Here is a 57,671-nt window from a genome sequence, read left to right on the forward strand (position 1 = left end):
GGAGGAAGAGGCGCAGGCCGCGGCCGAGGCGATCCGCTCCGGATGGGTCGCCCAGGGACCCCGGGTGGCCCGCTTCGAGCAGGAGTTCGCGGCGGCGGTCGGCTCCGGCCACGGTGTCGCGGTGTCGTCCTGCACGACCGGGCTGCATCTGTCGCTCGTACTGCTGGACATCGAGCCCGGCGACGAGGTGATCGTGCCGTCGCTGTCGTTCATCGCCACCGCCAACGCGGTCCGCTACGTGGGCGCGACGCCGATCTTCGCCGACGTGGACCTGGCCACCGGCAACGTCACGGTGGAGACCGTCGACGCGGTGCGCACCCCGCGGACCCGGGCGGTCATCGCGGTGCACCAGGGCGGCGTGCCGTTCGACACGGCCGCGCTGCGTAAGGCGGCCGACGGGTGGGGGGTCGCGCTGGTCGAGGACGCCGCCTGCGCGGCAGGTTCCACGGTGTACGGCCAGCCGGCCGGCACCGGCGCCCGGGTGGCGGCGTGGTCGTTCCACCCGCGCAAGCTGCTCACCACCGGTGAGGGCGGCATGGTCACCGTGGACGACGCCTCCTCTGCGGCTCGCCTGCGGCGGCTCCGGGAGCACGGGATGAACGTGTCCGCCGCCGACCGGCATGCCAGCAAGCAGCCCGTGCTGGAGGCGTACCTGGAGACCGCTTTCAACTACCGGATGACCGACATCCAGGCGGCCGTCGGACTTGTGCAGCTCGGCCGGCTGCCCGGGATGGTCGCCCAGCGCCGCGAGCTGGCCGCCCGCTACCACTCGCTGCTGGCCGATGTCGACGGTCTGGTCCCGGTGCGGGATCCGGCCTACGGGCAGACCAACTACCAGTCGTTCTGGGTGCTGCTGGACGGCTTCCCGGTCAGCCGGGACGAGGTGCTCGTTTCCCTCGCGGAACAGGGCATCTCCGCGCGGCGCGGGATCATGGCGGCACACCTGGAGCCGGCGTACGCGGACGTGACGCCGGGACCCCTGCCGGTCACCGAACGGATCACCCGCGACTCGCTGATCCTGCCGCTGCACCACAAGCTCACCGGCGAGGACCAGGAGCACATCGCCGGCGTCCTGCGCGGTCTCGCATGACGGCGGTACCCCCCGGACTGTCCCCGGGCCGGCTGCTGCGGCTGATGCGCCGCTCGGTCGAGGAGACCCGGCTCGATCTGTCCGGTGCGGTCGTGCTGACCGAGGCGGCGACCGGGCCGTACGTGGTCACGCCGGTGCTGGCGGCGCTGGGCGGCGCGGCCGAGGTGATCGCACTGACCCGCGACACCCGGTACGGCACGGCCGCCGAGGTGCGCCGGCAGACACTGGCGCTCGCCGAGTCGGCCGGGGTGGCCGGGCGGATCACCGTCACCACCGAGCGGCGCCCGCAGGACTTCGCCCGCGCCGACGTGGTGACCAACAGCGGCCACGTCCGCCCGATCGACCAGGCGATGATCGACCTGTTGAAGCCGGACGCAGTCGTACCGCTGATGTTCGAGGCCTGGGAGGCCGAGGCCGGCCGCTCCGATCTCGACCTGCCGGCGCTGCGTAAACGCGGGATCGCGGTGGCCGGCACCAACGAGCGGCACCCGGCGGTCGACGTCTTCTCCTACCTCGGGCTGATGGCGGTCAAGCTGCTGCTCGACGCCGGTGTGCCGGCCTATCGCAGCCGGATCGCCCTGCTCTGCGACAACCCGTTCCGCGATTTCATCAAGCGCGGGCTCACCGGCGTCGGCGCCCGGGTGACCGTGGCGGCTTCGCTGGCCGAGCTGCTCCGGCGTCCGGCGCCGGACGCGCTGCTCGTGTCCATGCGGCCGACCGGCGCTCCGGTCCTCGGCGGCGCCGAGATGGACGAGCTGGCCGCTCGCTGGCCGGGGTGCCTCGTCGGGCAGTACTGGGGCGATCTGGACCGGGACGGACTCGCCGGGCGGGGTCTGCCGGTCTGGCCGGCCTCCGCCCCGGGTGCCGGGCACATGGGTGTACTGCCCTCGGCGGTCGGCCCGGACCCGATCGTCCGCCTGCAGACCGGCGGCCTGAAAGTGGCGGAGGTGCTACTGCGGCCGGCCGCCGAGCGGACCGCCGCCGATCTGGGGTTCGTGGATGAGCTCGACTGAGCTGCCCCGCGTGGTTCTGGTCGGGGTGGGTCCCACCACGGCCACCGCGCTCGCCGGCCTGCTGGACGGTTTCGAGGTGGCGGCGCTGCTGCGGGCCGGGGAGGACGAGGCGACCGCGCTGGCCGCCCGGCACGGCGTGCCGGTGGTCGGCGACACGTCGGTCGCGTCGCTGCGGCAGGTCGTCGAGCGGGTACGGCCGGACGCGGTGGTGGTGTCCTCGTACGACCGGATCCTGCCGCCGGACCTGCTGGCCGGCCGCCCGTTCGTCAACGTGCACTACGCCCCGCTCCCCCGCTACCGGGGCCGGGCCACGGTCAACTGGGCGATCATCAACGGGGAACCGGACGCCCACATCGCCATCCACTGCCTGGTGCCCGAGCTCGACGCCGGCGGCCTGCTCTTCACCGGCAGCGTGCCGATCGGACCGGCCGATACCGTGTCGACCCTCTACGAACAGCTCAACGAGCTGCAACGGCGGCATCTCGGCGACGCGATCCGCCGGCGGCTCGGCGGTGACACCGGCACGCCGCAGGACGAGAGTGCGGCGAGCTACGGCTGCACGCGGCTGCCGGAGGACGGGGAGATCGACTGGACCGGCTCGGCGGTGAGCGTGGATCGCCTGGTCCGGGCGCTCGCTCCGCCGTTTCCGGCCGCCTACACGTACCTGGGTTTGCGCCGGCTGCTGGTGCATCGCGCCGAGGCACGCTCGGACGCACCGCGGTTCGAGGGCCGGGTCCCGGGCCGGCCGGTCGGCCGGTCGGCCGCCGAGGGCTGGGTCGACGTGCTCACCGGCGACGGCGTCCTGCGGCTGCACACCGTACGACTCGACGGCGACGGGCCGGCGCCCGCCGCCGACGTGATCCGTTCCGTCAAGCAGACCCTCGGCCTGCGCACCTCGGACCTCCTGGCCAGGATCGCCGGCCTCGAGGACCGGCTGGCCGCCCGCACCTCCGACCCGGCAGGAGCTGTCACACCATGAACAGGATTCCGCTCGTCGACCTGGCGGCCGCCCACGCCGAGGTGGCCGAGGAGGTCGAGGCCGGTTTCAAGCGGATCATCGCAACGACGGCGTTCGTCGGTGGCGCCGAGGTGGCCGCGTTCGAGCAGGAGTACGCCGAGTTCTCCGGGCTGCCGCACTGTGTCGGCGTGGCGAACGGCACCGACGCCCTGGAACTCGCCCTCCGCGCGGTCGGCGTCGGCCCCGGTGCCGAGGTGATCCTGCCGGCCAACACGTTCATCGCGACGGCCGAGGCGGTGGCGCGCGCGGGCGGGACGGTCGTGCTGGTGGACTGCGATCCGCGTACCTATCTGATCGATGTCGAGGCTGCCCTCGCGGCCGTCACGCCGGCCACCCGGGCGATCGCGCCGGTGCACCTGTACGGCCAGCTCGCGCCGGTCGAGCGGCTGCGCGCCGGCCTGGCCGGCCGGGACGTGGCGATCGTGGAGGACGCCGCCCAGTGCCAGGGCGCCACCCGGCACGGTTCCGGCGCCGGTGCCGGCGGCATCGCCGCCACCAGCTTCTACCCGGGCAAGAACCTCGGCGCGTACGGTGACGCCGGCGCCGTCGTCACCGCGTCACCGGAGTGGGCGACCACGGTCCGGACGCTGGGCAGTCACGGCGGCCTGAAGCGGTACACCCACGACCTGATCGGCGTGAACAGCCGCCTCGACGGCCTCCAGGCGGTCGTGCTGCGCGCCAAGCTGGCCCGGCTGGCCGACTGGAACGCGCGGCGCCGTGCCGCGGCCGCCCGCTACGACGAGTTGCTCGCCGGTCTGGACGTGGTGCTGCCGGTGACCCTGGACGGGAACGAGCACGTGTGGCACATCTACTGCGTCCGGGTGCCGCGCCGCGACGAGGTGCTGTCCCGGTTGAACGCCGCCGGCGTCGGCGCGGCGATTCACTACCCGGTCCCGGTGCACCGCACCGGCGCTTTCGGTCACCTGGGCGGGTCGTTCCCGAACGCCGAGGCGGCCGCGCCGGAGCTGCTGTCGCTGCCCATCTATCCGCAGATCACACCGGGCCAGCAGGCCCAGGTGGCGGAGGCACTTGCGGCCGCTCTGGGATAGACGGACGTGGTCGGCTATGGGCCTATCGGTGGACTCCGCCTCCCGCACTGCGGTCATATGGTCGTCTGTGGACGGAAGCCCCCACCCGCCCCACCATCGACCCTCCCTCAGCGGAGGGTCGTCCGCTTTCGGTGAACAGGCTGGCACATAGATGATTCACACATTTCTCGGCTCCGGCCCACTACGCGGCTCCGTCGCCGCGGCCACGACCGCCGCGCTGGTCGCCGCCTGCCTGATCGGGATGCTCTCCTCCTCGGCCTCGGCCGCCGAGTGCTCGCCCAACCCGGTGGTGTGCGAGAACGCCAAGGACGGCGCGCCGTCCGACGACTGGGAGATCAACGGCGCGGGTGACGACACGGTGCAGGGTTTCGCCACCGACATGAGCGTCAACGCCGGTGCGACGGTCCGCTTCAAGGTGCGCGCCGAGCACGCCTTCACCATCGACATCTACCGGCTCGGCTATTACGGCGGCGACGGCGCCCGGAAGGTCACCCCGCTCGGGACCTTCCCGGCCCAGAACCAGGAGACCGCTTGCGTCACCGACGAGGTGACCCAGATCTACGACTGCGGCACCTGGGCGCAGACCGCCGACTGGGCGGTGCCGGCGACCGCTGTCTCCGGCGTCTACCTCGCGGTGCTCAAGCGCACCGACTCGCTGAAACCGTCCAGCCACATCACCTTCGTGGTACGCGACGACGCCAGCACCTCGGACATCATCTTCAAGACGTCGGACGCGACCTGGCAGGCGTACAACACGTACGGCGGTCCCAGCTTCTACACCGGGCCGCAGGGCCGGGCCACCAAGATCAGCTACAACCGCCCGTTCGCCACCCGCGGCGCGGTCGGCGGCCGGGACTTCCTGTTCAGCACCGAGTACCCGACGATCCGCTTCCTGGAGCGCAACGGGTACGACGTCACGTACACCACCGATGTCGACGCCGACCGCCGAGGCGGGCTGCTCGCCAACCACAAGGTGTTCCTCTCCGTCGGTCACGACGAGTACTGGTCCGGCCCTCAGCGCGCGGCCGTGGAGGCCGCCCGCGACAGCGGGGTCAGCCTCGCCTTCTTCAGCGGCAACGAGGTCTACTGGAAGACCCGGTGGGAGAACAGCAAGGACGGCACCGACACCGGCCACCGCACGCTGGTCTGCTACAAGGAGACCTGGGACGCGGCCAAGAGCGACCCGACGTCCGAGTGGACCGGCACCTGGCGTGACCCCCGGTTCAGCCCGCCGTCCAACGGCGGCCGCCCGGAGAACCAGCTGACCGGCACGCTGTTCCAGGCCAACGAGGTCGACCTGTCGATGGAGGTCCCGGCGGCACACGGCAAGAACCGGTTCTGGCGGGACACCACGGTCGCCGAGCTGCCGAGCGGCACTAAGGCGACGCTGGCGCCGCACACCATCGGGTACGAGTCCGACGAGGACCTGGACAACGGGTTCCGGCCGGCCGGCCTGATCCGGCTGTCGGAGACCACCGGCGCGGTGCCGCAGTACCTGGTCGACTTCGGCAAGACGGTCGAGGAGGGCACCACCACCCACCACATGACCCTCTACAAGGCGCCCAGCGGCGCGCTGGTCTTCGGCGCCGGCACCATCCAGTACGCGTGGGGTCTCGACGAGCACCACGACACCTCGTTCGACGAGGTCGACCCGCCGGACAAGCGGATGCAGCAGGCCTTCGTGAACCTGATGGCCGACATGCGGGTGCAGCCGGCCACCCGGATGAGCACGTTGTTCCAGGCCTCGGCGTCGACCGACATCACCGGGCCGACGACGACCGTCACCTCACCCGCGGCGGGTTCCTCGGCCGCCAACGGCGCGAAGATCACTGTGTCCGGGACGGCGGCCGACAGCGGTGGCGTGGTCGCCGGCGTCGAGGTGTCGCTCGACGGCGGCACCACGTGGCACCCGGCCAACGGCACCACCAGCTGGTCGTACACGGGTTACCTGTCCGGGGACGGCACGGCGGCGATCAAGGCGCGGGCCATCGACGACAGCGCGAACATCGGCGCGGCGACCACCCGCTCGATCCCGCTGACCGGCTCGTCCACCCTGTTCGGCAGCCGGGTGCCGGCCACCCCGGCGACAAGCGACTCGGACGCCACCGAGCTGGGCGTCAAGTTCGTCCCGCAGACCGACGGCTTCGTCCGGGGCGTGCGCTTCTACAAGAGCACCGGCAACACCGGCCAGCACGACGGGTCGCTGTGGTCGGTCGATGGCGACCTGCTGGCCAGCGGAACGTTCAGCGAGGAGACGGCGAGCGGCTGGCAGACGCTGAACTTCACACTGCCGGTCCCGGTGGTCGGCGGTAACACCTATGTCGCGTCGTACACCGCGCCGAACGGGCGCTTCTCGGCCGACCAGTGGGCGTTCGCCTTCCAGCCGTGGCAGGCGCCGCCGCTCACCGCGGCACGCCATCAGGATTCCGGCGGCAACGGGGTGTTCGGCGACCCCGGTGAGTTCCCGGTCAAGTCGTACCGGGCGAGCAACTACTACGTGGACGTGCTGTTCGAATCGTCGGCCCTGACCGCGCCTACCATCACCACGGTGTCCCCGACGCCGAACGCGTCCTACACGCCCACCTCGGCGCATCCGACGGCCACGTTCAGCAAGCCGATCAACCCGTCGACCGTCCAGTTCACGGTGACCGCCGACGGTGGTGCCGCGGTGGCCGGTACGACCTCGTACGACTCGGTGACCAGGACCGCGACGTTCGTGCCGACGGCGCCGCTCGCGGCCGGTCAGAAGTACAACGCCCAGGTCAGCGCGTCGGATCCGAACGGTAACCCGACAGCGGCGCCGGCGACCTGGTCGTTCACCACCGATCCCGGCTCGACCACGATCAGCCGGCTGTTCGCGGCGACCGACGTCCCGGCCAGTCCCGCGGTCAAGGATTCCGGAGCGATCACGCTCGGCGTGCGGTTCACCCCGAGCAGCAACGGCAAGGTGATCGGCATCCGGTTCTACAAGGGCACCGGCAACGGGGGTACGCACACCGGCAGCCTCTGGTCGTCGACCGGCGGCCGGCTGGAGCAGGCGACGTTCGTGGCCGAGTCCTCGTCCGGCTGGCAGAGCGTGTACTTCGCCAACCCGGTGACCGTGACGGCGGGTACGACCTATGTGGCGTCGTACTTCGCGCCGCGCGGCAACTATGCGGTGACGAACGGGTTCTTCAACAGCACCTGGACGAACGGCCCGCTGAGCGCGCCGGGCGGCGGCAACGGCGTCTACCGGTACGGCGGGGACGAGTTCCCGACGAGCTCGTGGTCGAACACCAACTACTGGGTGGATCCGCTGTTCGTGGCCGCCGCGCCGCAGCCGCAGCCGCAGGTTCCGGAGGGTGCGCTCACGCTGTTCCCGCCGACCACCGTCCCGGCGAACCCGAACTGGAACGACTCGGGCAACGTCGAGCTGGGCCTGCGCTTCACGTCCGACGTGCCGGGTCAGGTCAACGGTGTCCGCTTCTACAAGGGTGTCGACAACACCGGCCCGCACACGGCCACCCTGTGGTCGTCGACCGGTGCGCCGATCACCACCGGCACCTTCGTCGGCGAGACCGGGTCGGGCTGGCAGACGATGCTGTTCGACACCCCGGTGTCGATCACGGCGAACACCGAGTACGTGGTGTCCTACCGGGCGCCGAGCGGGCACTACGCGGTCCAGTCGAACGGCCTGGCCGCGCCGGTCGTCAGCGGTCCGCTGCGGTCGGTGGCCGGCGGCGGCTCCTACCTCTACGGCGGTGGCTTCCCGGCCAACCGGGTGAACCACAACTACTGGGTCGACGTCGTGTTCACACCCGCCAACTGAGAGGAGTCATTCGTTGAGGCTCGGGGTCAGGGAGGACGGTTCGCTGTTCTCCCGCGCCGGCCGGGCGCTGGGCTGGAGCTTCGCCAGCACCGCGCTGTCCAGGCTGAGCACGCTTGCCATCGGCATCGTGCTCGCCCGGATCCTCGGCCCCCACGAGTTCGGCACCTTCGCGGTCGCGACCGTCGCCCTGCTCGCGGTGCTCAGCTTCAACGAGCTCGGGGTGAGCCTGGCCATCGTCCGGTGGCCAGGTGATCCCCGGGAGATCGCCCCGACCGTCGCGACGATCTCGGTGCTCTCCAGCACCCTGATCTTCGCGGCCTGCTATTTCGGCGCACCCGCTTTCTCGGCGGCCATGGGCGAGCCGTCGGCCACCCCGGTGGTGCGGGTGCTCGGCCTCAGCGTGATCGTCAGCGGTCTGGCGGCGACACCCGTGGCCATACTCCAGCGCGACTTCCGCCAGGACCGCAAGATGATCGCCGATCAGGTCAGCAGCTGGACCAGCTCGCTGACCTCGATCGGTTTCGCCCTCTCCGGCGCCGGCGCGATGAGCCTCGCGATCGGCCAGCTCACCGGCTCGATCGTGGGCGCGGTGCTGTTCATCGCGTTCGCACCACGGTCGCTGCGCTTCGGGTTCGACCTGGTGAAGGCCCGCGCACTGCTGAAGTTCGGCCTGCCGCTGGCCGGGTCGAGCATCGTGGTATTCGCCGTCACGAACGTCGACAAGATCATCGTCGGGGCGGTCCTGGGCCCGGTTCCGCTGGGCTACTACGTCCTGGCCGCCAACCTCTCGAACTGGCCGGCCACCATGTTCGCCATGCCGGTACGCGCGGTCGCGCCCGCGCTGCTGGCCCGCCTGCAGGGCGATCCGCCGACCATGCGCGCCGCCTTCCTGTCCTCCGGTGGCCTGCTGGCGGCCATCACGCTGCCCGCCTGCGTGGTGCTGTCCGCCGCCGCCGGCCCGGTCATCGGCCTGGTCTACGGCGCGCCCTGGCAGCCGGCCGCCGCGGTGCTGGTCTGGCTGGGCCTGCTGGCCGCGCTGCGCATCCTCTTCGAGCTGGTGTACGACTACTTCGTCGTGCTGGCACACACCCGGGTCGTCTTCACCGTCCAGGTCATCTGGTTCGCCGCCCTGACCCCGGCGCTGTACGCGGGTGCCCGGCTCGGCGGCGCGGACGGCGCGGCGGCCGCCGCCTTCGCGGTGGCGGCGCTGGTGGTGGCGCCGATCTACCTGTACGAGCTGGCGCGCACCGGCGTCCCGGCCGGCTCCGTGGCGCGGCAGCTCGCAGCTCCGGCGCTGGCGGCGCTCGGCGTCGCCGCCGTCTCGGTGGTCGCCACCCGGCTCATCGCCTCCGACCTGGTCGCCGCGCTGGTGGCCGGTCTGGCCGCCGGGGTGGCGCTGGTGGTGGTGCTGTACCGGATGCGGGGCACGATCCGCTCGCTGCGCTCGACTGAGGCGGCCGGCGAGAGCAGCCCGGCCCTGACCTGATCAGTTACCGGGCTTTTCCAGCACGGTCCGGGCCAGGGTGACCGCGTTGAAGTCGTCGGCCTTGCGCGTACCGCGGACGGACCGGTATCGCTGCCGCACCTTGTGCGCGGCCACGCCGGCGGCCGACCGCAGCCCGTCACCGGCCTGGGCGGGCAGGGAGTGCCGGTCGGCGGCCAGCGCCTCACGGTAGATCCGCTCCTGCACCAGGGCCGCCCGCTGCAGGCTGAACCGCTCGACGGCCAGCTTCCGGCCGTAGTCGCCGAGGGCGGCCCGCTGCCCGGGATCGGCGACCAGCTCACGCAGGATCGCGATGAGGCGCTCGTGGCCGGCGGCGGGATCGTCGGCGACGCCGTACCACCCCTGCCGCAGGAACAGGTCGCAGCTCTCCGGCGTGAGCAGTTTCCAGAAGCCCTGTTCGCCCTGCACGACCAGCGGTCGCGCGAACGCCAGCGACCGCAGGGCGGAACCGCCCATGCCGAGCATGATGTCCGCGGCGGCGTACGCGGCGCGCGGGTCGTACAGCTGCCCGGTGAGCACGATCGCCCGGCGGCCGGCCCGCGCGTTGGCCTTGGCGGCACGCTCCTCCACGGTGTCGCGGGCCGTGCCGTCGCCGACCACGACGAGGCGCACCGGCAGGTCCCGGGCCAGCTCACCGACCACGTCGATGGCGGTGAGGACGCCCTCGAGCTTGAGCTCGGGCACCAGGCGGCAGATCACCACGATGTCGACGACCGGCCCGGCGGGGTGATCGTCGCGCAGGTCGAACTGTGCCCGGAACTCCGCCACGGGGTGGCCGGGAGAGTTGGTCTCGACGTCCACCGGCGGCTCGATCAGGTGCACCGGTCCGTTCCGGTCCGCCGCGGCCTGCTCCTGCAGCGCCCTGGTCCCGACGATCAACGGGAGGCCACGGGGCAGGAACGGTGCGACCGCCATCGACATCACCGTGCACACGGCGGCGGAGCGGCCCCGGGGGAACGTCGCGGCTGCCGCTTCCAGGCCGGGCGGCCACTCGTACCCATGAACGATGTCGACGCTCTCGTCGCGGATCATGCGTCGCAGCATGCGGGCGACGGCCGGCGACGGCCGCCGCCGGCGTGCCGGCACGGGGACGTGCCGCAGTCCCAGGTCCCGGACCATCCGCACCAGCTCGCCGTCGTCGCCGACGATCGTCACGGTGTGCCCCAGGTCGCGAACGGCGGCGGCCAGCTCGATCGCGTTGAGCTGGCTGCCGCCCATCGCCATGTCGTGCGGATAAACCAGAATGTTCAGTCCAGCGCCACCCATGAGCCCCTGCCCGTCGTCGATCGGCCCGCCAGGATTCTAATTTGGAAGGTCCGGGATCCGGTGCTCTCGCAGGCCGAATCCGGCCGCTACGGTCGGTTTGCCGACACGTTCGTGATTGGGGCCCGTCGATCGTTGGGATCTCAAGCCTTCCAGCGGATGGTAGAGAGGTGAGGGGCGCCGTAGCGTTCCTACTCGCCAGCAACATGACGTCTTCGGCTGCGTGTCCGCGAGCGAGAACCATGGGGACGGCCGCGGGGATCGGCCGGTGGAGGAGAGACATCTGTGGATTTCTGGGACGCCACCAAGGTGATGGTCCGGCGCTGGTACCTGACGCTTCCCCTGTTGTTGCTGACGTTCGCCGGTACCTACTACACGGCCACCGCCATCGAGGCCGACTACGTCCTGACGTCGTACGTCCAATTGATCCCATCGCAGACGTCACTCACCGAGGAAGAGGCCCGTAAGTACCCGGTCAACCCGTGGAACCAGCTCGGCCTGGAGGCGATGAGCCAGTCGTCGAACTACGCCACGGTCGACCACACCTTCCTCAAGCGACTCGAGAAGGACGGGTTCAGCACCAACCTCAAGATCACCTCGGGTGACCCGGTGGCCGGTGCGACGATCGAGGTGGTCGGCAAGACCAAGGAGCAGGCGGTCGGCACCACGAACGCCGTCATCAAGCGGTACCAGGAGACGACGCGGCTGCTCCAGGCTCAGTACAAGGTGCGCCCGCAGGACATGATCACCGTCAAGCGGCTCGACCTGGGTGAGAACCTCGAGCGGCCGGGCGGGAAGGTCAAGCGCGCCATCATCGCGGTCTTCGGCACCGGGATCCTCATCACCGCCGCGGTGACGATCGGGATCGACGCCCTGCTGCGGCGCCGCAAGCGCCGGCCCTCTGAGCCGGGCGTGGACACGGCGACGACCGTCCCGGTCGCCGAGAAGCCCGCGAATCTGTACAACTCCTCCCCCGCGGCCCCGGTCAACGACCACGGCACTGAGACGGTCCGCATCCAGCTGCCCACCAGCGGGGCACCCGTCTCGCCGGAGACGACGGGCGACGCGACAATCGTGCTGCCGATGCCGCGCACCTCGGTGAGCGACAACGGCGGCAACCGGCGTTGAGCGCACCCGCCGTCCACCCCGTCGACTTCGAGCCGGCGGACGCTGGACGGCAGATCTACGCCACCCGCCGGCGGGTGGGCGGACTCGACGCGGCGATCGTCTTCAGCCTGATGATCCTCCTGCTGACGATCCTGCCCTCGCTGGCCATCCTGCCCGGTACGAGCGCCGACATCGGCCGTCCCGCCAGCGTCCTCTGCGTCCTGATGTTCGCCTGGTGGGCCGCCTCCCGGTTCCACCCGCGGCTGATCATGCCCGGTCCGCAGCCGGTCCGCTGGGCGGTGCTGATCTTCTTCCTCTCCCTGCTGATCTCCTACGCGGTCGGGTACGAGCGCGGCCTGACCGCGATGGAGGCGAACGCGGCCGACCGGCTGCTGCTGGGTGCCGCCGCCTTCTTCGGCGCCATCCTGCTCGCCGCCGACGGCTTGTCGAACTGGGACCGGGTCCGGGTGGTGCTCAAGGTCCTGATCTGGTGCTGCGTCTACATGTCTTTCGTGGGCCTGCTGCAACAGGTGATGCCGGTCGACCCGGTCAGCTACCTGAAGCTTCCCGGTCTGCAGACCGGGGAGCTGATCGGCCTCCAGGAGCGCGGCGGCGGCCTGCGCGTCGCGGCGACCACCACGCACTACCTGGAGCTGTGCGGCACGCTCGGGCTGGTCTGGCCGATCGCCCTGCATTTCGCGATGTACACGCCGTCGCAGCGCGAGCGGCGCGCGTACACGTTCGCGGCCGTGATGATCACCTTCGGCATCCTGGAGACGATCTCGCGCTCGGGGATCCTGGCGATGGCGATCGGCATCCTGATGCTGATGCCGCTCTGGGCCTGGCGCCGGCGCTACAACATCCTGGTGCTCGGGCTGGGCCTGTTCGGCATGGTCTCGGCGATCTCCCCCGGCATCGGCCGCACGCTGATCAATCTCTTCGCGGACGCCAGTGACGATCCCAGCATCACCTCGCGGACCGAGCGCTACGCGATGGTGGGCCACTACTTCTCCGAGCGGCCGTGGCTGGGGCGGGGTACCGGCACCTGGGTGCCCCCGATGTATCAGTACCTCGACAACCAGTGGCTGCGGACCGCGCTCGAGAACGGGGTGGCCGGCATCCTGGCCCAGGCCGCGTTGCACATCATCGCGCTGGTGGTGGCGGCGATCGCGTTCCGCCGGGCCACCAATCCGGCCGACCGGCACTTCTGCCTGTCCCTGGTCTCCGTGCAGGTGATCGCGATCTTCATCGCGTACACCTTCGACTGTTTCGCCTACTCGACGTACACGGTGGTACTCGGCCTGATGATCGGCCTGTGCGGTGCGGTGTGGCGCTTCACCCATCCCGCACGGCAGGTGCGTACGTCTACGCCACGGTGGTTCGGCTGACCAGCCCCAGCAGTTCGGCCATCCGCCGGGCCCGGACGTCCCAGCTGTGCTGCTCGGCGAAGGCGCGGCGCCGCCGTACGATCTCCGGCGTCCGCGGCTGAGCGAGGGCGGCGGTGACCGCGGCGGCGAAGTCCGCCGGCCCGTCGGCCAGCGTGATCAGATCGGTGTCGAGCCAGACGTGCGCGGGCAGCCGGGAGGCCACGACCGCCCGCCCGGCGGCCAGGTATTCCAGGGTCTTGAGCGGGAAGCTGGCCCGGTTGAACGGGTTGTCCGCGTACGGCGTCAGCCCCACGTCGATCAGCCGCAGGTAGGACGGCATCTGCTCGTACGGCTGCTGGCCCACCCAGCAGACGTTGGGACGCCCGGTCAGCGCCGTGAAGCGGGCGTCCCGGTAACCGTGCGAGAGCGGCCCGACGATCAGCAGCGAGCACCCCGTGTCGGCGACCGCCTCCAGCAGCGAGATGTCGATCCGGTCGTTGATGTGACCGGCGAACCCGGCCACCGGGCCCGGCAGCGACGCCCCGGCCGGCGGGGGCGCGTCGTCCACATCCGCGTAGAACTCCGGGGAGCAGCCGTTCGGCAGGAGCACGGCGGAGTGGCCGGCGGCCGCGTACCGGTCACGCAGTCCCGGCGAGACGACCGCGAGCGTGCCGGCACGCGCGAGTGCCGCGTTCTCCAGCCGGATCAGCCGGTCCCGCGGCAGGCCCAGCAGCTCCGCGCCGGCCACGAGGTCGTCGGTGACGTACAGCAACCGGTGCCGGGCGGCCAGGCGTGGCCAGCTCTCGTCGACACGGCTGGAGACGACCGCCGCGACCGGGCCCGCCGGACCGTAGAGCTCGCGCACCGCCGACCGCACCGCGCGGTGGACGAGGGGCGCGCGCAGGTGCCGCAGTACCGGGCGGGTCATGCCGGGGGTGACCCGGGTGACCAGCTGCACCAGGCGTGGCGAGTGCACCCGCAGCCGTGGCGCCGCGGCCACCCCGCTCAGATCGGGCTTCAGGAATCGGGTCAGCGCCGAGATCGGCGGGTCGACGTAGAAAACCGGGCCGTATCGCCCCAGAGCGGTGGCCAGTTGCCGGTCGGTGCCGGCCGGACCGTCCCACCAGCCGGTGGCGAGGTAGACGATGAGGTCTTCGCGGGTGCCCTCGAGCTGTGCCGTCACGCGCGCCCCGCCGGGTTCGCGGCCTGGGCCCGCTCGCGCCGGCGCAGGGCGGCGACGCGCTCACCGCCGAGGACCCGCTTGCCGAGTGCGGCCATCGCGGCCGCGCCGGCGTTGAGCAGTTTCAACGTCAGCGCCCGTGGCCGGGCGGCGAAGAAGAGCAGGTCGGTCTCGTCCCAGGACTCGTCGCTCATCTGCTGCTTGTAGAGCGCGTCGCCGTAGCCGTAGTCGAAGGCGTCGACCTGCGGATCGTCGGCGAGCTCCTGGAGCACCCGGGTCAGCAGGATCGAGCCCGGTTCGTCCTCGGCGTGCGCACCGTCGAAGGCGGTGTCGAACAGATGGAAGGTCCGGGCGTGCAGCAGCCCGCTCAGGTGGGCGACCGGCGTGCCGTCGATGGACAACAACCAGATCCGGTACGGGTCCCCGGCGATCGCCCACCGGATGAACGCGCGGTGCAGGTCGTCGTCGGCGAACCCGACCCCGATGCCCCGCTGGTAGCTGTGCGACGTGATCGCGTCGAGGATCCGCACCACGTCCGCTTCCTCGTCGTCGGCACCCACCCGCCGGACGGCCAGTTTCGCCCCGGCGTCACCGAGTCGCTGCAGCCGTTTGCGGACCCGCAACCGGGTGCGCTTCGACTTGCGGGCCACCAGCGCGTCGAAGCCCTCGCTCAGGTCCGACAGGTGGTGTTTCTGCGGTGCCGAGCGGGACGCCTGAGCCGCGGCCCGGTGCAGCGGGCTGTCCAGCGGCACCTTGGACAGCTGGAGGATGTCCGCGTCGCCACGGCGCAGGCAGGCGCTCAGCGCGCGCAGGACCCGGCGGTGGTCCTCCGCCGACTCGGCGCCCACGACGCCACCGGCGACGACGACCAGCCACCGGGCCCGGGCGGACAGCAGCGTCCGGTAGCCGGCCTTGACCCGGAACGGGCGGCGTTCCACCCGGGCCACCACGAGGATCGGGTCGCGGCCCGCCTCCTCGATGAACAGGACGTGGGGCCGGCCCCGGTCGCCCAGGGTGTGCAGCACGAGGGAGAACAACGGGCGGCTCGCGTGCGGGCTGGACACCGCGAAGGCGTCCCATCTCGCGGCCAGGGCGTCGAGTTCGCCGGTGGTCGTGGCGATGGTGATTCCCATGGTGACCCTTCTCAGCCCCAGTCCGGCTCGTCGTCGGCGGGCACACCGGTCTCCAGGACGCGGTTGCCGCGCCGGACGAGGTCCTTGGGGAGGTCGCTTTGATACCAGATGCCGTACACGCCGACCTTGGGGTTCTCCATGGTGGAGAACCAGTTGTCGATCACTTGGATGCGGGTGGCCGGGTGTTCCTGATCCTCGATGTAGACGCAGTAGTTGCCACCGGCGAGCAGGTTGTCGCGGATCACCACGTTGTCGATCGCGCCAAGGGAGCTGCCGATACTCACCGCGCCGGTGAGACTACCACCGGTGAGCACGATGGTGTTGTGACGGATCAGTCCGTTCTTGCCGACCCCGCTGATGATCCCGTCGACGTGCCAGTCGTCGTCCGGGCCGTCGGTCGTCGAGTGGATCCAGCTGTCCTCGACCGTGTAGTTCTCGCCGACCTCGACGCCGTGGCCGACGTTGCGCAGCTCGCATCGGGAGACGTGCAGGCCGCTGAAGGCCATGATGGCGCGGTAGACGATCTGGGAACCGTCGATCTCGCAGTCCTCCATCCGCAGGCCCTTGGCGGACGTGGACTGCTGGATCACGGTGAACTCGTCCCGGCCCTTGTTCGGCAGGTCCGGCGGCGCGGTGATCCGGGAGCGCCGGACGGTCACGTTGTCGGCCTGCACCGAGAGCCGGCCGACCAGGTCGATGCCGTCGATCACGGTGCCGGCCTTCTTCACGATCAGCTCGCCGGTCATCGGCTTGAGCTTCACGCCGGCGGGCACTCCGGTGTTGCCGGCTCCGGGGAAGCTCGCCTTCGCCGGAGTGGCCTTGCGTTTCGCCGAGGCCTTGGCCGATGGCTTGGCCGAGGTCGCGGTGGCCGGTCCCAGACTCGTGACGGCACTGGGTGACGGGGTGGGCGTTCCGGAGGGGCTGTCGGGTGCGGGCGACGGGGCCGCCGGCTGCGAGGGATCGGACACGGCGGCCGTACCGTCACCGTCCCGGTCGCCGGAGGTCAGCACGATCGCGGTTCCGGCGGTCGCGGCGACCAGCACGGCAACCGCCGCGACGATCCAGCGCCGCCCCCTGTCCACAGTGCGCATCCACGTAGGCTGCCGCACCGTGCGTCGATGGCCTATGGACGGTCCGGCCGAGATTCTTGTCGAAAAGACGACAGAGCCGCACGTGCACGTCCGGTCTACTTTGCTCAGACCCGGTCGGGCCGCAGAGGGAGTCGTGAGCAATGGGCTGGAATTCGATCCGTACGCGCCTCGTCGGTGAGGACGACTCGTGGAGCGCGCGCCGGCGCGCCGAGCGCTGGGCGTGGTTCACCCGCTCGTTCCCCGACCTCGATCAGATGACGGTGGTGGACCTGGGCGGCGTACCGCACACCTGGATGCAGTCGCCGGTCCACCCGAAGCACGTGCACGTCCTCAACATCGAGCCGCTCGACTCCGACGTACCGGACTGGATCGAGACCGACTACGCGGACGCCTGCGACCTGCCCACGGCCATCGCCTCCCGCCGGTACGACCTGGTGTTCTCCAACTCCGTGCTGGAACACGTCGGCGGCCACGAGCGCCGGATGCGGTTCGCGGAGAACGTACACAAGCTGGCGGGCGCGCACTGGGTCCAGACCCCGTACCGCTACTTCCCGCTCGAGCCGCACTGGGTCGCGCCCGGCATGCAGTTCCTGCCGGTGCGGGCGCGGGCGACGCTCGCCCAGAGATGGCCGCTGGCGCACGTACGCTCCGCCGGCGTGAAGGACGCCCTCGACGGCGTCCTCTGGACCGAGCTGATCGACCGGACGCAGATGCGCTACTACTTCCCGGATTCGCACATCCTGAACGAGCGGCTGGCCGGCCTGACAAAGTCGATCATCGCGGTGAAGAAGGGCTAGCGCACCACGGCCGGTGACCAGGCGTCCGGCACCAGCACGCGCGGCGCTCCCGATCCGTCGGCCGGCACCGCCCAGATGTCGCTGGTGGCCGCCCCCGCGTCGCTGGTGCGCGGCAGTCCGTAGAGAACGGTGCCGTCGTCGAGCCACTCGGCCTGGTCGTCGACGCTGCGGGTCTCGGCCAGCACGGTCTCGGCGCCGGTGCGCAGGTCGTGGACCGCCAGCCGCCACTGGCCGGCCGGCAGGTCGCCGTGCTTCTTGAAGGCGATCCGGGTCCCGTCCGGCGACAGCGACGGGCACTCGACGTCGCCGCGCAGCGAGTCCATCCGCCGGCCGGCGATGCTGCCTTGGACCAGCCAGGTCCGCCCGCCGGTGGCGGCGGTCGCGTAGAACCTGTCGTGGTCGGCGAAGGTCACGCCCCAGAAGTTGCGGTCGGCCGCGGTGATCCGCTTCCCGTCGACGAAGAGCTGGAACTTCTCCAGGTCGATCGAGTCGTTCTCGGCGACCCGGGTGACCACGGTCCGGGTGGAGAACTGGCCGGGAGCGGCGTACGAGTCGCCGTAGACGAAGGTCGTCGTGACCGACAGCGCGGCGTCCCGCGACATCCGGACCCGGCTCGGCAGCCCGGTCAGCGGCAGGTTTCCGGTGGGCGTCCAGTCCGGGCCCAGCACCTCGGCCTTGTACGTGTTCGACAGGCCCCGGCGGGCGGACAGGCAGACCGCGCTGCGCCGTGCGGCGTACACCCGCTCGCAGGACACCCCGGTGAGCGCCCGCGGCCCGCCCGGCGCGGCCAGCGGCACCACCGCGAGCCGGCCGTAGCCGCCGCCCAGGACGGTGTTGCGGAAGACCAGGTGCCGTCCGGCCACCACGCTCGCCAGGTCGGCGGCCGGCGCGGCCGTGGCCGACTCCACCGCGGCCGCCTGCCGCTGCTGCACCCGCAGCACGTAGCCGCCGGCCCCGACCAGGACCATCAGCACCACCACCGCCAGCAGAGCCAGCCGGACCCGGACGCTCACGTCGTCACCCTCCGAGTCTCCGTGCCGCGCAGCAGCAGCCAGGCGATCGGCAGCGCGCAGATCAGCAGGCCGCCGACGACCAGCAGGGCCTCACCCCGGCCGATCAGCACCCACAGGCTGCCGAACATGATCGCGGAGGTGAACCGGGCCAGCGCGACGACCGTCTGGGCCGCCGCGATCCCGGTGCCGCGTGCCTCATCACTGACCAGCCGGCTGACCAGGGCCGGCAGCACGCCGTCGGTGGCCGCGTAGTAGACGCCGAGCAGCAGCAGCACGAGCACCGTCGGGACGACGCCGCCGAATTGACCGCCGGCGGCCAGGTACGCCCCGAGCAGCGCCACGTGCCCGAAAACGAACACCCGGGCCCGGCCCACCCGGTCGGCCAGGCGGCCCAGCGGCAGGGCCAGCGCCAGGTAGCTGAGGTTGGTGCCCACGTACAACAGCGGGAAGAGCGCGGCGGTCAGGTCGTCCCGCTGTTGAACGGCCAGGTAGAGGAAGCCGTCGCCGACGGTCAGCACCCCCAGCAGGGCGGCCGCCGCCATTGGCCGGCGCAGCCGCGCGCCCATGATTTCCCGGGCCACCCGGCGGAAGCCGACCCGGGCGTTCGCCGCGCCGGTGCGCAGGTTGGGCACGAACAGCAGCAGCACGGCGAAGCCGACGATCGCGAACGCGAACGAGGTGACGAACACCGAGTCGTAGCTGCCGGGCACCAGCGCCAGCAGCGCGAGGGCGATCAGCGGGCCGAGCACGGCGCCGATCGTGTCGAGGGTGCGGTGCACGCCGAACGCGCGACCGAGCATGGCCGGGTCGGACGACGCGGCGATCATCGCGTCGCGTGGGGCGGTCCGCAGGCCCTTGCCGAGCCGATCGGCGGTGATCACGGCGGTCACCGCGGCGAAGCCGTGAACGGCCAGCATGGCGATCCGGCTGACGGCGGAGAGTCCGTAGCCGGCGACCGCGATCCACTTGGGGCGCCCGCCACGGTCGGCGGCGTACCCGCCACCGATCCGTACCGCCGCGCTGACTCCCTGGTAGAGGCCGTCGACGAAGCCGTACGCCAGATAGCCGAGCCCGACCTCGGCGGTGAGGTAGAGCGGCAGGACCGCGACCACCATCTCGGACGAGATGTCGGTGAAGAGGCTGACCACACCGAGCAGCACGACGGTCGTGGCCACCCGTCCGGCGCGCCCGTCCGCAGAGTTCCCGGGCCGGTCACGCACCGACACGTACACGTAAAACCCGCCTCTCCCGCTGACTCCGCCACTCTTACGCGCGGGGCCACAACGCCACGATCGGCCGGTCGGTTTGTCCATCATGGCCGTACGGTGCGATTCGCGGCCATGAATCCGACAGACGGTGGTGCCTGCGCCGATGGCCCCGGAATACTGCCTGCGTGATCAGCGTCGTGATCCCGGCTCACAACGAAGCACCCGTCATCGGCCGGCTGTTACGCGGCCTGCTGGCCGGCGCGAGTCCCGGCGAACTCCAGGTCGTGGTCGTGCCGAACGGGTGCACCGACGACACCGAGCGGACCGCCGCCGCGTTCGGCGACCCGGTCCTGGTGGTGCCGCTGGAAAACTCCGGCAAGTACGCGGCGCTGCGGGCCGGCGACTCCCGGGCCACCGGCACCGAGGTGATCTATCTGGACGCCGATGTGGAGCTCACCGCCGACGACGCCCGCCACCTCGCCGCCTCCCTGCGCCAGCCCGGCGTGCTGGCGGCCGCACCGGAACGCGTCGTCGCGACCGGCCGCTCGTCCTGGCCGGTGCGCTGGTACTACGACATCTGGCAGGAGCTGCCGGTGGTGCGCGACGGCCTGTTCGGCCGTGGCGTCATCGCCGTCTCGCCGGAGGGCCGGCAGCGCCTGCACGAGCTGCCCGACGTGATGGGTGACGACCTCGCCGCCTCGGTCGCGTTCACCGCCGCCGAGCGGCGGGTGGTACGCGACGCCCGGGTGGTGGTGCACCCGCCGCGGACCCTGGCCGACCTGATCCGCCGGCGGGTCCGGTCGGTGACCGCGACCACCCAGCTCCAGCAGGCCCGCCCGGGGACCGTCGACTCCGCGCGTACCTCGCGGGCCGATCTGCTCGGCATCCTGCGCCGCCGGCCGGCGGCCGCGCCCAAGCTGGCGATGTTCCTCGCGGTGACCGCCGTCTGCCGGTGGCGGGCTCGGCGCCCGATCCGCTCCGGGGACTTCACCACCTGGCTCCGCGACGAGAGCAGCCGTGCCGCATGAGCCCCCGGATCACCGTGGTCGTCGTGACCTACAACAGCGCTGCCGTGCTGCCCGGACTGCTGGAGTCGCTCGGCGACGGGCTGAGCGGGACGTCCTGGCGGCTGATCATCGCGGACAACGCCTCGGCGGACGACAGCGTCGCCGTCGCGCAGCGGATGGTGCCGGACTGCCACATCGAGCAGACCGGCCGCAACGCCGGTTACGCCGCCGCCTTCAACGCCGCGCTGCGGGTCGCCGAGCCGTACGACGCGGTGCTGATCCTCAACCCGGACGTCCGGCTGCGTCCCGGCTCGGTCGCCACGATGATGGCCCGGCTGGGCGGCGACGTCGGTATCGCGGTGCCGCGGATCCTCGGCGAGGACGGGCACGTGGCGTACTCGTTGCGCCGGGAACCGACCGTGGGCCGCGCACTGGGTGAGGCGGTGCTGGGCCGGCGCGCGGGACGGTTCCCCGGGCTCGGCGAGACGGTTCTGGATCGCGAGGCGTACTTCACCGACGGCCCGGTGGACTGGGCCACCGGCGCCGTGATGCTGATGTCCCGCGACTGCCTGCGGGCGTGCGGGCCGTGGGAGGAACGGTTCTTCCTCTACTCCGAGGAGACCGAGTTCTCGCTGCGAGCCCGCGATCACGGTTTCCTGACATCGCTTGTCGCCGGCGCCGAGGTGGTGCACATCGGCGGCGAGTCGCAGGTGTCGCCGGCGCTGTGGAGCCTGCTGACGGTCAATCGGGTGCGGCTGTACCGGATGCGCCACTCCCGCGCGGCCACCGCCGTCTACTGGTCAGCGGTCTTCCTCCGGGAGGCGTCGCGGGCGGCCCTCGGGCATCCGCGCAGCCGCCGTGCCGTCACCGCGCTGGTCCGGCCGGCAACGCTGCCGTTCCCGCCGGCGCCGGAAACCGCCTGACGGTTCTGCTTCTCACCGGAACGGCGGAGGCCGACTGTCCATTCCGGGCGGTCGATGGATCCAGATGGCCGGATAAATCGAAAGTCATCGGGTTATTCGGTCATCACGCCATGTCAGCTAGGCGTCACATCTTCCGATGGCCGGAGCGTCCTAAGTAGCCTCAGTTCGGCCCCGCGGCACGCTTCTCGCCGCCGGCGTCGTCTATCCCTGCTGCCCGGATCGCGCCAGGAACAACCCACTCAGCCTTCCCGCCCGACACCCGCGGGACGGCTGTCCTTTGTGGAAGGACGACATGACGTCAGTACCAGCGAGGTACGCCCACCTCGACGGCGAAACGGCCGAGCTGACCGACCGGATCATGACGCTCGCCTCGCGCGGACTCCCGAAAATGTACCGGACGGAAAGCGACGAATACGCCTTCACCCGCATCTTCACCACATCGGCTGACGGCGTGACCGCGCGGCTGTCCGGCACCAGCCTGCGCTACGCCGCGATCGTGGCGCTCGGGGTCGCCTGGCTGCCACCGGACCAGCAGCCCGCGCTGCTCGGCGGCCACTCGCTCGACGAGTTCGTCTCGCTGCTCGTGGACCGGCAGGCGGCCAGCGGCAATCTCGGTGACATCGCGCTGATCGCGTGGGCTGCCGCTCAGATCGGCCATGGAAGGCTGGAGGACGCGGTCCGGCGGCTGCGCGAGTTCGACCGGCGGACCGCCCCGGAGTACGTGGTGGAGTGCGCCTGGGTGGTGTCCGCGCTGGCCGCTGCCCGCGCCCACCTGGACGTCGAGGAGTATCTGGCCCAGGCCCGCGAGCGGTTGCTCGGCAGCGTCCTGCCCGGCAGCCCGGTCTTCCCGCACGTGACCGGACCGGGGCTGGTCAAGCCGTACCGGGCGCACGTCGCCTGCTTCGCGGATCAGGTGTACCCGATCCAGGCCCTCGCCCGGCTGCACCACTCGGGCGACGACCCGGCCGCACTGGCCGCGGCCCGGACCGCCGCCGCGCAGATCTGCCGTCTCCAGGGGCCGGGCGGCCAGTGGTGGTGGCACTACGACGCGCGTACCGGCGATGTCATCGAGGGCTACCCGGTCTACTCGGTGCACCAGCACGCGATGGGCCCGATGGCCCTGCTCGACCTGACCGAGGCGGGCGGCGGCGACTTCGCCGAGCCGATCCGCAAGGGCCTGCGCTGGATGCTCGGACCGGCCGAGCTGGGTGACGGCGGTTTCGCCGAGCCGCTCCTGCTCGATCAGGAAGGGCTGACCGTCCGGAAGGTGTTCCGCGGCGACCCGCGCAAGATCGTCCGAGGCCTGCACACCGCGACCACCCGGGTCCGTCCCGGCCTGCGCCTGCCGGTCGTCAACCGGGTGTACCGGCCGACCGCACTGGATCGCGAGTGCCGCCCGTACGAGTTCGGCTGGCTCTACTTCGCGTGGCTGGCCCGGCTCGGTGCCCGCTCGCTGCCCGCCGGGCGGTGACCGGGATGCGGACCGGAGAGAAGGAACGCCGGGACCTGTTCGGCGTGCCGCTCGACGCGCTCACCCTGGAGGAGACCGTCCAGCGCTGCCTGGACTCGGTGACCACCGGCGAGCTGCTCGAGGTCGGCGTGGTCAACGCCGCGAAGATCGTCAAGATGCGCACAGACACCGCGCTGCACGACGCGGTGACCGGCTGCGGCCTGATCGTCGCCGACGGGCAGTCCGTCGTGTGGGCCAGCCGGGTGCTGCGGCAGCCGCTGCCCGAGCGGGTGGCCGGCATCGACCTGTTCCAGCGCCTGCTCTACATGGCGGAGGTGCGCGGCCACTCGGTCTACTTCCTCGGCGCCCGTGCCGAGGTGCTGGACCGCATGGTGGAACGGGTCCGGGCCCAGCACCCGCGCCTGAAGATCGCCGGATACCGGGACGGCTACTACGCCGAGGACGAGGCCGCCGCGGTCGCCGACGACATCAAGGGCAGCGGTGCCGACCTGCTCTTCCTCGGCATGACCTCGCCGAAGAAGGAGGTCTTCGTGGCCACACACGGCGCCCGCACCGGCGCCAAGGTGGTGCACGGCGTCGGCGGCTCCTTCGACGTGCTGGCCGGAGTGGTCAAGCGGGCACCGCTCGCCTGGCAGCGGACCGGCTTCGAATGGCTGTACCGGGCGTTGCAGGAACCACGCCGGCTGGGCCGCCGCTACCTGACCACCAACGTCGCCTTCGCCGGGCTGGTGGCCCGCGAGTGGATGAAGTCCCGCCGTTCCGGCGCGATGAACTGAGGAGACTGCCATGCGAGTCGTCATCGCCGGCCAGGGCTACGTGGGGCTGCCGCTGGCCGTCCGCGCCGCCGAGGTCGGTCACGAGGTCGTCGGCTACGACGTCGACACGGTACGCGTCGGCCGTCTCGCCGCCGGTGAGTCGTACGTCGAGGACATCCCGGCCGAGCGGCTGCGCGCCGTGCTCGCCGACGGGTCGTACCGGGCCAGCACCGATCCGGCGGACTGCGCCGGGTTCGATGTCGCCCTGATCACGGTGCCGACCCCGCTTCGGGACGGCGTACCGGATCTGTCCTATGTCGAAGCCTGCGCCGAACTGCTCGCCGGCCACCTGCGGCACGGCGCCACCGTCGTCCTCGAGTCGACCACCTACCCCGGCACCACCGAGGAGGTGGTCCGGCCGATCCTGGAGAAGCGCTCCGGCCTGACCGCCGGCACCGACTTCGCGCTCGGGTTCAGCCCGGAACGCATCGATCCCGGCAACCCGACCTGGAACGTCATCAACACCCCGAAGATCGTCTCCGGGGTGGACGAGACCTCGCTGAAGCGGGTCAAGGAGTTCTACGACACGGTCGTGGAGACCACGGTGACCGTCGCCTCCACCCGCGAGGCCGAGTTGGCCAAGCTGATCGAGAACACCTTCCGGCACGTGAACATCGCCCTGGTCAACGAGATCGCGATGATCTCCAACGACCTGGGCATCGACGCGTGGCAGGCGATCGACGCGGCGTCGACGAAGCCGTTCGGCTTCATGCGGTTCACCCCCGGGCCGGGCGTCGGCGGGCACTGCCTGCCGATCGACCCCTCGTATCTGTCCTGGCGGGTGCAGCGCGCGCTCGGTCAGAGCTTCCGCTTCGTCGACCTGGCCAACGACATCAACAACCACATGCCCGACTACGTGGTGCGGCGGCTCATCGACGCGCTGAACCGCCGGCAGCGCTCGGTGTCGGGCAGCCGGATCCTGCTGCTCGGGCTCGCGTACAAGAAGAACACCGGTGACGCCCGGGAGTCGCCGGCGGTGCGGGTGGTGCAACTGCTGAGCCAGATGGGCGCCGAGGTCCGGGTGGCCGACCCGCACGTGGTCGAGGCCGTGCACGGGGCTCCCGACCTCACGATGGTCACGCCGACCGCCGAGGAGCTGCGCGCCGCCGACGCGGTGGTGCTGCTCGCCGACCACGACGAGTTCGACTACGACCTGATCGCCCGGGAGGCCGGCTATGTGCTGGACACCCGGCGCCGGCTGACCGGCCCCGCGGTCGAGGTGATCTGAGCGTGCCCCGGATCCTGCTGATCGCCGGTGCCCGGCCGAACTTCATGAAGGTCAAGCCGGTCCTGGACGCCCTGGAGAACCGTGGCGCCGAGGTGGTGCTGGTGCACACCGGCCAGCACTACGACGCGGCGATGAACGACGTGTTCTTCGCCGACCTCGGGCTGCGCCCGCCGGACCGCCACCTGGGCACCGGCTCGGGCAGCCACGCGGAACAGACCGCCCGCGTGATGCTCGCCTTCGAACCGCTCGTCGACGAGCTGACACCGGACGCGGTCGTGGTCGTCGGCGACGTCACCTCGACGCTGGCGTGCGGCCTGGTCGCCGCGAAGGCCGGCGTGCCGGTGGCGCACGTCGAGGCCGGCCTGCGCAGCCGCGACTGGAGCATGCCCGAGGAGGTCAACCGGGTGCTCACCGACCGGCTCAGCGACCTGCTCTTCGCACCGTCGCCGGACGGCGTCGACAACCTGCGGGCCGAGGGCTACCACGACGACCAGATCCACCTGGCCGGCAACGTCATGATCGACACGCTGTTCGCGAACCTCGACCGGGCCCTCGCCTCCGACGCACTGCACCGGCACGGCCTGTCCCCCGGCGGATACGCACTGGCCACTTTGCACCGCCCGGCCAACGTCGACGACACCGGCATGCTGGCCGGGCTACTGCGGGCACTCGGCGAGGTGGCCCGCGACGTCCCGGTCGTCCTCCCCGTGCACCCGCGCACCGCTGCCCGCCTGGAGCAGGTCGGCCTGCCGGACGGCATTCGCCTGGTACCGCCGGCCGGCTACCTCGACTTCATCGCCCTCCAGGCATCGGCCCGCCTGGTACTGACCGACTCCGGCGGGGTGCAGGAGGAGACCACCGCGCTCGGCGTGCCGTGCCTGACCCTGCGCGACTCCACCGAACGACCGATCACGATCACCGAGGGCACCAACATCCTGGTCGGCCGCGACCCGGACCGCATCATCGCCACGGCCCGCCGGGTCCTGACCGACCCACCGCCCAAGCGCGCGCCGGCGCTGTGGGACGGCCATGCCGGCGAACGCATCGCCGACGCGCTGCTGGCGCTGCTCGCCGCACCGTCCCGGCCGCGCCCCACCGACCTCCGGGAGAGCATCACCCGAGCCTGAAACCCTTTCCTGGTACGGCGTGGCTCGTCCCGCCGAAATCCACCCCGTCCCCCGGCTGCCGCGCGGGCAGGGTGCCACTCACCGCCCCAGCGCGGCCGCCGGGAAAGGGCGTCAGCCGCGGCCGCGTACCAGCGCAGCCGGTGACCTACGACGAGCACGGCCGCTCAGGCCGTCGCTCGGCGGCCCGGCTCGCGCTCTCGACGGTGGGTTCAGTAGGCGCCGGAGCTGCGGACGACCGCGCTCACCGTGCGGGCCAGGATCGCCACGTCCATGGCGAGAGACCAGTTCTCCACGTAGGTCAGGTCGAGGCGGATCGACTCCTCCCAGGAGAGATCCGAGCGGCCGGAGACCTGCCAGAGGCCGGTGAGGCCGGGCTTGACGACGAGCCGGCGCAGCATGTCGGCCGGGTAGCCGGCGACCTCGCGGGCCAGCGGCGGGCGGGGGCCGACCAGCGACATGTCGCCCTTGAGCACGTTGAACAGCTGGGGCAGCTCATCAAGGGAGTAGCGGCGCAGCCATTGGCCCACCGGGGTGACGCGCGGATCCTGGCGCATCTTGAACAGCTCGCCGTCGGTGTCGTTGAGGTTGCGCAGCTCCTGCAGGCGCGCCTCGGCGTTGACCACCATGGTGCGGAACTTGTACAGCATGAACGGCCGGCCGTCCTTGCCGACCCGCTCCTGCCGGAAGATGGCCGGCCCGCGCCCGCCGCCACCGGGGCCGAACATCACCAGCGCGGCCACCACGGCCAGCACCGGCGCGGTGAGCAGCAGCAGGAACAGCGCACCGACCCGGTCGAAGATCATCTTGACGATGCGGGCGCTGCCCTTGAGGCGGGGGTGCTCGACGTGCAGCATCGGCAGGCCGTCCACCGGGCGGATCGTGGTGCGGTCGCCGGCCACGTCGACCAGGGTGCTGGCCACGATCAGGTCGATCTCGTCGCGCTCCAGCTGCCAGGCGAGGCGCCGCAGGGCGGATCCGTCGATCTCCGGGCAGGCGAGCACCACGACGGTGTCCGCGCCGGAGCGGGTGACCGCCGAGGCGATCCCGTCGAAGGTCCCGTACACCGGCGGCAGCCCGCCGGTGACGTGGCTCTGGGTGACGCCGGACGGCAGGCAGGCGCCGATGACGCCGAGGCCGTGGTACCGCTCGCGGCGCAGCCGGCGGGCCATGTCGATGACAGCCCGCTCGTGGCCGACCAGGATGACCCGGTGCAGGCGCTCGCCGCGGGCCCAGGACCGGTGCAGCCGCTGCCGGAACGCGTACCGCGCGCAGAGGTCGACAATGATCGCCAGGGGCATCGCGATTAGCACGTATCCCCGCGCCAAACGCAGATCGAACGCAAAGGAAACGATGGCCAGGACAGCGGTCAGCGCCAATCCCGAGCGGAACACCCGTGCGTACTCGTCGGTGCCGACGAACAGGTGACGTGGCTCATAGGCCCGATTCACCGCGAGGCAGGCGGTCCAGGCGATCGGAAACAAAACCGTCAAGATCAGATAGTCGCGGTTATAGGGCTCCGCGCCGGACGGGCCGAATCGCAGGACCAGCGCCGACGCCGCCGCGAGCAGCCCCACCGCAAGATCAATGAGGTAGAGGTTGCGCGCATACCGCCCGTGCCATCCGGCACGGGTCTCGCCGGCCCTGGCACGGGCTTTGAGCTGCGCAGCTGTCTCGGCCAGATCTAGGGTCTCGACAGATTCGATGGTCTGCACGCCCTTGCCCCCGTCATTGACTTCCGTCAACACATGGTCCGCTTTAGCCGGTATACCGGACATGCCGGTGAGCCGACGAAGTGAAGATCTTCGTGGTGCGGTAGCCCACGAGACACACTGGACAGAGTGCTGAACCGTACCCCCTCCGCGCTACACCTTTCCGTTCCGTAGGAATGGCGATTCGGCCGATGGGAATGGCCGACCGGTAGGAGGTGTCCAGATCGGACCAGAGCGATTCGCGGCGGGACCAGGGTGTACCGCGACTAGGTACTACCAAAATGGCGGCAGGTCAATCGACCGACAGGCATGACTGAATGTAATCAATCCGACTGCCGTACTGATATCCGCGGCCGTGTTCTACCCGTGGCGCTCCTGAAGATAGGCGACACAGTCGTCGTAGCGTGGCAGCAGCCCGACCGCCCGCGCCTCGGCCAGCGCGGGGGCCTCGGCGTCCTTGCCGGACAGCACCGGGGCGTCGACCGGCCAGTCGATGCCGAGGCCCGGGTCGAGCGGGTGGACGCCGTGCTCGTGGCCGGGCCGGTAGGTGGACGAGCACAGGTACGCCACCGTGGCACCCTCGGTCAGCGCACAGAAGCCGTGCCCGAGCCCCTCGGCGAGGTAGACCGCGCGCCGGTCGGCGTCGTCGAGACGGACCGCCTCCCAGGCACCGAACGTCGGCGAACCGACCCGGATGTCCACCACCACGTCGAGGACCGCACCGGACACGCAGGTCACGTACTTGGCCTGCCCCGGCGGCAGATCGGCGAAATGGATGCCGCGCACGACGCCCCGGGCCGAGGTGGACAGGTTCGCCTGGGCCAGATCGAGGGGATGACCGACGGCCTCGGCCAGGGCGTCGAACCGGTACCACTCGAGGAAGACGCCACGCGAGTCGCCGTACCGCACCGGCGTGATCTCGAACGCGCCCTCGATGGTCAACGGCCGGATCTTCATCCCAGTCCCCCGTCCAGAAGCTCCACCAGGTATTGGCCGTACCCGCTTTTCAGCAGTGGCCCGGCCAGCTCGCGCAGCCGATCGTCGGAGATGAAGCCGAGCCGCCAGGCGGCCTCCTCCACGCATCCGATCTTCAAGCCCTGCCGTTCCTCGATCACCCGTACGTACTCCGACGCCTGCACCATCGACTGGAAGGTGCCGGTGTCCAGCCACACCGTGCCGCGGTCCAGGACGGTCACCTCCAGCCGGCCCTGCCGCCGGTACTCCTCGTTGACGCCGGTGATCTCCAGTTCGCCACGGGCGCTGGGCACCAGCTTGTCGGCGATCCGGACCACGTCCGCGTCGTAGAAGTAGAGGCCGGGCACCACGTACCGCGACTTGGGCCGTTCGGGCTTCTCCTCGATGGACAGCACCTTGCCGGCCGGGTCGAACTCGACGACACCGTAGCGCTCCGGGTCGGCCACCGGGTACGCGAAGACCCGCCCACCGGCCGGCTGAGCGAACCGGGCGAGCTGCCGGCCGAGTCCCACCCCGTGGAAGATGTTGTCGCCCAGGATCAGCGCGACGGGCTGGTCGCCGATGAAGTCGGCGCCGATCCGGAACGCCTGAGCGATGCCCTCCGGCCGTGGCTGCTCGGCGTACGACAGCGCGAGCCCGAGGTGGCTCCCGTCGCCCAGCAGCCGCTGGAAGTGCGGCCGGTCCTCGGGCGTCGTGATCACCAGAATCTCCCGGATCCCGGCCGACACCAGGGTGGTCAGCGGGTAGTAGATCATCGGTTTGTCAAAAATCGGCATAAGCTGTTTCGACATGGCCATCGTGATCGGCCAGAGCCGCGAGCCGGTCCCGCCGGCGAGCAGAATTCCGCGCACCGGGGAACCCTAAACTCGCCGGGGCATGCGTCTACACTCGCCAGTCGTGCAGATTTTCGTGACCGGGGGTGCCGGTTTCATCGGTTCGGCCTACGTCAGGGCCCTCTTGCAGGACGAGTACGCGGGCGCGGCCGGCGCCACGGTGACCGTTCTGGATCTGTTGTCGTATTCGGGAAATCGCGCCAATCTGCCGCTGTCGGGTTCCCGACTACGATTCGTGCAGGGCGACATTTCCGATTCTGATCTGCTCCACGACCTACTTCCCGGCCATGACGTGATTGTGCATTTCGCCGCCGAATCCCATGTGGACCGGTCCATTTCCGGCGCGGTCCCGTTCGTCGCCACCAACGTGCTCGGCACCCAGGTGCTGCTCGACGCGGCCCGGACCGCCGGCGTCCCCCGCTTCGTGCACGTCTCCACCGACGAGGTGTACGGCTCGATCCAGCAGGGGTCGTGGACCGAGACGTGGCCGCTCGCGCCGAACTCGCCGTACGCCGCTTCCAAGGCCGGCTCCGACCTGCTCGCGCTGGCCGCCCACCGCACACACGGCATGGACGTGGTGGTCACCCGCTGCTCCAACAACTACGGGCCGTACCAGTTTCCGGAGAAGGTCGTCCCGCTGTTCGTCACCAACCTGCTCGACGGCAAGCCGGTGCCGCTCTACGGCGACGGCGGCAACGTCCGGGACTGGCTGCACGTGACCGACCACTGCCGGGGCATCCAGCTGGTGCTCGAGAAGGGCCGCTCCGGCGAGGTCTACCACATCGGCGGCGGCACCGAGCTGAGCAACCGGGAGCTGACCGGCCGGCTCCTCGAGGCCTGCGGCGCCGGCTGGGACATGGTCCGCCCGGTCACCGACCGCAAGGGCCACGACCGCCGCTACTCCCTGGACATCACCAAGATCAGTGAAGAGCTGGGCTACACACCCCAGGTCACCCTGGACGCGGGCCTCGCCACGACCGTCGCCTGGTATCGCGACAACCGCTCCTGGTGGGAGCCGCTCAAGGCCCGGGCCGGCCTCTGATGCGCTGGCTGATCACCGGCGCCGGCGGCATGCTCGGCCGCGACCTGAGTACCGTCCTGGCCGAGCACGGCGCGACCGACGTGGTCGCCGCCACCCGCGCCGACCTGGACATCACCGACCCCGTCGAGGTCCGCGACGCGGTCGCCGGTGCCGACATCGTGCTGAACGCCGCCGCCTGGACGAACGTGGACGGCGCCGAGACCGACGAGTCGGCGGCCACCGCGATCAACGGCCACGCGGTACGGCTGCTGGCGCACACCGCCGGCAAACGCCTGATCCACGTCTCCACCGACTACGTCTTCGACGGCACCGCCACCGCGCCGATCCCGGAGGACACCCCGCACGCACCGATCAACGCCTACGGCCGCGGCAAGGCCGTCGGCGAGCAGGCCGTCCTGGCCACCGGCGGCTACGTGGTGCGCACCGCCTGGCTCTACGGCGAGCACGGCCCCAATTTCGTACGCACCATGCTGCGGCTCGCCGCCGACCGCGACACCGTCGACGTCGTGGACGACCAGCAGGGTCCGCCCACCTGGTCGTACGCGCTGGCCCACCAGCTGGTCGCGCTGGCCCGGGCGGCCGCCGACGGCCGAGCCGCACCCGGCGCCTACCACGGCACCGCCGCCGGCTCCACCACCTGGTACGGCCTGGCCCGCGCCGTCTTCGCCGAAGCCGGACTCGACCCCGGCCGCGTCCGCCCGACCACCAGCGACCGCTTCCCACGCCCGGCCCGGCGTCCGTCCTACAGCGTGCTCTCGCACGCCCGCTGGGCCGGCACCGGCATACCCACACTCCCCCACTGGCGCGCCATGCTCACCGACGCCATGCCAGCCTTACGCCGCTAGGCGCCTCCGTGGTCAGGGTCCCCAAGCGGTGATCTTGCTTCGCCCAACCTCAATGCTGTATCAACGGCTGCCAGACAACACCCACGTTGGGCCGGACAAGACCCTGACCACGAAGGCTCTCGAGAGACCGTTCTAGGAGCTGCCGTTGCGGCAGTCGTGCGATGAGCCCCCACGCGGCGGCCAGCCCAGCGCGGCCCAACGCGGCCCAGCGCGGCGGCCAGCCCAGCGCGGCCCCGGAGGAGTGACAGCCATCAGGCACAGCCGGGTCCGCTTTTTCGGCCTGTTTGATCATCCGGCTGTGCTCCAGGGCTGCCTCCCGGCCGTTGAAGCAGCCCTCGCGCACAGCCAGCCCGCACAACCCGGCCTTGTCGACCACCGCGCTAGCAGAGGTGGCTGTCTCGCTGATCCACACCACACCCGCCATGCCCGGACGTGCGGGTGGCGACCACCGGCCAACCGCAACCGGCGCCACAAACCGCAAGTCGGCACTCCGGCTGCTGGCCAGCGGCGACCGGCCGACCGCAACCGGCCCCACAACCGCGAGCAGGCACCCCGGCCGCTGGCCGGCAACCGCCGGCAACCGCCGGCCGAGCGTGACCGGCGCTGCAAAGCGCAAGCGAACGGCTCCGCCCGGCCCGGCGGTCGCGGTAAGGCCGCGACCGCCGGCAGTCAGTTCGCGCGGGGACGCGGAGGACACCGCGCGAACGCGTACCCCAGATAGCGACCGGGGCGCGCGGCGGACCGGTTGATCAGGGCTTGTACCAGGTCCAGCGGCTGTTGGATCCGCCCACCTGGTAGTACTGGATGAGGGCCGCGCTGTTGCTGTTGCTGCCGTTCTTCACGTGGATGGAGAACTGGTCCCGGGTCACCCCGCCGCGGCTGACGAGGTAGTAGTAGTCGCGGCCGTCCGGGTTCGTGCCCCAGAACTTGGGGAGCCACTCCTGGTTGTTGCCGTTGTTGCAGGTGTACTGCACGATCGCCACGTTGATGGTGACCGCGGCACCGGAGACCGCCAGGCACTTGTTGCTGGCCCGGTTACGGATCCAGTAGTAGCCGGAATCGGTCTCGTCGAAGTACCACTGCTGGTTGATCGGGAAGTTCCGGTTACAGGTGTAGATGATCTGCCCGACGCCGTTGCCGGACGCGCTGTTCGGGTTGTCCATGCACTTGCCGGAATCCTCACCGACGATCCGGAAAGGTCCCAGGGTGGTGGCCGCGCTTGCCGGCGACTGGTGAACGACGATCGCCGTGGCGAGGGTCATGACGGCGACGATCGAATGAAGAAGACGCCTGCGTAGCTTCACTGTGTTCCTTCCCCGTTGTGCCCGGTCGAAGATCACCGGGCGTATCGAGGGATGACTATAGTGTTCCGCGATCTTGCGGGTCGTCCAAGGTGGATGGGCTCGCGGTGGGCATTGCCGCATCGCCGCCCGGCGGGTTGGATGGGGTTCGATGCTCGCGTCAATGGAGGCCGTGCGGCGGCTCATGGACTTGAGGCACCGCGGCCGGGCCGAGGACCTGCCGGAGGTGCTCGCGGCGGCCGCCCCGTTACTGGACGCGGAAGCCGCCATCGTGCTGCTCGTCGACTACGGGCAGCTCGCGCTGCACCCGCTGCGCGGGACCAGGGTCGATACGGCGACCGTGCTGGCCGTGGAGGACACGCTCGCCGGCCGGGCCTTCACGACCGCCCAGCAGCAGTGGCTCGACGAGGGCGACGGCGGGGCGCTGTGGCTGCCGCTGCTGCACGGTGCCGAGCGGCTCGGCGTTCTGGAGTTCCGGGTCAAGGCCTATCCGCCGGCCGCCACCCGACACGACCTGGAGGTGATCGCGGCCCTGGTCGCCGAGCTGATCGCCAGCCGGCGCTTCTACGGCGACGCGGTCGAGCACACCCGGCGTCGGCTGCCCATGCAACTGGCCGCGGAGATCATCTGGAACCAGCTGCCGCCGCTCACCTTCGCCGTCGACGGGACCATCGTCACGGCCGTTCTCGAGCCCTGTTACGAGGTCGGTGGCGACGCGTTCGACTACGCGGCCAACGGCGACGTCCTGCACGTCGCGCTCTTCGACACGGTCGGTCACGGGATCAGCGCCAGCGCGCTGACCACGCTGACGTTGAACACGTATCGCAACGCCCGCCGGTCCGGGCTCTCGCTGGCCGACACCTGCCGGTCGATCGACAAGTGGATCCGCTCCCAGTACCCCGGCCTCTTCGTCACCGCGCTGCTGGCCGAGCTGGACATGCCGACCGGCACCTATCGGCGGATCAGCGCCGGCCATCCCGCCGAGCTCTTCCTGCGCGACGGTCGCGCCCTGCCTCAGCTGCCCACGCCCAACACGCTGCCGCTCGGCCTCGGCCACATGATCGCCCGGCCGCCGCGGGTCATCGAGCAGCAGCTGGAACCCGGGGACACGCTGGTCCTCTACACCGACGGCGTCACCGAGGCACGGGACGCCTCGGGCGCGCTGTTCGGAGTGGAACGGCTCAGCGACTTCCTGCTGAACGCCCTGGACGAGGGCATCCCGGCGCCGGAGACGATGCGCCGCCTGATCCAGGCGATCGTCTCGTACGAGGACGGCGAACTACGCGACGACGCCACCGCCGCGATGCTTCAATGGCGCCGCCACTGACCGGCGCCGCCCGAGTGGCACCCGGGCCCGGCGGCCGCGCTGGGGCCCGGGGTCGCACCCGGATCGCGTGGTGGGTCGGGAACGGCGTAGCTGGGTTTGGGGACGGTGCTGACCCGTACCGTGGAAAATAGCCTGTGCCGGAAGATCCTGGAGTTGACGGACCGTGACCACCGACCAGCCGGAACCGGGCTTGCCGGGCGGTGATCTACAGGTCGCCCGGCGGCAGCCGGGCGGCGTGAATCACTACCCTGAGCTGCTGCATCAGCTGATTTCTGACCTGAACGAGTTCATGATGGTCTACAAGTTCGGACTCGCGGAGATCAATACCAAGATCACGATTCTGGCCGAGGAGCTCACCCTCCGTGGCCGGGGAAATCCGATCGAGCATGTCCGGCCGCGGTTGAAGACGCCGGCCAGCCTGACCGCGAAAGCGCGGCGGCTGGGGTGCCCGCTCACCTACGACGGCCTGCGGGCCCGGATCAAGGACATCGCCGGGATCCGGATCGTGTGCAGCTTCGTCTCGGACGTCTACACGGTGGCCGACATGCTGACCCGGCAGCCGGACGTCCACCTGGTGCAGACCAAGGACTACATCGCGAGCCCGAAGGCGAACGGCTACCGCAGTCTGCACCTGATCGTGGAGATCCCGGTCTTCATGTCGGACCGGGTGGTCGCGGTGCCGGTGGAGGTGCAGCTGCGCACCGTGGCGATGGACTTCTGGGCCAGCCTGGAGCACAAGATCTACTACAAGCACGACCCGGAGGTGCCCGCCGAGCTGCGGGCCGAGCTGGTCGAGGCGGCCGAGGACGCGGCCCGGCTGGATCAGCGGATGGAGCGCCTGCACCAGCAGATCCACGGGCCACGCCGCTGACGGGCCGTCCCGGTGCCCCCGAGGCACCGGGACGGCCCCGGGGTCAGCCGTCGATGCCGTGCACCGGCGGGACGGTCAGGGTACGAGCCTCCGGCGTGCCGCCGAGGACGATCTGCCGCAGCGCCGAGTTGTTCTTCGTGTCCAGCTCGGCGAGCCGGTTGTCCGGGTTCGCCAGCACCTGGATGTAGTAGGTGCCGTTCGGCAGGTCGGTGATCTCGAAGGACTGGCCGGGCAGGTACTGGCCGTAGGTGTCGCCGTTGCCGATGTCCAGCACCTCACGCACCGCGACCACGGTGTCGGCGCCGCACGAGGTGGACAGGTCGGTGTTCTCCGGGCGCCACTTCGCACCGGTGATCGTGTAGTCCACGGCGTCCGTGTTCGCCAGGCAGAACGCCTCCTTGCCGCTGCGCACGGCCAGCTTCTGGTCGGCCGCGAGCAGGTTGTACTGGGCGAAGTCGGTGAAGTGCCAGTGCATGTGGCCCTCGCGGGCGTCCCACTCCATGGTGCCGGCCGCCTTGGAGCCGACCTGGTTGCCCTTGGCGTCGAAGAAGTACTGGTAGGCGTCCATCAGATCAGTGCCGGTGCGGCGGAACCCGTCGACCAGCAGGGGTGAGGTGCCGGCGTTCCAGACCGTGGCGGCGAAGTTCACGTACCACTTGCCGTCGATCTCCTCGAGCTCGATACCCCAGGCCGGCAGCGACTTCAGGTCCGGCTTCGGGCCGCCCTTGGGCGCGGCCTTCAGCGTCGCCGGCCGCTTCGCCGGGGCCCGGAACTCCGGCAGGTACGACGACACCTGCCGCGCCGCGTCACCCTCCGCCGCGTGCGCGGCGTGCTCGTCCTCGGCCGCCGGCGCCGCGAGCGGCTCGGCTGCCGCGTCCGCCTTCATCGCCCGGGCCAGGCCGGCCTCGTCCTCGCGCTGCTCGACCACGGTCACCCCGACGCGGGCGGTGCCCTGGTCCGCCGGGATGCCGAACAGTTCCCGGTAGCGCGGGTTCACCTTGACGGTGGCGTTGTACTTGCCCGGCGCCAGGTCGAACGGCTTGTCCTCGCGGTACGACGGCTGGTCGGCGACGTCCGAGCTCCACCCCGCCTGCACACCCCACACCGAGCCGAGCGTGAACGGGTTCTCTCCGCCGCAGGAGGTCGGGTACGGGTTGGTCGCCGGAGCGTCCGGCCGCGTCCGCCCCGAGTCCCAGCCGTTGCCGCAGAACGGCGTCGTGTACTCGGTGACCGGCTTGCCCGCCTCGTCGGTGATCGTGACCGTGGTGAAGTCCTGGAGACCGGTGAAGTCGGTGACCGTACCGGCCGGCAGCGCCACCCGCTTCTTCTTGCCCTTCTCGGTGACGATCCGCTCGGCCACGATCGGCTTGTCGTAGCCGGCCCGCCGCACCTGGATCTCGAACGCGTCCTTGCCCGCGACCACGTGCAACCCGAGGTCCATCGAGAAATACACGTCGTCGCCGGAGACGTACCGGTAGGCGGTGACCGCCGAGGTGGCGGACACGAAGGAGAGCGGTGGCGGTGCGGCTGCCGCCTGCGCCACGCCGACTCCGGCGGCGGTCAGCGCGAGCGCGGCCGCCGCGGCGCCGGCCGTCAGCAGGCGGGTACGGCGACGATGCTTCGTCGGGTCAGTCATGAGGTCCTTCCCGTCGGGCGGCCGTCGGTGAGGCGGCCGCTTGCCGGAGACATCCAATGCGGACAGCTGTGTGACTGCTGTGAAGCGGAGGGGCGTTGGCACGAACCCGGGAGTGATCCATCCCATCCGCCGGAGCACCGGTCGCGAATCCCTGGCACCACCACGAGGGAAGGGGCACCATGCGTCACGTCGCCAAACTGCTGGCCTTCGCCGTGCTCGGCGTCGGGCTGATCGTCGTGGCCGGGGTGGTGCTCTCCCCACGCGACGACGGCCGGTCCGGCGCGGCGCCGGCGATGGCCCGGGAGACCGATCCGATCGCCGCGGCGCAGAGCCGGCTCCAGCGCCTGCCGCGCGACTGGACCACATGGGCCGAGCTGGGCATGGCGTACGTGCAGCGGGCGCGCGTCACCGGCGACCCGGCGGACTATCCGCGGGCGCAGCAGGCCCTGGAACGGTCCCTGGAGGTCCGGCCCGAGCAGAACGCGGCCGCGCTCACCGGGCTGGGCGCGCTCGCGGCGGCCCGCCACGACTTCCCGCTGGCGCTGCGGCACGGGCAGGCGGCGGTCGCGGTGGACCCGTACCGGGCAGCGGCGCTGGGCGTGGTCGCCGACGCGCTGACCGAACTGGGCCGCTACCCGGAGGCGTTCGACACCGTCCAGCGGATGGTGGACCTGCGGCCGGACACCGCCTCGTACGCCCGCGCCTCCTACACCTGGGAGCTGCGCGGTGATCTGCCCCGGGCGAACGACGCCATGCTGCGGGCGCTGGAGGCCGCGGCGAACCCGCAGGACGCCGTGTTCGCGCGGTACCACCTGGGGGAGCTCGCGTACGCGGCGGGCGACCTGGAGACCGCGGCGACGCACTTCGCGGAGGGTTCGCGTTTCGACCCCCGGTATCCGCCGCTGCGGGCCGGTCAGGCCCGGGTGCGGGCGGCGCGCGGGGACACCGCGACGGCCGTCGCCGAATTCCAGGCGATCGTGGCGTCGGTGCCGAATCCCTCGTACGCCGCCGAGCTCGGTGACCTGCTGGTCGCCACCGGGCAGGAAGCGGCCGGGGCCCGGCAGTACGCCCTCGCCCGGGCCGGGTGGACCGGATCGGCGGAGCCGGAGAGCGTGCTGTTCGCCGCCGACCAGCGGGATCCCGGCGCCGTGGAACAGGCCCGCAAGCTGTACGCCCGGCAGCCGGGCTATGCCGCGGCCGACGCCCTCGCGTGGGCGCTGCGGTCCGCGGGGCAGCCGGCCGCGGCGCTGGTCAAGGCGGATGAGGCGCTCCGGCTGGGTACCCGCAGCGCGATGCTGCACTACCACCGCGGCATGATCCTCGCCGACCTCGGCCGGGACGCCGCCGCGCGGGACGCGCTGAACACGGCGTTGCGCCTGAACCCGCACTTCTCGATCCGGCACGCCGCTACCGCGCGCGCCACCCTCGCCTCGCTCGGTGGTGCCCGATGAGGCCGCGCGTCCTGGCCTGGGCCGGCGTCGCCGCCGCGGCGATCGCCGGGATCCTCACCAGCGTTGCGCCGGCCGCGGCCGCCGGGCCGCCGATCGCCCATCCGCTCGGCCGGTTCACCGTCAATCAGTACGCCGGGCTGCGCGTCGCGCCGGACGCGGTACACGTCGACTACGTCGTGGATCTCGCTGAGCTGCCGGCCTTCCAGGCCCGCAGCGAGCAGGTGGACACCGACGGCGACGGCGCCGTCTCGGCCGCGGAGAATGCACGGTACGCGGAAACGACCTGCACCGCGTCCGCCGGTCTGCTGCGGCTCACCGTGGCGGACCGGGCGGCTCCGCTCGCGGTCGACCGGTCGGCGGTGACCTTCCCGGCCGGTGAGGGCGGCCTCGACACGCTGCGCCTGGAGTGCACGCTGCGGGCCGGCGTGACGGTGTCCGACTCGGCGACCGTGACGTTCCGCAACGACGCGTACGCCGATCGGGTCGGGTGGCGGGAGATCACCGCCACCGGTGATCGGATGGCTCTGACCAGTAGTGACGTGCCGGATGAGAGTGTCAGTGGGCGGCTTGGGGCGTACCCCGAAGATCCTTTGGCCGAGCCCCTCGACGTCCGCTCGGCCACGCTGGTGGCGCGGCCGTCCGCGGACGCCGTGCCCGCGGCGGACACCGTCCTGGCCGCGCCGCGGCAGGCGGCCGACCGGCTGACGGCCGCGTTCACCGGGGTGGTCGAGCGGCAGCGGTTGACGATCGGAATCGGTCTGCTCGGGATCGTCCTTGCCATGGTGCTCGGGGCCGCGCACGCCCTCGCGCCGGGCCATGGGAAGACGGTGATGGCGGCTGTTCTGATCGGCGAGCGGGGCACCTGGCGGCAGGCCGCGGTGATCGCGGGCAGCGTGACTGTCACCCACACTGCCGGGGTGTTGGTGCTGGGGGCGGCGCTCGCGACGTCGCTCACGTTTGCGCCGCAGCGGCTTTATGGAGGGTTGGCGGCGGTTAGTGGGGTGCTGTTGGCGGTGGTCGGGGTGGGTTTGATGCGGCGGGCTCTGTACGCGCGCAAGCACAACCAAGGCCATAGCCACGGGCATGGGCATGGGCATGGCCGACACCAGCACGGCCACCAGCAAGGACACCAGCACGGCCGCCAGCAAGAGCACGAGCACGACCACCAGCAAGAGCACGAGCACGACCACCAGCAAGAGCACGAGCACGGCCACCGGCAAGAGCACGAGCACGGCCACCAGCAAGGACACCAGCACGGCCGCCAGCAAGAGCAGGAGCACGGCCACGAGCAAGGGCAGGAGCACGGGCACGAGCACGCTCACCAGCACGGGCACGGGCATCACGGGCCAGTCCGTCTGCGCAGCCTTTTGACCCTGGGCTTCGCCGGTGGGCTGCTGCCCAGCCCGTCGGCCGTGGTGGTGCTGCTCGGCGCGGTCGCGCTGGGCCGGCCCTGGTATGGGGTGCTGCTCGTGGTCGCCTACGGCGCCGGCATGGCGGGAGCGCTGATCAGCATCGGTCTCGCTCTCGGCCGGTTCGGTCCCGCGATCAGCCGGCGCCTCCCCCAGCGGTTCACCCGGTGGCGGCCGGCCCTGCCGGTCCTCACGTCGGGGGTCATCGTGCTGGTCGGGCTCAGCCTCACCGCCCAGGCCGTCCTCACCCAGGCCTCCTGACGCTGAGGCCGGGCCGTCGCCTCAGGCGTTGTCCCCGCGCAGCCCTCGGGACACCGCTGCGAGCCCGGAGATTCGCACCGCGCCCGCGGCGAAGCGCAGGCTTTCGGTGTCCGCGCCCCAGGGCAAGGTGCGCCTCTGGCTTGGCGCGCGCCGCCTTGTTACCGTCCGGTACGTGACGAAGGCTCTCGTTCTTGGTGGCGGCGGTGTCACCGGCATCGCGTGGGAATTGGGTGTGCTCTGCGGGCTGCAGCGGGCTGGTGTCCCGCTCGGCGACGCCGACCTGGTCATCGGCACGTCGGCCGGTTCGGTGGTGGGTACCGTGCTGACCGCGGGCATCGACCTGGAGATCGCGGTGGCCATGCAAACGGCGAGCACATCCGACGGCTCTGGCTCCGGCGGCGGGGGCGCCGGCCGGGTACTTACGGCACTCGCTGTGCTCGCGGATCCGTCGGTGCCGGTGATGGAGGCGCGGATGCGGGTGGGCGCCTTCGCGCTGTCCGCGCCGACCCGCGACGAGCAGTCCTACGTCGCGGGCATCGCGTCCCTGCTGCCGATCCGGGACTGGCCGGCCCGCGAACTGCGGATCACCGCCATGGACACCGCCGACGGGCGTGACGTCGTGTTCGACGCCGCGTCGGGTGTGCCCCTCCAACTCGCCGTCGCCGCCAGTTGCGCCGTACCCGGTCTGATGCCGCCGGTCACGATCGACGGCCGCCGCTACATGGACGGCGGGATCCGGCTCGGTGCCGGCGCCGACCTCGCCGAGGGCGCCGACCAGCTCGTGGTGATCGCCCCGATGGCCGCGCTGGACCCGGCCCGCATCGAAGCCGAGATGGCGTCGACCGGTGCCGGCAAGACGCTGCTCATCGCGCCGGACGAGGCGGCCATGACGGCGATGGGCCAGAACTTCATGGATCCGGCCCGCCGCGCGCCGACCGCGCAGGCCGGGCTCGTCCAGGGCCAGGCGCTCGCCGAAGCGGTCCGGGCGGTCTGGCCCGGCTGACCGCGAACGCGGCCCCGTCGCCGCCGGTCCGCCCGTGGGAGACGGCCGGCGGCCGCCTCGTCGTGGTCGACGCCTGACCGGCCGGCATCGGCCCATCGCTGATTGACTGCGCAGAGGCGAGGAGATAGAAAGGCGGGCGATCCAAGATCAGCCCGAGGAGGCCCATGGCGCAGCAGCTGATCGTCTGCGAGAGCCTGGTGCGGATCTATCAGACCGGCTCGATCGAGGTACAGGCGCTGCAGGGCCTCGATCTGATGGTGGACAGCGGCGAGATGGTCGCCGTGGTGGGTGCGTCCGGGTCGGGCAAGTCGACGCTGTTGTCCATCCTCGCCGGGATCGACGCTCCCACCGCCGGGCGGGCGCGGGTCGGCGAGTGGGATCTGCTGGCCATGTCGCGTACGGATCGGGTGCGTTACCGGCGGCAGACCGTCGGGTTCGTCCGGCAGCAGACCGCGAGCAACCTGGTGCCGTACCTGACGGCCCGGCAGGTGGTGGATCTGCCGATGGCGGCGGCCGGGGTCAAGGCCCGGGCCCGGCAGGCCCGGGGCGGCGAGTTGCTGGCGGCGCTCGGGGTCGCGGATTGCGCGGACCGGCGCCCGGCGCAGATGTCCGGCGGGCAGCAGCAGCGGGTGGCGATCGCGGTGGCCCTGGCCAATCAGCCGCGGGTGCTGCTGGCCGACGAGCCGACCGGTGAGCTGGACACCGCCACCTCGGCGCAGGTGTTCGAGGCGTTGCGGCAGGTGAATCGGGAGTTCGGGGTGACGGTCGTGGTGGTCACCCACGATCCGCAGGTCAGTGGCCAGGTGGCCCGGACGGTCGCGATCCGGGACGGGCGGACCAGCAGTGAGGTGCTGCGGCGTACCGCGACCGCCGAGAACGGTGACACCCACGTGATCGCGGAGGAGTACGCGGTGATGGACCGGGCCGGGCGAGTACAGATTCCCCGGGAGTACCGGGAGGCTCTCGCCCTGACCAGGCGGGTACGGCTGGCCCTGGAGCCCGACCACGTGACGATCCGCCCGGACATCGAGGCTCAGTCGTGATCCTTCGCGTAGACCGGGTCAACCGCAGCTTCGGCGCCGTGCACGCGTTGCGTGACGTGTCGTTCGAGGTGGCCGCGGGGACCATGGTGGCGCTGGTCGGGCGCTCCGGGTCGGGCAAGACCACGCTGCTCAACGTCATCGGCGGGCTGGACCGGCCGGACTCGGGGACCGTGGTGGTCGACGGCACCGAGGTCACCGCCCTCGACGAGGACGGGCTGTCGCTGCTGCGGCGCGAGAAGGTCTCGTACGTGTTCCAGACCTTCGGCCTGATCCCGGTGCTGTCGGCCGCGGAGAACGTCGGCGCCCCGCTGCGGCTGGCCCGGACCCCGGCGGCCGAACGGGAACGCCGGGTCGCATTGCTGCTGGACCTGGTCGGCCTGGCCGAGCACGCCCGGCAGCGTCCGGGTGAGCTGTCCGGCGGGCAGCAGCAACGGGTGGCGATCGCCCGCGCTCTGGCCGCCTCCCCACGACTACTGATCGCCGACGAGCCGACCGGGCAACTGGACGCGGAGACCGGCCGATCGGTGATGGCACTGCTGCGCGGGGTGGTGGAGTCGGAGGGAGTCACCGCACTGGTGTCCACGCACGACCCGGTGATGATGGCCCTCGCCGACCGGGTGATCCGGATCGGTGACGGGCGGATCGACGACCAGCCGTGCTGAGGCTTCTGGCGGGCCGGGCGCGGGCGCAGTGGCAGTTGCTGGCCTCGCTGCTGGCGGTGGTCACGGTGGGCGCCACGCTGCTGGGGGTCTGTGCGCTGCTGGTGACGCGTACGGCCGGGCAGGCGCTCGAGGTGGCGGCAGCCCGGGCCGCGCCGGAGGATGTCGAGGTCACCGCGTACACGGTGACGATGAGCGGCCGGGACGCCCGGTCGGTGGCCGGTGACACCCGGGAGCTGCTGACCTCGACGCTGGCGCCGTTCCGGTCCACCACCGCCGCACGGGCGTCGTCGGTGATGCGGTCGCTGGGACCCGGCGAAGTGGGCTACCTGTCCGGGGTCGAGGATCTGCCGGAGCGGGCCTCGCTCACGGCCGGCCGCTGGCCGCGGGCACCCGGCGAAGCGGTCGTCCTGGAACCCACCGCCCGGCTGCTCGGCCTCACCCCGGACGACCGGGTGCGGCTCGGCCCGGAGAAGGCACGCGACCCCGCACCGGGGATGGACGTGACCGTGGTCGGTGTCGTCCGCCCACGCCCGGGCACCGGCTGGGACCGCGACCCCCTGGCCGGCGCCGGGTACGACCTGGCCTACCGGGACGGCGGCGCGCTGCAGCCGTCCCGGGCGTTCGGGCCGTTCCTGCTCGACCTCGGCGATCTGCTCGGCAGCGGCTCGGCGATCAGTCGCCTGGAGATCACCGCCCGGCCCGACCTGTCCGCCCCGGCCCGCCGCGACCTGGCAACGGTCACCGAGGCGGTGCTCGGCGCCGATCGGCGGCTGGCGCGGATCCTCGGCGACCGGGTGCAGATCGAGCGGATCGCCTCCCGGCTGCCGTCGGAGTTGCTGGCCGCGCGGGAGCAGCAGCAGGTGGTCAACGGGGCCGTGCTCGCGATCGCCGTGCTGGGCGTCGTGCTGACCGCGACCGCGCTGGCGCTTGCCGGCCGGCTGACCGCGGGCGTACGCGCGGACGAGACCGCCCTGCTGTCGGCGATGGGTACCGGCCGGGGACGGCTGGCGCTCAACGCGATCGCCGAGGCCGGTGTGCTCGCCCTGCTGGCGGCGGCGCTCGCGATCCCGGGCTCGGCGGTGCTGCACGCCGGGCTCAGCCAGGTGCCGCCGCTGGCCGGGGCGGGCCTGGCCACCGCGCCGGGCGTCACCGGCGGCCAGGTCGTCGCCGTCGTTCTCGGCGCGTTCGCGCTGGCGGTGCTGCTGGTGGTGCTCGCGGTACGACCCGCGCCGGCGACCGGCGAGCGCGGACGCCGGGAACTGCTGGCCCGCTCCGGCGCCGACCTGCTGCTCGTGGCGCTGGCCGCCGGTGGCTGGTGGCAGTTGCGGGCCCAGCCCGACGGGTCCGACCCCAGAGTCGACGCGGTACGCGTACTGGCGCCCGCCCTGCTGCTCACCGCTGGTGCCGCGGTCGCGTTGCGGCTGGTGCCGCCGGCGCTGGCGGCCGCCGAGCGGCTGGCCCGCCGGGCGAACGGGCTGTCCCTGCCGCTCGCGGTGGCCGAGGCCGCCCGCCGCCCGCAGGCCACCGCCGCCGGCCTGCTGATCACCCTGGCCTGCGCGGCCGGCACGTTCGGGGTGGCCTTCGACGCCACTTGGACGCGGTCCCAGCGTGACCAGGCCGACCTGTCGGTCGGCACCGACCTGGCGCTCACCCTCACCGCCGCCCCGGTGGCCGGCCAGGGCGCGGCGGTGAGTGCGGCCGTCGGCGGCACGGTACGGCCGGCCACCGACCGCGGTGTCTCGGTCGGGCAGTGGCTGGGCGGTAGCGGGGACGCCCCGCGACTGGTGGCGACCGACCTGACCGGCGCCGGGGAGCTGTTGCGCGGGCGGGGCGTGACCGGCGACGGGCTGGCCCCGGCGGAGCGGGCCGGGGGCATCGGTGTCCCGGCCGGAGCCGGATTCGTCGTGACCGGCAAAGCGGCCGAGGCCCTCACGGTCACCCCGCGTCTGCTCCTCGAGGACGCCACCGGTCTGCGAACCGCCTGCACCGGTACGCCGGTGCCGCTCGACGGCCGGGCCCACCGGCTACCGGGGTGCGCCCCCACCGACGGCCTGCGCCTGGTCGCGGTGTCGCTGCCGGTGACCGGCGACGCGATCAGCCCGGACCGTACGGACCGAACCGAGGTCGCCGTCACCCTCACCGTCCCGGGTACCGGTACCGGCACGTGGACCGCCACCTCGGTCGAGCCGAATGCCGAGCAGCTCGGCGACCCCGCCGTCACCGCTACCGGAAACGGCCTGCGCATGACCGCGACGGTCGGGCTCGGCGGCCCGCCGGACGCCGCCCGCGAGCTGGTCGCGACCGCGTTCGCCGATCCCGGCCCGGTGCCGGTGGCCGTGTCGCAGCGGTTCGCCGGCCAGCTCGACGCCCGCCCCGGCGACCGGTTCGACGTCGCCGTCGGCACCACGCCGCTCACCATCCAGATCGCCGGCGTGGTGCCGGCGATCCCGTCCGCGCCCGGGGCGGCCGCGATCCTCGCCGACCTGGACACGCTGTCGCGGGCCCTGGTGGTCCGGGGCGATCTGGAGTTCCCGGTGGACGCCTGGTGGGCCGGGCGGCCCGGGCACGCCGACGCCGCCGAGCGGGCGGCCGGTCTGCATCTGGGTCCGGTGACCACCCGCGACGGCGAGATCGAGCGGCTCAGTTCCGGACCGGTGCCGGCCGGGCTGCCGGCCGTGCTGCGGCTGCTGGTGCCGGCGGCGGCCCTGCTGCTGCTCGCCGGCATCGTCCTGCACGTGACCAGCGACCTTCGGATACGTGCCCTCGAGGTGGCCCGGCTGCGCGGTCTCGGGATGACCCGGCGTGAGGTCCGCCGCACGCTGCTGGGCCAGCACGCGGTAGTCCTGCTGCCGATGTTCGTGGTGGGTGCGGCGGTCGGTGCGATCGGCACCCGCCTGGTGGCGCCGCTGCTGGTCCGCTCGGACACGGGCGCCGCTCCCGTGCCGGCCGTGGTACCGCTGTGGCCGTGGGCCGCCGAGGCCGCCCTGCTCGCGTTGCTGCTGGCGGTGTGCACGCTCGCGGTGACCGTCGTGGTGGTGGTGCAGTCCCGGCGTGCCGACGCCGCGCACCTGCGGGTGACGTCGTGAGGCGACCGCCGGTGCCGCACTGGGCCAGCGTGCGGGGCCGGGCCCGCGCCGACGCCGGCCCGCTGCTGCTGGTCGCCGGCGTGGTCGCGGTGATCAGCCTGCTCGCCGGTGCGGTGCCGGGCCTGCTGCGCGACACCGCCGACCGGGCGGTTCAGGAGGCCGTCCGGCAGGCCGGCGACCGGGCGGACGTCACGGTGAGCGCCCACTGGGAGCCGGACGACGGGCCGGGCGGCCGGTACCGCATGCCCCGCCTCGCCGAGGACCTGGACGCGCTGCGGGACCGGGCCTTCGACGAGCTGGGCAGCGGGCTGCGGCCGGTGCTGCGGCCGCCGGTCACCTCCGCGCTCAGCACCCCGTTGAACTTCACCGACGGCAGCGTGCTGCGGACGTTCCGGCTGGCGTACCTGTCGAACGGCGCCGGACCGGCGGTGGTCTGGACGGCCGGCAGCGCGCCCGGGCCCGCGGTGCCGGACGCCGGCGGCGACGTCCTGGCCCCCTACTCCGGGCCGCCGTGGGTCGTCCAGGCCGGGGTCTCGGAGGCCGTGGCGCGGGCCCTCGGGGTGCGACCCGGCGACCGGCTTCAGCTGGCCGACGGCAACCGCAACGTCAAGGACGTACGGGTCAGCGGCGTCTACCGTCCGGTCGACCGCACCGATCCGGCCTGGCGGATCGCGCCCTGGCTGCTGGATCCGGTGCCCGGCGCGGACGGGGCCGGCTCCACCCGCTTCGGCGGGCTGCTCTCCGCCGAGTCGCTGCCTGACGCCCGGCTCGCCCTGAACGCCGACCAGTTCCACCGCGCGGTCCTGTTCATGCCCGACCCTCCGGTGCTGACCTGGGAGTCGGCGCAGGCGATCGCCGGCACCGCGGTCGCGTTGAAGGCGGACTCGGGAGCCACCGGCGAACTCGACACGTCCTCGGTGTGGAACACCCAGCTCGACGCGGTGCTGCGGGAGGTGGGCGGCCAGATCGAGGCCGCGTCCGCGCAGGCGTCCGTGCTGCTGCTCGCGGTGCTGACGGCCGCCGTGCTGGTGCTGCTGCTCGCCGCCGACCTGCTGGCCCGCCGCCGTACCCCGGCACTGGCCCTGGCCCGGCAGCGCGGCACCGGCCTGCCGGCCCTCGCCGGGGAACTGCTGCTGGAGTCGGCGGCGGTGGCGCTGGCCGGGGGCGCGGCGGGAGTGCTGCTCGCGCGTACCCTCGTGCCGATCGTCTCCTGGCTCTGGGTGGCGCCCGTGGTGGTCGCCGCGGCCCTGGCCGCGCCGGCTTTCGGGCTGCTCGCCGCCGCGCGCGCCACGCGCGACCGGCGGGTGCCCGCCAACCGGTCCGCGCGCCGCTGGGCCCGGCACACCGGCCGGCTGCGCCGCGCCGCCGGCGAGGCCGCGGTTCTGGCCGCCGCGATCGCCGCCCTGGTCGCACTGCACCAGCGCAGCGTGCTGCACGGGCTCCCGGCGGCCGCCCCCACGCTCACCGCCCTCGCCGGCGCGCTGATCCTGCTGCGGTTGCTTCCGCCGGCTGCCGGCGTGGTGCTGCGGATCGCGCTGCGCTCGCGCCGGCCCCTGGCCGTTTTCGGCGCCGCCCGGGCGGCCACCACCGCCGGGCGGGCACTGCCGCTGCTGGCGCTGGTCACGGCTGCCGCGCTGGCCTCGTTCGCGCTCACCGTGGACGCCACGGTACGGGCGGGCCTGGCCGACGGCGCCTGGCGTACGGTCGGCGCCGACGCCCGCCTCGACGTCGCCCCGGACGCCGAGAGCTTCACCGCCGAGGTGGCCGGCCGTCTCGCCGCGGCGCCCGGTGTCCGGCACGCCGTCGCGGCCCGGGTCACCGGCGCCGAACGGATCGTCACCGACGAGACCACGGTCTCGCCCGTCCTGGTCGTCGTCGACTCCGCCGCGTTCCGGCGGCTCCTGCGGGACACCCCGCTGCCGGACGAACCGGCCCTGGACCGGCTCACCGCGCCCGGCACGGTCCCGGCGCTGGTCCGCTCCGCCGACGGCGCCCTGCGGCCCGGCATCGGCCTGGATCTGCTGCGCCAGGGCGCCCCCGCGGTGCGGCTCACCGCGGTCGGCACGGCGCCGGCGGTGAACAATCTGCCGGATCTGGTGATCGTGGACGCCGCCTCCGGGGTGCCGGCCGTACCGAACACCATCTGGCTGACCGGTCCCGGCGCGCCGGAGGCCGCCGCCACCGCCGGGGTGGAGGCGACGACCGTACTGCGCACCGAGGTGCTGCGCGCCCGCCGGGACGCGCCGCTGGTCGCCGGGCTGCTGGCGCTCGCGTGGGCCTCGGCCGCGACCCTGCTGGCGCTCGCGCTGCTCGGGCTGGCCCTCGGCGCGGCGGCGAGCGCCCCCGGACGCTGGCAGACGCTGACCCGCCTGCGCACCCTGGGCCTGCGCCCGGCGGAGGCGCGCCGGGTCGCGATGGGCGAGCTGCTGCCGGCCGTCGCGGTGGCCGCGGTCGGCGGGGCACTGCTCGGTGTGCTGCTCGCGCGCGTGACGTCCGGCCCGCTGATGTTGCGGCTGCTCACCTCGCAGAGCGGCGATCCGCGGGTGGTGCCGCCGTGGGGACCGCTCGCTGTGCTGGCCGGGGCGCTGCTGGTCGGGGTTGCCGTGGTGGTACCGGTCGAATCAGCGTTGCGGCGCCGCCGCCGGCTCGGCGAAGTGCTCCGCGCCGGCGAGTAGGAACCGGAGGCGTACGCGTTCTGCCGGCTCCTGCCCTGCCCGCGAGCCGGCAGCCACTCCGAGCCCCAGCGCGACCGCCGGGCCCCGGCAGGTGGTCGCGCCGGCGGGTCACCGGTCGAGGGAGATCGCCCGCTTGGCACGGTCGACCGACTCCTCCGAGGCCGGGCCGCCGGGGTTCTCGGTCGCGAGGGCCTGATTGGCCGCGACGAACGGGCGCATGCGCCGCTCGTACCCGGCGAAGCCGGCCACGTGGTCACCGCCGGCCGCGGCCAGTTCGGCCGCCAGCAGGTAGGCGCCGACCAGCGCCAGGCTGGTGCCCTGTCCGGACAGCGGCGAGGCGCAGTACCCGGCGTCGCCGAGCAGGGCCACCCTCCCGCGCGCCCACGAGTCCATCTTGATCTGGGCCATCGCGTCGAAGTAGAAGTCCGGTGCCTTCCACATGCCGTCCAGCAGGCGCGGCACCTCCCAGCGCATCCCGGCGAACCGCTCCGCCAGCAGCCGGCGCTGGGCGTCGAGGTCGCGGTAGTCGTAGGCGATCGGCCCGGCCGTGAAGCCCAGGTTCACCCGCAGCTCGGTGTTGTTCCGTGCCGGGTAGATGCCGCCGCCGAGCTCGCCGTCGCGGAACCACAGCTGCCAGTCCTCCAGCTCCAGGAAGTTGTCCATCGTGTAGACGGCCAGGTAGGTGCCGAGGTGGTGCAGGAACGCCGCCTCCGGTCCGAACGCCAGCCGCCGCACCGTCGAGTGCAGCCCGTCGGCGCCGATCACCAGGTCGAAGGTCTGCGGCGCGGCCCGCTCGAACGTCACCCGTACCCCGTGGTCGTCCTGCTCCAGGCCGGCGATCGAGTCGCCGAAGAGGAATTCGGCGTTCGTCCGCTCGTACAGCATGGCCGTGAGGTCCTCGCGCAGCACCTCGATGTCCTCGCCGTCCAGGCGACCGCTGCTGATCGCGTGCTCGGTGGAGCGCATCAGTTCGTTGCCGTCGCCGTCGAGCATGGACATGCCCCGCATCCGGGTGCGGACCTCGCGCAGCGGGCCGAGCAGGCCCATCCGGTCGACCACGTCCAGCGCAACCCCGCGGATGTCGATCGCCTGCCCGCCGGCTCGCGGCCCGGGAGCACGTTCCACGATGGTGGCCGAGAAGCCGTGGTGGTGCAGCCAGTAGGCCAGCGCCGGGCCGGCGACGCTCGCACCCGAGATCAGAACCTTCGTCATGACGCCTCCTTGTGTGTACGCTGTACGCAATTGAATGTACGGCGTACACCCTGCGCCGAGAAGCCTGCGAGCTGCATATCTGTCCTAGCACTACGCGATTCTGTACTAGGACAGGAAGGAGAATGGTGACCGCCGAGCCGCCCTACCAGCGCATCGTCGCCGAGCTTCGCCGGCGCATCACCGAGGGCGAGCTGCGCCCCGGTGACCGGGTTCCGTCGACACGTCAGATCGCCATCCGATGGGGTGTCGCGACGGCCACCGCGACCAAGGCGCTGAACACCCTGCGCCAGGAGGGACTGGTCCGCGCGGAACCACGGGCAGGCACGGTCGTCGCCGAACCCTCGCCCGCCGCGGGGCCGGTTCCGCCGACGAGCGCACCGGCCGGTGAGCTGACCCGTGAGCGGATCGTGCGGGTCGCGATCGAGATCGCCGACGCGGAGGGCCTGGAGGCGCTGTCGATGCGCGGGATCGCCGCCCGGCTCGGCGCCGCCACCATGTCGACCTACCGGCACGTGGCCGGCAAGGACGATCTCGTCCTGCTGATGGCCGACGCGGCGTTCGGCGAGCTACCACCCGCGACGGATCCGGCCCTGGGCTGGCGGGAGCGGGTGGAGCAGGCGGTGCGGACGCTGTGGACGCTGCACCGCCGGCATCCCTGGCTGTCTCAGCTGAACCCGCTCAACCGGCCGCTGCCGCTGCCCGGGCTGCTCGCACACGGCGAGCAGATCCTCGCCGCGCTGGAGGGGGCCGGCCTCGACGCGACCGCCACCCTCGACGTGGAGGTGCTGCTGTACAGCTACGTGCAGGGACTGGCCGCCAACATCGAGCGGGAGGCGCACGAGCAGGCCGCCACCGGCATGTCCGACGACGACTGGATGCGGCAGCAGGAACCCGCGATGGGCGCGATGGCGGCCACCGGCCACTATCCGGCGTTCGCCCGCCTGATGGCCGGCTTCACCACCGATGGGTACGACCTCGACCTCGACCGGATCTTCGAGCTGGGCCTGCGGCTCCTGCTGGACGGTTTCGCCCAGAGCCGCAGGCCCTCGTCGTGAGCTACGCCGGTTCGACCGGCATCCAGAGCTCGCAGGTGGCGGTGCTGAAGTCCGCCGCACGGTCCAGGATCGCGACGATCGACGGTCCCGGCCGCAGCCGCCACGGGTTGGACGGGAACCACTCGGTCGCCGTCGCGGCCCAGGCGTTCTGCAGGGTCTCCGGGTACGGCCCGGAGGTGCGGAACACCGCCCACCGGCCGGCCGGCAGCTCGATGGCGTCGAGGTCGTCGGGGACCGGCGTGTCCCGGCTGACGGCGACGCCGTGCAGGTAGGTCAGCTCGCTGCCCTCGGCGCTGTCCGGCTCCAGGTCGTCGGTGACCTGGAGCAGGCCGGCCGGTTCGGTGTCGCTGAGGCCTTTCAGCCGCTGGTGCTCCTCCAGCGGCAGGCCGGCGATGAACTGCTGGATGTGCGGGTTGACACCGCGGTAGATCAGCGGAACCCGGGTGGCGTGTCCGGCGAGGCGGAACGCGGGTCGTTCGGCGATGCGGGTGTCCATGGGGATGCTCCCTTCGACGGTCAGGCGGAACCTGATCTGTGGTTGTGACCGAAGGGGGCCTCCGTCGCGGCGTACCTCACCGGGTCCGGCGCCGTGCACGGCCCGGAACGCGCGCCCGAACGCCTCGGTCGAGCCGTACCCGTAGCGGACGGCGATGCCGAGCAGGTCGTCGTTACCGCGGACCACGTCAGCGGCCGCTACCGTCATGCGGCGCCGGCGTACGTACTCCGACAGCGGCATGCCGGCCAGCGACGAGAACATCCGGCGCAGGTGGTACTCGGTGGTGCCGAGCCGCCTGGCCAGTGCGGTGACGTCGAGCTCCTCGGTGAGGTGCTGCTCGACCGAGTCGACGAGCCGGTTGAGTGCCGAGATCATGAGGCCTCCCTTCACCACCAAGGCTGGCCGAAGCACCCCCGGCCGCACCCGATCGTCGCTGCCCGATCCGATCAGGTTCGGTCGAGGACACGCAGAACCATGTCGACCAGGGCGTCCACGTCATCGTCGATCATCGGCTCACCGGTCATGCCCATCCGGTGCAGCAGGCTGCCGACGACGACGTCGATGAAGAACAGCACCCGATGCTCCGGCTCACCCAGCGCCTCCTGCAGCGCGAGCCGGTAGGGATCCTGCAACTCGGTGGCGAGGATCCGGCGCAGGGCCGGGTCGCTGACGGCGTCGGTGAAGACCCCGGCGAACGCCGCGCCGATCCCGGGTTCGCCGATCTTCGCCGCCGCCCAGCGGATCGCGGACGCCAGGATCTCCTCCCGGGTGGCGCCGGTCAGCGGCGCCGGGCCGAAGGCGTCGACGAGGCAGGCGGTGATCAGTGCGCCCTTCGACGGCCAGCGCCGGTAGATCGTCGTCTTCGCGATCCCGGCGGCCGCGGCGATGCGGTCGACCGTGGCGCGCGCGTAGCCGAGCTCGTGGACGGTACGCAATGTCGCGGCGAAGACCACGTCGTCGACGCCGGAGCGCGGGCGGCCGGGTGGTCTGGTGGGCGTGGTCGCGCGGGCCATGGCCACAGGATACCGAGTTATGCTACTTCTAGTATCGATACTTCGAGTAGCGTAATACTGAGTGATCGAGGAGGAGAGATGACTGACGTGACCACCGCGCGGCGTCCGCCCGTGGGCATCCGGCTGCTGCACGCCCTGGCCCGAGACCCGGACTTGCTGGCCATGCCGTCCGAAGCCCTGGACGCGTACCGCGAGGCGGAGAACCGCCGGCGCTCCTCCCGGCTGATCCGCCTGTTCACCGGATTCCCGGACCGCGGGGCCACGATCGGCTGGCAGGAGGTGACCCTGCCGGACCGGGTCGTACGGGTCCGGGTGCACCGACCATCGCGTGGGCCGGTCAGCGGGTCGGGCCTGCCGCTCGTGCTCCACGTGCACGGCGGCGGTTTCGTCGGCACCGCACCGCAGAGCGACTGGATCAACAGCCGCCTCGCCGCACGGCTGCCGGCTGTGGTCGTCTCGGTCGAGCACCGGCTCCTGGCCGCCGGCACCTCGATGTCGGCGGCGGCCGACGACGGCTGGGACGTCCTGCACGAGGTGGTGCGGCATCCCGCGCCCTGGGGGATCGACCCGGCCCGGGTGGCGGTCTTCGGCGAGAGCGCCGGAGCGATGATCACCGCCCTGGCCGCGATCCGTGCCCGCGAGGCCGGGCTGAGGCTACGGGCGCAGGTGCTGGTGAATCCATGCGTCGACGTCACCGCGACCGCGTACGACTACGCCTCGATGCGGGAACACGCCGACAGCCCCATGATCAGCATGACGGTGCTGGAGCTGTTCCGCCGCCTGGCCGCACCGGACGGCACCGACGCACACGCCGTGTCACCGCTGTACGCCGCCGACCACAGCGGGCTCGCCCCCGCGCTGGTCGTGTTGCCGACCGTCGACCCCCTCGCCGACCAGGGACGGGCCTACGCCGGACGGCTCCGCGCGGCCGGCACACCCGTACAGGTCAGCGAACATCCCGGCGCGATCCACGCGTTCCTCAGCATGCCCGGCATGGTCCCGCAGGCCCGGGCCGCGCGCGCCGCGATCACCGGCTTCCTGCACGACAACCTCACCGGCTGACCGCGGTGACCTCCACCTCCAACACCAGGCCGGGCAGGAACAGGCCGCTGACCTGCACGGTGGTGCTGGCCGGAGGATCCGCCGGGAAGATCCGGCGACGCACCACCGCGTACGCCGGCAGGTCGCCCAGATCAAGCATGTAGGTGCGGATGTGCAGCACATCGCCGAACCCCGCGCCGTGTGCGGCGAGCAGCGCGCCGATGATCTCGAAGATCCGCTCGGCCTGGGCGCCCGCGTCGCCGGGCGCGACCACCGCGCCGGCATCGTCCACCGCGACCTGCCCGGCGAGAGTGAGCAGCGCGCCGCCGGGCACGTCCAGGCGGGCGACATGCGAAAACCGGTCGGCGTACGGGGCAGCGACGGTGGCCGGGTTATCGAGGGTCAGCTTCATGCCTTCTCCAGGTTGATGAGGGTCGCCAGGTCCGCCTGTTGATCCGGGGCCGCCGCCATCAGCCGCAGCGTGGCCTCGGCGACCGGGGCCACGCTCGGCGATCCCCCGGCCGCGGCCGCCCCCAGGGATCCCCGGGCCAGGCGCAGGTCCTTGGCGGCCAACGCGATCGGGAAGTCGGACGTGGTGCTGGTCGCCCGCCGCAGCGCACCGCCCAGCGGGCCGGCGGCGAGCAGATCCAGCACCGACGCCCGGTCCACGCCGAGCGCCGTGGCCACGGCCACGGTGTCGTGCAGAGCACCGAGCGCCGTCAGCATCGCGGTGTTCTGGAGCAGTTTCACGGCGCTCGCGGCACCGGCGGCGCCGCAGCGCTGGATCTCGCCGAGGTGGCGCAGCACCGGCTCAGCCCGCTCCACCGCCGCCGGCACACCACCGGCAAGGATGGTCAGGGAGCCGGCCGCCGCCCGGTCGACGCTGCCGCCGACCGGGGCGTCCACGAAGTACACGCCGGCCGGCAACCGCTCCGCGATCGCCACCGTCTCCCCCGGGCTGATCGTCGACATCTGCACCAGGACCGCGCCGGACCGCAGCGCTGCCGCCGCACTCGAGGTGAACAGCGCGGCCTCGACGGCGGGACCGTCGGCCAGCATCGTGATCACCACCTCGGCTCCAGCGACCGCCTGGGCCGGGCTCTCGGCCACCGCCGCCCCCGTGCCGGCGGCGGCCGTGCTCCGGGCGCGGTTGCGATTCCAGACCGTGACCCGGCGACCGGCGGCGCACAGGCGAGCAGCGAGCGCGCTCCCCATCCGGCCGGTGCCCAATACCGCGACGTCCGTCATGACATCGACGCTAGGCGGGCCGCAGCCATGCGACAAACGACTGTCTCGCATGGATGTCATGCGCTACTAGCATGGCTGCGTGGAAACCCAGCTGCTCGAGGTCTTCCGTACGGTCGCGCACCTCGGCTCGATCACCGCGGCGGCCCGCCACCTGCGCTTCACCCAGTCGGCGGTGTCCCGGCAGATCGCGGCACTGGAAGCGGAGGTCGGCACCCGCCTGCTGGACCGGCTGCCCCGCGGCATCGCGCTCACCGAGCAGGGCCGGGCACTGCTGCCGCACGCCGACGCGGTGCTCGACCGGCTGAGCGCCGCCCGGAGGGCCGTCGACGAGCTGGACCGCCTCGACGCGGGCCGGCTGCGGGTCGGGGCGTTCGCCACCGCCGTCGCCGCCCTGGTGCCCCGTGCTCTGGCGGCGTTCCGGGCCGCCCACCCCGCGGTGGCGCTGTCGCTGGTCGAAGGGATGACACCCGCGCTGCTGGACCGGCTCACCGCCGGCGACGCCGACGTCGCGGTGGTCAGCTCGGCCCCGTCCGGGCCGCTCGACGACTCCCGCTTCGACCTGCACCATCTGCTCGACGAACACCTGCTGCTCGCGGTCGCCGCGGACCATCCGCTGGCCGGCCGCCGCACCGTACGTCTCGCCGAACTCGCCGGCGAATCGTTCATCGCGGGCTCCCCGCATGCCGAGCGGACGCTGCTGGGCGACAGCGTGGCCGCCGGTTTCCGGCCCCGCATCGACATCGTGGCCGGCGAGTGGACCGGCAAGCTCGGCTGCGTGGCCGCCGGTCTCGGCGTCGCCCTGATCCCCGTCCTCGCCGCCCGCGGCACCCCGCCGGACATCGCCCTGCTCCGACTGCACCCGGACGACGAGCCGGTGCGCCGGGTCTATGCCGCCACGGTGGCCGGCCGCAGCCGGCCACCCGCGGTCACCCGCTTCCTGGCGCACCTCGACCAGGCCGCCGCCGCTTTCACCACACCGTTGTGACGGGGCGGATGGAGATCTCCTACAGTTGCTCGTGCTCTACGGCAGATCCGCGGAAGTCAGCGCACTCGACGAGGTGATCGCGCGGGCTCGCGACGGCTTCGGCGGTGCGGTCGTGCTGCGCGGTGAGGCAGGCGAGGGCAAGACGGCCCTGCTCGAGGCGGCGGCCGGGCGGGCCGGCGGGATGCGGGTGCTACGGACCACCGGCGTCGAGGCCGAGTCCGACCTCGCGTTCGCCACGCTGCACCAGGTGCTGTGGCCGGTGGCCGGCTCGCTCGACGCGTTGCCCGAACCGCAGCGCGACGCGGTGCGTGCCGCGCTGGGGCTGGCACCGGGCACGGCCGGCGACCGGTATCTGCTGGGCGCCGGCGTGCTCTCCCTGCTGGCCGAAGCCGCCGTACCGGACGGCCTGATCTGCGTGGTCGACGACTTCCAGTGGGTCGACCGGGCCTCGGCCGACGCCCTGCTGTTCGCCGCCAGGCGGCTGGGGACGGAAAAGATCGCCATGCTGTACGCCGTGCGCGGTGACACCCCGGTCAAGGGTGTGCCCCGGACGGTGGAGGTACGTGGACTGCCCGACGCGGCGGCGGCCGAGATGCTGGCGTCCCGCTGCGACGTACAACCCGGTGTGGCGCGGGAACTCGTCACGCTGACCCGGGCGAACCCGCTCGCCCTGGGCGAGATCGCCGCCGGCCTGACCCCCGCGCAGCTCACCGGACGCGAACCGCTGCCCGACCCGCTTCCCGGTGGTGCCCGGCTGTTCGGTGATCGGGTGGCCGCGTTGCCCGCCCCGGCCCGGCTGCTCGCTCTGGTCGCCGCCGTGGAGGCCGACCTCGACCTGGGCCTGCGCGCCGCCGGCCGGTTGTCCGCCGAGGGAACGGCGGGGGCGTTGGCCGAGCTGGAGGGGTCCGGGCTGGCCGAGCTCGCGGGCACGCGCGTGCGTTTCCGCCACCCGCTCGTGCGGTCGGCGGTGTACGAGGCGGCCACCCCCGCCGAGATTCGCGAGGTGCACGCCGTACTCGCGGAACTCACCGACGGTGACCGTCGCGCCTGGCACCTGGCCGGAGCCGCCGTCGGCAAGGACGAGCGGGTCGCCGCCGAGTTGGTCGCCGCCGCGGAGCGGGCGCGCGACCGCGGTGGGTACGGCACCGCCGCCACCGCCCTGGCCCGGGCCGCCGAGCTGAGCCCCGAGCCGCATGCCCGTGCGGCCCGGCTGAAGGACGCCGCCGTGGCGGCCTGGCTCGGTGGCCGCCCGGGGCAGGCGGAGTCGCTGCTGGCCGAGGCCCGCGACCAGGCCGGCGCGGACGCCCGCCTGGCCATGGAGATCGCCCAGCTGCGGGGCCGGTTCGAGTTGAACTCCGGCAACGCCGCCGAGGCCGTACGGATCCTGGCGGCGGGCGACAGCCTGGACATGCTCGCCGACGCCGTGGAGGCCGCCTCGTACGTCGGTGACACGGCGGCCGTCATCGAGCTCGGGCGGCGAGCGGCCGCGTATCCCGAGGGATTCCTGCGCGACACGGTGACCGGGATCGGTCTGACGCTGGACGGCGACGCCACCGGGCCGGGCCTGCTGCGGCGGGCGCTGGCACTCGCCGGCGAGCTGCGGGACGCGGCGGAGCACCTGTGGGCGGCGGCCGCGGCCAGCCAGCTGGGCGAGTCGGATCTGGCGACCGAGATGGCCGAGCGGGCCGGACGGGTGGCCAGGGTGTCCGGGATGGCCGGGCAGCTGCCGGTCGTGCTGGAGTTCGTGGCGACGGCCGAGCGGATCGCCGGGCGGCTGACGAGAAGCCAGGCCGTCTCCGAGGAGGGCCTGGACCTGGCCCGCGAGGCCGGTTATGAGAACACCGTGGCCGCGCACCTGGCCAACCTGGCCGTGCTGGCGGCGCTGCGAGGCGAGGAACAGACCTGCGAGAGGCGGGCCCGGGAGGCATTAGCCATCGCCGTACCGCATCGGGTGGGTCTGCGGGCGGGAGTGGCCGCGTACGCGCTGGCGCTGCTCGACCTGTGCCTGGGGCGGTACGCGACGGCGCACGACCGGTTCACGGCCATCGCCGTGGCGGGACCGGGCGTCGGGCATCCCACCGTGGCCTGGCGGACGGCGCCGGATCGCGTTGAGGCCGCCGTGGGCGCGGGCGACGAGGTGGGCGCGCGGGCGGCGCTGGAGGCGTACGAGAGGTGGTCGGCGTACGCCGCGACGCCCGAGTCGCACGCCCTGCTGACCCGTTGCCGGGGCCTGGTCGAGTCCTCCGAGGACGCCCTCGGCGAGGCGTTGCGGCTGCACAC

47 protein-coding genes (2 of these 47 cut by a window edge) are annotated in these 57,671 nt (G+C 72.3%); 30 read left to right on the forward strand and 17 right to left on the reverse strand.

The window, feature by feature from the left end; all coding sequences use genetic code 11:
• The 6 genes from I4J89_RS20950 to I4J89_RS20975 form a co-directional block, all read left to right on the forward strand.
• Positions 1-1,090, forward strand: partial view of a DegT/DnrJ/EryC1/StrS family aminotransferase gene (locus I4J89_RS20950; RefSeq protein WP_196415690.1) — the 3' portion only. 17 nt of this gene lie to the left of the window's left edge; the window shows 1,090 of its 1,107 coding nt (coding positions 18-1,107); its start codon lies beyond the left edge, outside the window; its stop codon occupies positions 1,088-1,090.
• Positions 1,087-2,103 (forward strand): hypothetical protein, encoded by a 1,017-nt coding sequence (locus tag I4J89_RS20955; RefSeq protein WP_196415691.1) that lies wholly within the window; start codon positions 1,087-1,089, stop codon positions 2,101-2,103. The genes I4J89_RS20950 and I4J89_RS20955 overlap by 4 nt, the downstream gene beginning before the upstream one ends.
• The gene (locus I4J89_RS20960; protein WP_230859306.1) at positions 2,090-3,082 is read left to right on the forward strand and encodes a methionyl-tRNA formyltransferase; all 993 of its coding nucleotides are present in this window, start codon (positions 2,090-2,092) and stop codon (positions 3,080-3,082) included. The genes I4J89_RS20955 and I4J89_RS20960 overlap by 14 nt, the downstream gene beginning before the upstream one ends.
• On the forward strand, positions 3,079-4,170 hold the full coding sequence (locus I4J89_RS20965) for a DegT/DnrJ/EryC1/StrS family aminotransferase (protein ID WP_196415692.1): 1,092 nt from the start codon (positions 3,079-3,081) through the stop codon (positions 4,168-4,170). Before I4J89_RS20960 ends, I4J89_RS20965 begins: the two co-directional genes overlap by 4 nt.
• Positions 4,171-4,321: 151 nt before the next feature.
• The gene (locus tag I4J89_RS20970) at positions 4,322-7,978 is read left to right on the forward strand and encodes a DUF4082 domain-containing protein (protein ID WP_196415693.1); all 3,657 of its coding nucleotides are present in this window, start codon (positions 4,322-4,324) and stop codon (positions 7,976-7,978) included.
• A 13-nt stretch (positions 7,979-7,991) separates the two neighbouring features.
• Complete coding sequence (locus tag I4J89_RS20975; RefSeq protein ID WP_196415694.1) at positions 7,992-9,464, forward strand: lipopolysaccharide biosynthesis protein; 1,473 nt, start codon at positions 7,992-7,994, stop codon at positions 9,462-9,464.
• On the opposite strand, the gene I4J89_RS20980 is transcribed toward I4J89_RS20975, so the two are convergent.
• A complete protein-coding gene (locus I4J89_RS20980; protein WP_230859307.1) occupies positions 9,465-10,748 on the reverse strand; it encodes a glycosyltransferase family 4 protein in 1,284 nt (427 codons plus the stop codon).
• A 282-nt stretch (positions 10,749-11,030) separates the two neighbouring features.
• Between I4J89_RS20980 and I4J89_RS20985 the strand changes: the two genes are divergently transcribed.
• Together I4J89_RS20985 and I4J89_RS20990 are read left to right on the forward strand one after the other, a co-directional pair.
• Positions 11,031-11,873, forward strand: a complete 843-nt coding sequence (locus I4J89_RS20985) for a hypothetical protein (RefSeq protein WP_196415695.1) — start codon at positions 11,031-11,033, stop codon at positions 11,871-11,873.
• On the forward strand, positions 11,870-13,240 hold the full coding sequence (locus I4J89_RS20990; protein ID WP_196415696.1) for an O-antigen ligase family protein: 1,371 nt from the start codon (positions 11,870-11,872) through the stop codon (positions 13,238-13,240). The genes I4J89_RS20985 and I4J89_RS20990 overlap by 4 nt, the downstream gene beginning before the upstream one ends.
• Here I4J89_RS20990 and I4J89_RS20995 read toward each other — a convergent pair.
• From I4J89_RS20995 to I4J89_RS21005, 3 genes are read right to left on the reverse strand one after another with little or no spacing between them, the layout of a single operon-like run.
• A complete protein-coding gene (locus I4J89_RS20995) occupies positions 13,218-14,402 on the reverse strand; it encodes a glycosyltransferase (RefSeq protein WP_196415697.1) in 1,185 nt (394 codons plus the stop codon). The two genes, I4J89_RS20990 and I4J89_RS20995, sit on opposite strands and share 23 nt — an antisense overlap.
• Entirely contained in the window at positions 14,399-15,532 is a 1,134-nt protein-coding gene (locus I4J89_RS21000; RefSeq protein ID WP_196415698.1) for a GNAT family N-acetyltransferase, read from the reverse strand. The genes I4J89_RS20995 and I4J89_RS21000 overlap by 4 nt, the downstream gene beginning before the upstream one ends.
• Positions 15,533-15,543: 11 nt before the next feature.
• Complete coding sequence (locus tag I4J89_RS21005; protein WP_196415699.1) at positions 15,544-16,623, reverse strand: right-handed parallel beta-helix repeat-containing protein; 1,080 nt, start codon at positions 16,621-16,623, stop codon at positions 15,544-15,546.
• 140 nt (positions 16,624-16,763) lie between these two features.
• On the opposite strand from I4J89_RS21005, the gene I4J89_RS21010 reads away from it, so the two are divergent.
• A complete protein-coding gene (locus I4J89_RS21010) occupies positions 16,764-17,420 on the forward strand; it encodes a class I SAM-dependent methyltransferase (RefSeq protein WP_196415700.1) in 657 nt (218 codons plus the stop codon).
• Here I4J89_RS21010 and I4J89_RS21015 read toward each other — a convergent pair.
• Positions 17,417-18,433, reverse strand: a complete 1,017-nt coding sequence (locus I4J89_RS21015; protein WP_196415701.1) for a TolB family protein — start codon at positions 18,431-18,433, stop codon at positions 17,417-17,419. The two genes, I4J89_RS21010 and I4J89_RS21015, sit on opposite strands and share 4 nt — an antisense overlap.
• Positions 18,430-19,608, reverse strand: coding sequence for an MFS transporter (locus I4J89_RS21020; RefSeq protein WP_309238400.1), 1,179 nt, complete (start codon positions 19,606-19,608; stop codon positions 18,430-18,432). Before I4J89_RS21020 ends, I4J89_RS21015 begins: the two co-directional genes overlap by 4 nt.
• A gap of 218 nt (positions 19,609-19,826) precedes the next feature.
• Here I4J89_RS21020 and I4J89_RS21025 point away from each other — a divergent pair, with 218 nt between their 5' ends.
• From I4J89_RS21025 to wecB, 6 genes are all read left to right on the forward strand, one after another.
• Positions 19,827-20,669: a glycosyltransferase family 2 protein gene (locus I4J89_RS21025; protein WP_196415703.1), complete on the forward strand. Its 843-nt coding sequence runs from the start codon at positions 19,827-19,829 to the stop codon at positions 20,667-20,669.
• Positions 20,666-21,571, forward strand: coding sequence for a glycosyltransferase family 2 protein (locus I4J89_RS21030; protein ID WP_196415704.1), 906 nt, complete (start codon positions 20,666-20,668; stop codon positions 21,569-21,571). The genes I4J89_RS21025 and I4J89_RS21030 overlap by 4 nt, the downstream gene beginning before the upstream one ends.
• A 292-nt stretch (positions 21,572-21,863) precedes the next feature.
• Positions 21,864-23,042, forward strand: coding sequence for a hypothetical protein (locus I4J89_RS21035; protein ID WP_196415705.1), 1,179 nt, complete (start codon positions 21,864-21,866; stop codon positions 23,040-23,042).
• A 5-nt stretch (positions 23,043-23,047) separates the two neighbouring features.
• Positions 23,048-23,818, forward strand: a complete 771-nt coding sequence (locus I4J89_RS21040; RefSeq protein WP_196415706.1) for a WecB/TagA/CpsF family glycosyltransferase — start codon at positions 23,048-23,050, stop codon at positions 23,816-23,818.
• A 10-nt stretch (positions 23,819-23,828) separates the two neighbouring features.
• Complete coding sequence (locus I4J89_RS21045; RefSeq protein ID WP_196415707.1) at positions 23,829-25,085, forward strand: nucleotide sugar dehydrogenase; 1,257 nt, start codon at positions 23,829-23,831, stop codon at positions 25,083-25,085.
• Between the two features lie 2 nt (positions 25,086-25,087).
• A complete protein-coding gene (gene wecB / locus I4J89_RS21050) occupies positions 25,088-26,212 on the forward strand; it encodes a non-hydrolyzing UDP-N-acetylglucosamine 2-epimerase (protein ID WP_196415708.1) in 1,125 nt (374 codons plus the stop codon).
• 209 nt (positions 26,213-26,421) lie between these two features.
• Here wecB and I4J89_RS21055 read toward each other — a convergent pair whose 3' ends face one another.
• From I4J89_RS21055 to rfbA, 3 genes are all read right to left on the reverse strand, one after another.
• Positions 26,422-27,924 (reverse strand): sugar transferase, encoded by a 1,503-nt coding sequence (locus tag I4J89_RS21055; protein ID WP_373688150.1) that lies wholly within the window; start codon positions 27,922-27,924, stop codon positions 26,422-26,424.
• A gap of 357 nt (positions 27,925-28,281) precedes the next feature.
• Positions 28,282-28,878, reverse strand: coding sequence for a dTDP-4-dehydrorhamnose 3,5-epimerase (gene rfbC / locus I4J89_RS21060; protein WP_196415710.1), 597 nt, complete (start codon positions 28,876-28,878; stop codon positions 28,282-28,284).
• Positions 28,875-29,747 carry a glucose-1-phosphate thymidylyltransferase RfbA gene (rfbA, locus tag I4J89_RS21065; RefSeq protein WP_196415711.1) on the reverse strand — a complete coding sequence of 291 codons (873 nt, stop codon included), beginning with the start codon at positions 29,745-29,747 and terminating at the stop codon, positions 28,875-28,877. Before rfbA ends, rfbC begins: the two co-directional genes overlap by 4 nt.
• A 46-nt stretch (positions 29,748-29,793) precedes the next feature.
• Here rfbA and rfbB point away from each other — a divergent pair, with 46 nt between their 5' ends.
• Positions 29,794-30,771, forward strand: coding sequence for a dTDP-glucose 4,6-dehydratase (gene rfbB, locus I4J89_RS21070; RefSeq protein WP_196415712.1), 978 nt, complete (start codon positions 29,794-29,796; stop codon positions 30,769-30,771).
• The gene (gene rfbD, locus I4J89_RS21075) at positions 30,771-31,616 is read left to right on the forward strand and encodes a dTDP-4-dehydrorhamnose reductase (RefSeq protein WP_196415713.1); all 846 of its coding nucleotides are present in this window, start codon (positions 30,771-30,773) and stop codon (positions 31,614-31,616) included. The genes rfbB and rfbD overlap by 1 nt, the downstream gene beginning before the upstream one ends.
• Positions 31,617-31,665: 49 nt before the next feature.
• Here the strand turns inward: rfbD and I4J89_RS21080 are convergent, their stop codons facing one another.
• The gene (locus I4J89_RS21080; RefSeq protein ID WP_196415714.1) at positions 31,666-32,040 is read right to left on the reverse strand and encodes a hypothetical protein; all 375 of its coding nucleotides are present in this window, start codon (positions 32,038-32,040) and stop codon (positions 31,666-31,668) included.
• 325 nt (positions 32,041-32,365) lie between these two features.
• Positions 32,366-32,878 (reverse strand): RICIN domain-containing protein, encoded by a 513-nt coding sequence (locus tag I4J89_RS21085; protein WP_196415715.1) that lies wholly within the window; start codon positions 32,876-32,878, stop codon positions 32,366-32,368.
• Positions 32,879-33,080: 202 nt separating this feature from the next.
• Between I4J89_RS21085 and I4J89_RS21090 the strand changes: the two genes are divergently transcribed.
• Complete coding sequence (locus I4J89_RS21090) at positions 33,081-34,244, forward strand: PP2C family protein-serine/threonine phosphatase (protein WP_230859310.1); 1,164 nt, start codon at positions 33,081-33,083, stop codon at positions 34,242-34,244.
• 163 nt (positions 34,245-34,407) lie between these two features.
• Positions 34,408-35,115, forward strand: a complete 708-nt coding sequence (locus I4J89_RS21095) for a GTP pyrophosphokinase (RefSeq protein WP_309238401.1) — start codon at positions 34,408-34,410, stop codon at positions 35,113-35,115.
• 43 nt (positions 35,116-35,158) lie between these two features.
• On the opposite strand, the gene I4J89_RS21100 is transcribed toward I4J89_RS21095, so the two are convergent.
• Entirely contained in the window at positions 35,159-36,751 is a 1,593-nt protein-coding gene (locus I4J89_RS21100) for a lysyl oxidase family protein (RefSeq protein WP_196415717.1), read from the reverse strand.
• Between the two features lie 179 nt (positions 36,752-36,930).
• Between I4J89_RS21100 and I4J89_RS21105 the strand changes: the two genes are divergently transcribed.
• The 7 genes from I4J89_RS21105 (at position 36,931) to I4J89_RS21135 (ending at position 48,341) form a co-directional block, all read left to right on the forward strand.
• A complete protein-coding gene (locus tag I4J89_RS21105) occupies positions 36,931-38,202 on the forward strand; it encodes a tetratricopeptide repeat protein (RefSeq protein ID WP_196415718.1) in 1,272 nt (423 codons plus the stop codon).
• Positions 38,199-39,872, forward strand: coding sequence for a nickel/cobalt transporter (locus I4J89_RS21110; protein ID WP_196415719.1), 1,674 nt, complete (start codon positions 38,199-38,201; stop codon positions 39,870-39,872). Before I4J89_RS21105 ends, I4J89_RS21110 begins: the two co-directional genes overlap by 4 nt.
• Positions 39,873-40,044: 172 nt before the next feature.
• A complete protein-coding gene (locus I4J89_RS21115; protein ID WP_196415720.1) occupies positions 40,045-40,875 on the forward strand; it encodes a patatin-like phospholipase family protein in 831 nt (276 codons plus the stop codon).
• 164 nt (positions 40,876-41,039) lie between these two features.
• Positions 41,040-41,918, forward strand: coding sequence for an ABC transporter ATP-binding protein (locus I4J89_RS21120; protein ID WP_196415721.1), 879 nt, complete (start codon positions 41,040-41,042; stop codon positions 41,916-41,918).
• The gene (locus I4J89_RS21125) at positions 41,915-42,580 is read left to right on the forward strand and encodes an ABC transporter ATP-binding protein (protein ID WP_196415722.1); all 666 of its coding nucleotides are present in this window, start codon (positions 41,915-41,917) and stop codon (positions 42,578-42,580) included. The genes I4J89_RS21120 and I4J89_RS21125 overlap by 4 nt, the downstream gene beginning before the upstream one ends.
• The gene (locus tag I4J89_RS21130) at positions 42,574-45,666 is read left to right on the forward strand and encodes an ABC transporter permease (RefSeq protein ID WP_196415723.1); all 3,093 of its coding nucleotides are present in this window, start codon (positions 42,574-42,576) and stop codon (positions 45,664-45,666) included. Before I4J89_RS21125 ends, I4J89_RS21130 begins: the two co-directional genes overlap by 7 nt.
• Positions 45,663-48,341 carry an FtsX-like permease family protein gene (locus I4J89_RS21135; protein WP_196415724.1) on the forward strand — a complete coding sequence of 893 codons (2,679 nt, stop codon included), beginning with the start codon at positions 45,663-45,665 and terminating at the stop codon, positions 48,339-48,341. Before I4J89_RS21130 ends, I4J89_RS21135 begins: the two co-directional genes overlap by 4 nt.
• A 108-nt stretch (positions 48,342-48,449) precedes the next feature.
• Here I4J89_RS21135 and I4J89_RS21140 read toward each other — a convergent pair whose 3' ends face one another.
• Positions 48,450-49,553: an FAD-dependent monooxygenase gene (locus I4J89_RS21140; protein WP_196415725.1), complete on the reverse strand. Its 1,104-nt coding sequence runs from the start codon at positions 49,551-49,553 to the stop codon at positions 48,450-48,452.
• Positions 49,554-49,675: 122 nt separating this feature from the next.
• Between I4J89_RS21140 and I4J89_RS21145 the strand changes: the two genes are divergently transcribed.
• On the forward strand, positions 49,676-50,608 hold the full coding sequence (locus I4J89_RS21145; protein ID WP_196415726.1) for a TetR/AcrR family transcriptional regulator C-terminal domain-containing protein: 933 nt from the start codon (positions 49,676-49,678) through the stop codon (positions 50,606-50,608).
• Position 50,609: 1 nt separating this feature from the next.
• On the opposite strand, the gene I4J89_RS21150 is transcribed toward I4J89_RS21145, so the two are convergent.
• On the reverse strand, positions 50,610-51,479 hold the full coding sequence (locus I4J89_RS21150; protein WP_196415727.1) for an AraC family transcriptional regulator: 870 nt from the start codon (positions 51,477-51,479) through the stop codon (positions 50,610-50,612).
• 71 nt (positions 51,480-51,550) lie between these two features.
• Complete coding sequence (locus tag I4J89_RS21155; protein ID WP_196415728.1) at positions 51,551-52,117, reverse strand: TetR/AcrR family transcriptional regulator; 567 nt, start codon at positions 52,115-52,117, stop codon at positions 51,551-51,553.
• A 78-nt stretch (positions 52,118-52,195) separates the two neighbouring features.
• Here I4J89_RS21155 and I4J89_RS21160 point away from each other — a divergent pair, with 78 nt between their 5' ends.
• The gene (locus tag I4J89_RS21160; RefSeq protein ID WP_196415729.1) at positions 52,196-53,179 is read left to right on the forward strand and encodes an alpha/beta hydrolase; all 984 of its coding nucleotides are present in this window, start codon (positions 52,196-52,198) and stop codon (positions 53,177-53,179) included.
• On the opposite strand, the gene I4J89_RS21165 is transcribed toward I4J89_RS21160, so the two are convergent.
• Both I4J89_RS21165 and I4J89_RS51265 read right to left on the reverse strand, forming a co-directional pair.
• Complete coding sequence (locus I4J89_RS21165) at positions 53,169-53,570, reverse strand: RidA family protein (RefSeq protein ID WP_196415730.1); 402 nt, start codon at positions 53,568-53,570, stop codon at positions 53,169-53,171. The two genes, I4J89_RS21160 and I4J89_RS21165, sit on opposite strands and share 11 nt — an antisense overlap.
• Positions 53,567-54,406: an NAD(P)-dependent oxidoreductase gene (locus I4J89_RS51265; protein WP_196415731.1), complete on the reverse strand. Its 840-nt coding sequence runs from the start codon at positions 54,404-54,406 to the stop codon at positions 53,567-53,569. Before I4J89_RS51265 ends, I4J89_RS21165 begins: the two co-directional genes overlap by 4 nt.
• Before the next feature lie 79 nt (positions 54,407-54,485).
• Between I4J89_RS51265 and I4J89_RS21175 the strand changes: the two genes are divergently transcribed.
• Positions 54,486-55,391 carry a LysR family transcriptional regulator gene (locus tag I4J89_RS21175; RefSeq protein WP_196415732.1) on the forward strand — a complete coding sequence of 302 codons (906 nt, stop codon included), beginning with the start codon at positions 54,486-54,488 and terminating at the stop codon, positions 55,389-55,391.
• A 31-nt stretch (positions 55,392-55,422) separates the two neighbouring features.
• Positions 55,423-57,671, forward strand: partial view of a LuxR C-terminal-related transcriptional regulator gene (locus tag I4J89_RS21180; RefSeq protein ID WP_196415733.1) — the 5' portion only. Its footprint extends 415 nt past the window's final position; only the first 2,249 of its 2,664 coding nucleotides appear in the window; its start codon is at positions 55,423-55,425; its stop codon lies beyond the right edge, outside the window.

Origin of the sequence: Actinoplanes aureus, assembly GCF_015704865.1 — a bacterium.
In the GTDB taxonomy this organism is placed as follows: domain Bacteria; phylum Actinomycetota; class Actinomycetes; order Mycobacteriales; family Micromonosporaceae; genus Actinoplanes; species Actinoplanes aureus.

What these genes read in the sequence shown, in the direction of transcription:
- I4J89_RS21085 (WP_196415715.1), bottom strand. Translation starts at nt 32,878, where the DNA reads ATGACCCTCGCCACGGCGATCGTCGTTCACCAGTCGCCGGCAAGCGCG.
- I4J89_RS21010 (WP_196415700.1), top strand. Translation starts at nt 16,764, where the DNA reads ATGGGCTGGAATTCGATCCGTACGCGCCTCGTCGGTGAGGACGACTCG.
- I4J89_RS21080 (WP_196415714.1), bottom strand. Translation starts at nt 32,040, where the DNA reads ATGGCGGGTGTGGTGTGGATCAGCGAGACAGCCACCTCTGCTAGCGCG.
- I4J89_RS21165 (WP_196415730.1), bottom strand. Translation starts at nt 53,570, where the DNA reads ATGAAGCTGACCCTCGATAACCCGGCCACCGTCGCTGCCCCGTACGCC.
- I4J89_RS20965 (WP_196415692.1), top strand. Translation starts at nt 3,079, where the DNA reads ATGAACAGGATTCCGCTCGTCGACCTGGCGGCCGCCCACGCCGAGGTG.
- I4J89_RS20955 (WP_196415691.1), top strand. Translation starts at nt 1,087, where the DNA reads ATGACGGCGGTACCCCCCGGACTGTCCCCGGGCCGGCTGCTGCGGCTG.
- I4J89_RS21145 (WP_196415726.1), top strand. Translation starts at nt 49,676, where the DNA reads ATGGTGACCGCCGAGCCGCCCTACCAGCGCATCGTCGCCGAGCTTCGC.
- I4J89_RS21030 (WP_196415704.1), top strand. Translation starts at nt 20,666, where the DNA reads ATGAGCCCCCGGATCACCGTGGTCGTCGTGACCTACAACAGCGCTGCC.
- I4J89_RS20970 (WP_196415693.1), top strand. Translation starts at nt 4,322, where the DNA reads ATGATTCACACATTTCTCGGCTCCGGCCCACTACGCGGCTCCGTCGCC.
- I4J89_RS21045 (WP_196415707.1), top strand. Translation starts at nt 23,829, where the DNA reads ATGCGAGTCGTCATCGCCGGCCAGGGCTACGTGGGGCTGCCGCTGGCC.
- I4J89_RS21005 (WP_196415699.1), bottom strand. Translation starts at nt 16,623, where the DNA reads ATGCGCACTGTGGACAGGGGGCGGCGCTGGATCGTCGCGGCGGTTGCC.
- I4J89_RS21105 (WP_196415718.1), top strand. Translation starts at nt 36,931, where the DNA reads ATGCGTCACGTCGCCAAACTGCTGGCCTTCGCCGTGCTCGGCGTCGGG.
- I4J89_RS21090 (WP_230859310.1), top strand. Translation starts at nt 33,081, where the DNA reads ATGGAGGCCGTGCGGCGGCTCATGGACTTGAGGCACCGCGGCCGGGCC.
- I4J89_RS21000 (WP_196415698.1), bottom strand. Translation starts at nt 15,532, where the DNA reads ATGGGAATCACCATCGCCACGACCACCGGCGAACTCGACGCCCTGGCC.
- I4J89_RS51265 (WP_196415731.1), bottom strand. Translation starts at nt 54,406, where the DNA reads ATGACGGACGTCGCGGTATTGGGCACCGGCCGGATGGGGAGCGCGCTC.
- I4J89_RS21035 (WP_196415705.1), top strand. Translation starts at nt 21,864, where the DNA reads ATGACGTCAGTACCAGCGAGGTACGCCCACCTCGACGGCGAAACGGCC.
- I4J89_RS21120 (WP_196415721.1), top strand. Translation starts at nt 41,040, where the DNA reads ATGGCGCAGCAGCTGATCGTCTGCGAGAGCCTGGTGCGGATCTATCAG.
- I4J89_RS21160 (WP_196415729.1), top strand. Translation starts at nt 52,196, where the DNA reads ATGACTGACGTGACCACCGCGCGGCGTCCGCCCGTGGGCATCCGGCTG.
- I4J89_RS21155 (WP_196415728.1), bottom strand. Translation starts at nt 52,117, where the DNA reads ATGGCCCGCGCGACCACGCCCACCAGACCACCCGGCCGCCCGCGCTCC.
- I4J89_RS20980 (WP_230859307.1), bottom strand. Translation starts at nt 10,748, where the DNA reads ATGGGTGGCGCTGGACTGAACATTCTGGTTTATCCGCACGACATGGCG.
- I4J89_RS20960 (WP_230859306.1), top strand. Translation starts at nt 2,090, where the DNA reads ATGAGCTCGACTGAGCTGCCCCGCGTGGTTCTGGTCGGGGTGGGTCCC.
- rfbD (WP_196415713.1), top strand. Translation starts at nt 30,771, where the DNA reads ATGCGCTGGCTGATCACCGGCGCCGGCGGCATGCTCGGCCGCGACCTG.
- I4J89_RS21150 (WP_196415727.1), bottom strand. Translation starts at nt 51,479, where the DNA reads ATGATCTCGGCACTCAACCGGCTCGTCGACTCGGTCGAGCAGCACCTC.
- I4J89_RS21110 (WP_196415719.1), top strand. Translation starts at nt 38,199, where the DNA reads ATGAGGCCGCGCGTCCTGGCCTGGGCCGGCGTCGCCGCCGCGGCGATC.
- I4J89_RS21100 (WP_196415717.1), bottom strand. Translation starts at nt 36,751, where the DNA reads ATGACTGACCCGACGAAGCATCGTCGCCGTACCCGCCTGCTGACGGCC.
- rfbC (WP_196415710.1), bottom strand. Translation starts at nt 28,878, where the DNA reads ATGAAGATCCGGCCGTTGACCATCGAGGGCGCGTTCGAGATCACGCCG.
- I4J89_RS21140 (WP_196415725.1), bottom strand. Translation starts at nt 49,553, where the DNA reads ATGACGAAGGTTCTGATCTCGGGTGCGAGCGTCGCCGGCCCGGCGCTG.
- I4J89_RS21040 (WP_196415706.1), top strand. Translation starts at nt 23,048, where the DNA reads ATGCGGACCGGAGAGAAGGAACGCCGGGACCTGTTCGGCGTGCCGCTC.